Genomic DNA, 57,671 nt, shown 5'->3' on the forward strand with positions numbered 1-57,671 from the left:
GTTATGTTCGCCGGTGGAGAGAGTCAATGGGGACCGACGGGGCGAGCGGGACCGGTCGAGCGATCGTTGGTCGAACGATCGTTGGTCGGATTTCAACGATCGTTGGATTTCCGTGGTGTTCAGGCCATCGGGCACGTAGGGTCTGGCCGTGCCCGACCTCCCCGAACCCCTCCCCGAACCTCTCTCCCACACCCTCGCCCGCCTCGACGCCCTCGCAGCCCGGACCGGGGCCGATCGGGGGCAACTCCTCGACGTGGCCGCCCTGTCGGAGCACACCGCGCTCGGTGAGGACGTGGTGCGGGCGCTGCTCGACGGGGGCGAACCGCCGGGCGACCGGATCGACGACCGGGTGCGCGGGCGGGTGCGGGCGCTGCACACGGCGTATCTCGCGCGCAGCGGCAAACGCACCGTCGACGTCTGCAAGGAGGTCGCTCGGCGGCTGTCGATCAGCCCGGAGTGGGCCCGGCAGCTGCTGCTCGGCAAGAAGATGCCGAACGTGCCCGACCTCACCGAACTCGCCGCGTTCTTCGGCGTCGAGGAGGGTGTCCGGTTCTTCACCGACCCGGCCGCCGCCGTCCTGGACCGGGAACTGCGCCGGGTGCTGGAGGAACTGGAGGGGGACGGGGGCGAGGGTCCGCTCGTGGAGTTCGCGACCCGGCACGGAGTGGTGACCCTCGCGCTGCGCGGAGGGCGGATGAACCTGACCCGGCGCAAGCAGGAGGCCCTCGCGGTGATGCTCGACGGGCTGCTCGGCGTCGACGAGGAGGAGCCCGGGAAATGAGCCGTCGTGAACCGGGCGGCGTACGGCCGCGCGGGTCGACCGGGGCCGCCGCGGCCACCGGTGTCCTCGGCCGGGTGCGGGCCGCGCTGCTGCCCGCCCGGTCCGCCGCCGAGCGGCGCAGGCTGACCGCCGGGCTCGCCAAGGCGGTCCGGGCGCGGCTGGACGGCCCCATGGGGGTGCGGGAGTTGGGGGCGGCGCTGTGCGCGGAGATGAGCGCGCGGCGCGGCGGGCGGCCGGTGGAGCTGCGGTTCGAGCGGTTCCCGGACGAGATTGAGGTGACGGGGCTGTGGATGGAGTTCCCCGACTTCGACCTGGTGATCGTCGAGGAGCGGGCCGCTCCCGTGCAGCAACTGGTGATCCTGGGACATGAGTTGTGGCATCTGCACGCCGGGCACAGCCACCACCGGGTGCCGGGCTCGGACGCCGCCGCGTTCGCGCTGTCCGGTGGGCCGGGCTGGCCCGGGTCCGCCCTCGGGGTCGCCGCGCGCAACGGCTCGCACGCCTCGGCCGAACAGGAGGCCGAGGACTTCGGCCACCGGCTCGCCGCCGTCCTGCGCCCCTGGGTGGACACCGGGCACGGAGGCCCCCCGAGTCCGGCCGACCGGGCGGACTCGGTGCGGCAGGCCCTCCAGGCGTCCCTCGGCTACCGCGGGCCGCGCGGATGAGGGGGGCCGCTGTGTCGGCGACCACGACCGGTGCCATGAGCCCCGCCGACTTCTTCGGCGGGCTGTACATCTCGTTCTGGATCCCCACGGCCGTCCTGACGGCCGCGCTGGTCATCAAGCTGCCCAGCATCGTGAAGCTGTGGAAGGACCCGCTGCTGCGGGCCGTCGGCGGTCTGCTGCTGCTCGCGTGCAGCGTGTTCCTGTTCGCGGTGCCGTCGGTGATCGCCTGGACCAACCGGGTCGTCGGCGTGCCGAACGTCGCCGCGCCCTGGGTGTACTCGCTGATCACCGCGTACTGCGCGGCCTGTCTGCTGCTCATCGTCGCCTGGCGCAACGGCCCGGCGGACCGTTCCCCGACGACCCGCCGCGCCATGCGCTGGGTCGTCAGCGTGTACGCGGCGGTGATCGTCGTCCTGTGGGTGCTGTTCGCGCTGGCGGACGTCCCCCGGGAACGGCTGCGCGACCTGGACACGTACTACGCCACCACGCCCTTCATGCGCGAGGAGATCCTCCTCTACCTCGCCGCCCACACCGCGGCCTGCCTGATCACCTGTCACCTGATCCGCAGCTGGGTCCGCACCCAGGGCCTGGACCTGTGGCTGCGCGGCGGTCTGAAGGCGCTCGGGATCGGCTACGCGCTCAACCTGGTGTACGACGCCTCGAAGCTGACGGCGCTGGTCGCCCGCTGGACGGGCCACGACCTGGACTGGCTGAGCACCGATGTGGCGCCGCCGGTGGTGGCCGTGGCGGCGATCTTCATCGCGGTCGGGTTCATCCTGCCGCACGGCGGCCAGTACCTGCACGAGCGCTGGCGGGTGCGGGTGAGCCACTGGCGGCTGCGGCCCCTGTACCTGCTCACCCGGAGCGTCAGCGGCTCCGGGGTGCCGTTCGCCCTGCGCGCCACGGCGGAGCTGCGCCTCACCCGCCGTGAGACCTTCATCCGCGACGCCCTGCTCCAGCTGGCCCGCCACTTCGACGACGAGCTGCACCGCCGCGCCTACGCCGGGGCACTCGCCGTCGGCCACGCTCCCGGCCGGGCACGGGCGCTGGCCGCCGCGGTGACGATCCAGGACGCGCTGGCCGCGCGGAGCGCGTCGCCCGCCCCCGGACCGCCGGCCCTCTCCCTGACATCGGGCCCGCTGATCTTCCCCGACCTCACGGCCGGTCCGGGCCGCGCGGCCTGCCCCGAGTTCACCGTGTCCTCCGACCTCACCGACCTCCTCCAGGACATCGACGCCGTCTCCCAGGCGATGCGCCGCCCCGCGGAGATCGAGGAGGTTCGCACCCTCGCGACCGGATCGGCAGGCTCGGCGGGCCCCGTCGCCCCCGCGAATCCGGCGGCCTCCGCCGCCGAGAGCGGCGTGTCCGCGCACGAGTGACGGCCCGCCCGCCCACCGAGGTAGCTGTGGGCCGACGGGCCGTCGACGGACGTGCGGTGCGGATGGGCTCAGCCGGCGAAGGCGGGCTGCGCGAGGCCCTTGCCCGCGCCCGGCACCACCAGCAGCGAACCCGACAGCGGATGCGGGGTGTCGGTGCCGACCCGGGCCGTGGTGATGTACAGGTCGGTCAGGTCGGCGCCGCCGAACGCGCAGGCCGTGGGGCGGGGCGTGGGCAGTGGGACGACCCGGTCCAGCTCGCCGGAGGGGGTGTAGCGGCGGACGGCGCCGCCCTCCCACAGGGCGACCCAGACACAGCCCTCGGCGTCGACGGTGAGGCCGTCGGGGAAGCCGGCGCCCTCCTCGACGGTGACGAACGGCCGCCGGTCGACGGGGAGCCGCACGCCGTCGGTCTCCGCGTAGTCGAAGACGTCGATGCGCCGGGTCGGCGAATCGATGTAGTACATCAGCTGCCCGTCCGGGCTCCAGCCGATGCCGTTGCTGACGGCGACGTCGTCGAGGAGGGCCTGCGCGAGGCCGTCGGCGGTGAACCGGGCGAGGGTGCCGCCGCCCGGGGCCTCGTCGTAGCGCATGGTGCCGGCGAAGAGGGAGCCGTCGGGGGCCACGGCGGCGTCGTTGGCCCGGCGGCCGGGGACCGGCTCGTGGTGCAGCCAGCGGAAGCCGCCGTCGGCGTCGCGCAGCCCGACACCGTCCCGCAGGTTCAGGACGAGGCCGCCGCCGACGCGGGGCTTGGCCGCGCCGACGTGCTGCTCGGTGACGAGGATGGTGCGGCGGCCGGAGGCCGGGTCGTAGGTGTAGACCCGGGAGCGGAGGATGTCGATCCAGATCAGCCGCTGGGCGTCGGCGTCCCAGGTGGGCCCCTCTCCGAGGGCCGCGTACTCGCGTACGGCGATGTCGTACGTGCTCATGCCACGCTCCGGTGTCCGAGGCGCTCGGAGAGTTCCGCGGCACCCTTGGCGGCGAGCTGCTCCAGCTCGCCGCGGCGGTCCTCGCTCCAGCGGATCATGGGGACCGAGATGGAGAGCGCGGCGACGACCTTGCCCGTGCGGTCGCGGACCGGGGCGGCCACGCAGGAGACGTCGGGGTTGGACTCACGGTTCTCCACGGCGAGACCCCGCTCACGGATCCCGGCCAGGGTCTCGCGCAGCACGCCCGGGTCGGTGATGCTGTTGGGCGTCATGGCGACCAGGTCGGCGTCGTCCGGGATCCGGGCGTTCAGCTCGGCCTCGGGAAGGGAGGCGAGGAGCATCTTGCCGACGGAGGTGCAGTGCGCCGGAAGGCGACGGCCGGCGGCGGACACCATGCGGACGGCGTGCGTGGAGTCGACCTTGGCGATGTAGATGACGTCCGTGTACTCCAGGATCGCCACGTGCACCGTCTCGTCGCAGGTCTCGGCGACGGTGCGGGCGACCTGCTGGCCCTCGGCGGCCAGGTCCAGCTGCTCGGCGTAACGGCTGCCGAGCTGGTACGGACGGACACCGAGGCGGTAGCGTCCCGGCTGACCCGCCACGGGCACGATGTAGCCCCGGGCGGCGAGCGTGGTGACCAGCTCGTGGACGGTGGTGCGCGGCAGCTGGAGCTTGCGCACGATGTCGGGGGCGGAGAGCGTGCCGTCCCCGTCCAGGAAGAGCTCCAATATGTCGAGCGCCCGGGTCACGGCAGGTACTAGGCGTCCCACGGTCGGCCCCCTCCCTTGTTTCTTGGTTCTCGGCTGTGTTCGAAATTTCAACAGTCGATCGGCATGACGAACACAGGCTAATCAACGGGGTGCGGGCGGGCAATGGCCGAGAACGCACCGTGTTTCCCCGGCACATGGGTGAGGGCAGCCCAATTCCACATGAAGGGGACGGAGGCGGACGCGGCGGGGCCTGGCCGGGAGCCCGACAGTGTGTCCGCGGCCGGCGCGCGCCCGTCAGCGTCGGCCGCGCGGGTCGCCCAGCTCTCCCCGGAGCCGCTGCGCCCTGAGGACCAGTTCCAGCTCGAAGCGGCGGTCCGGGTCGTCGATCTCGTCGCCCCACAGTTCCCGGATCTGGCGCAGGCGGTAGCGGACGGTCTGGGGGTGGACGCCGAGGCGGGTGGCGACCTCGGGGGCGCCGCCCCTGGTCTCCAGCCAGGCGAGGAGGGTCTCGGCGAGGCGGCGCCCGTGGGTGGGGCCGCAGTGCGCGAGGGGCGCCAGGCAGCGTAAGGCCAGGTCGTCGATGAGTTCCTCCGGCTGGAGGAGGACCAGGGCCTCGGTGTGCTCGGTGCAGTGCAGCACCTCTCCGGCGGGCAGCAGCCGGCGTTCCATCAGGCTGACCGCGGCCTCCGCCCAGCGCAGCGACTTCGCCGCCTCCGCGAGCGGCACCGGCGGCCCGATCGCGCCGGACCACCCGGCGAGGGCCCGGTGCAGGAGTTCGGGGCGCCCGGCGGCGTCCGGTTCGGGCACGACCATGCGGGGCTGCTCGTACTCCATGTCGAGCAGGACGCCCTGGCCGACGGCCGGGGCCATGGCCTCGCGGGCGGGCCGCAGCAGGACGCCGACGGCGACCTTCTCGGGCAGGGGCCAGCCGATCCGGGCGGCGCGTTCGGTGAGCGCGTCCGCGGGGTCGCCCCGGTGGTGCTCGACGAGGAGCAGCTCCATGAGGCGCCGCTGGAGCCGGAGCCGTTCGCCGGCCTGCCGGGCCGCCGCCTCCGCGTAGCCACGCACCGACTGGTCCACCAGCCCGTCCAGGTACTCGTACCCGGCGTCCACCAGCTCGTACATCGCGGGCGGCGGGATCTCCACGCGCTGGCCGATCTCGGCGAAGCGGCGCCAGGCGAGGCGCACACCGAGGCGGTAGATCGCCTGGAGGGAGTCCAGGCTGCGGCCGTGCAGGCCCTCGCCCCGGCCGAACTCCTGGAACACGCCGGGAGGAACCCGCGGGCGGCCCTCCGCGGTCTGGAGGTGCTGGACGAAGACCTCGATGGCGCGGCGGATGCCGATGAGAGCCATCGGCTCGCCGGAGTCGTCGAGGACGACCGGCAGATGGGGGTACTCGCGGCGGATCTCACCGAGGATCTCCTCGGCGAGGGCGGGCGCCTCGGCCAGGGCGATCGCGGCGAACTCCCGCACCTGGTCACGTGGTACGTCGTGCCAGGCGGAGCGGACTGAGACGGTTCCCGGGCGCCCGGTCACCCCTCAGCGCTCCTGACCGGCGTTCTCGTAGGTGATGAGCGGGGTGTTCGGCTGGTCCGGGGTCGCCTCCAGCAGCGCGACGACACCGAACGCGGCCGCCACGGCGAGCGCGGCGGCGGCCACCATGGTGAGCGCGGCGGCGAGGGCACGCCGCGGAAGTCCCGTCGCCCGCGCGGGGGGCGGGCCTGGCGGCGTCTGGTGCGTGGTCTCGGCGTGCGACATCGCAGGGTCAGCCTCTCGGTCGAAAGGTCGGCCCCACCCAGGGCACCCCGCACGTCGGGACCTCCTGACGGTCCCGGTACTCGTCCACCTCGCCGGGGACATTTGACGCCCCCTCAGCCGGTCGTCCGTCCCGGACACCGGCTCCGGCCCAGTGTCAGCAATGCATTGACACTGCGTCAAGACTCCGCCTACGGTTCCCGGCCCATACGTCACGCGCACCTTCCCCCTTGGCGTCGCCCGTTCCGAGACGCCTACCCGAGCCGCACCTTCCAACGCCCCTGGAGTGCCCGGATGCGCCGTACAGCCTCACCTCTGTCCCTGGTCCTGCTGGGCCTCGGCACCTTCCTGCTGGTCCTCGCACCCCTGCTGGCCTGGTACGTGGAGCCACGGGCCGCGGTGAACCCGATCGACATCGACACGACCGCCGTCTACACCGGCACGGGCAGCGTCTTCGACGTGGAGCAGGTGCGGACCGTACCGGACCAGAAGATCACCGTGACGCAGCGGGTGCGCGGCGACGTGGCCGAAAGCGAACGCAGCGGAGCGGCCGTGTGGGACGTGATCACCAGCGTCGACACGGACAAGTCGCTGCCGGCCGCCGACCCGCACGACGCGCTGGACTTCGTCCCGCACCGCTGGGTCAGCGACCGGAGGACCAACCGGCCGGTGCACTGCTGCGAGGAGAAGCCGTACTTCGAGGGCGAGGCGTACCTGAAGTTCCCCTTCGACGTGCGGGAACGCTCCTACCGCTGGTGGGACAACTCGCTCGGCGCGACGGTCACGCTCCACTACGAGGGCCGCAAGAAGATCCGCGGCTACGAGGGGATGCGTTTCACGGCGACCGTTCCGGCGACGAGGACCGGCACGCGGATGGTGCCCGGCGCCCTCGTCGACGAGCCGGGCCGGCCGCAGGTGCCGGCCGAGGAGTGGTACGCCAACCACGGCCTGGAACTCGTCGTCGACCAGGCCACGGGACGCGTGCTGTACGCCCAGACCGGGCCGCGCCGGACCCTGCGGGCACCGGGCGGCGCCGAGGACGCGGCCGTGCTGCTCGACAGCCGGAAGCTGGCGTTCACCGCCGAGACACAGAAGTTCGCGGTCGAGCAGGCGGAGCGGGACAGCGGACTGCTGCGACTGGTGGGGCGGACGTTGCCGATCGGTAGCGCTGTGGTGGGATTCGTCCTCGCCGTGCCGGGTGCCGTTTTGGTGGTGCGCGGCAGGCGGCGTCCCGAAAAGTCCGAGTCGCCCCAGGATCCGATCACGATATGACAGGGCGTCAGTTCAACAAACCCCGGAAATTGTCACGTCGGTGAGTAGCAGCTTCGAAACTCTCGGCGAAAACTATCCACCCCACCTGAGCACAGCCCACCCATACCTCGCTCCCGACCTCGCTCCCGCGCCCCACGACCTGCCCGCCGCGACCGGACCGTCCCCCCACACGCCCCAACGGAACAACCCTCACAGCGAACCTCCTTCTCCCACGCTGAGTTCCGCACCCCGAGACGAGTTGGAGCACCCATGCCCCAGCACGTGCCGTTCTCGCTGGTCGACGCGTTTCCGCGCGGCGTCCGGCACGCCCCGGCGGGCGCCCCACCGCCACGCCGGATCGTTTTCCTCGCCCGCCGTGACCTCGGTAATCCGGCGGCGGGGGGCTCCGAGCTCCTCGTCCACCGGCTCGCCGAGGGTCTGACGAGACTCGGTCACCAGGTCACCCTGCTCTGCGGGGGCCCGGCGGCCCTGCGCGAGTACCGGGTCGTGTCGGCGGGCGGCGACCTGAGCCACCACTTCCGGGCCAGAAGCACCCTCGCCCGTCAGGTCGGCGACTGCGACCTGCTCGTCGAGGTGTGCAACGGCATGCCGTACCTGACACCGCTGTGGCACCGCGGGCCGACGCTGTGCCTCGTCAACCATGTGCACACCGATCTGTGGCAGATGCGGTTCGGCGGGGCGCTGGCGCCCGCGGCCCGGCTCGGCAGAAGCCTCGAACACTGGGCGCTGACGGGCGCGCAGCGCGGCAACCTCGTGGTCGCCGTCTCCTCGTCCACGGCGACGGCGCTCCGCGCGATCGGCGTGGACGGCGAACGGATCCGGGTCGTCCACAACGGGGTCGAGGAACCGGGGCCGCGTGCCGAACGGTCGCCCGAGCCGCTGTTCGTCGCGGTGGGGCGGCTGGTCGAGTACAAGCGGATCGATCTGCTGCTGCGGCTGTGGGAGCGGGTCAGGCCGGTCACCGGCGGTCGGCTCGTCATCGTCGGCGACGGGCCCGAGCGGCAGCGGCTGGAGGCGATGGCCGGGCCCGGCGTCGAGTTCGCCGGGCATGTCTCCGAGGCCGAGAAGCACCGGCTGCTGTGCGCGGCCTGGCTGCTGCTGCACCCGTCCGCCGTGGAGGGATGGGGGCTCGTCGTCACCGAGGCCGCGGTGCGGCAGACCCCGTCGGTCGCCTTCGACGTACCGGGCCTGCGGGACTCCGTCGTGGACGGGGAGACCGGGGTGCTGGCCCGGGGGGAGTCGTCGTTCGCCGCGGCCTGGTGCGCGCTCGCGCTGTCGGCCGACCGGCGGGAGCTGATGGGGAGGGCGGCGCGGGAGCGGGCGGCGCGCTTCCGGTGGGGTCACACGGTGCGGCAGTTCCGGGCGGTCGCCGCGGAGGCGGTGCGGGGTGGGGGCTCTTGAACGCGCGACCGGGTGCCCTGAAGGATCCGTCCCTGAAGCGGTCTCTCGCCCTCTTCCGGGCCTTCATGAGGGAGCAGGACGATCCCGCGTCCTGCTACGCGCTGCTCGCCCGGGACGCCGTCGACCAGGTCACGGCGTACGGCGGGGCCCTGGAGGGCCGCACGGTCGTCGATGTCGGCGGGGGCAGCGGCTACTTCACCGAGGAGTTCCGGCGCCGCGGGGCGCACGCGTACCTCTTCGAGCCGGACCTCGCCGAGCTGGGGGCGAAGCCGCCCGACGGCGCGGTGGTCGCCGACGGGTATCTGCTGCCGCTGGCCGACGGGGTCGCGGACGTCACGTTCTCGTCCAACGTGCTGGAGCACGTGGCGGATCCGCCGACGTTCCTCAGCGAGCTGGTGCGGGTGACCCGGCCCGACGGGCTGATCTATGTGTCGTTCACCAACTGGCTGTCCCCGTGGGGCGGCCACGAGTGGGCGCCCTGGCACTACCTGGGGGCGGAGCGGGCGCGGGCCCGCTATCGGCGCCGTACCGGGAAGGACGCCAAGCACACGCTCGGCGAGAACCTGTTCGCCGTGCACATCGGACGCACTCTGCGGCAGGTGCGCGCACGGGACGACGTGACGGTCGTGTCGGCGCGCTCCCGCTACTGGCCGTTTCTCGCGGAGACCGTCGTGAAGGCGCCGGGCCTGCGCGAGTTCGCCACCTGGAACCTCCTTCTCATCCTCCGGCGGTGTGCACCATGACGAGCACGGTCCAGGCTCCACCTCCCGCGCCGGTGCGGCCGGCGGGCACGACCGGGCGGCCCCCCGAGGGGCGTCGGTCGCGCCGCTGGCTCCTGGGGTTCTGGGCCGTGGTGTTCGTGCTGCTGGTCGCCGCGCGGCCCGGGCGGCAGACCTTCGACACCAAGCTCGGGGTGACCACCGACCCCTGGCAGTTCGTGTCCGACCTCGGGCAGTTGTGGCACGACCGGGGCGGGTTCGGCGGGATCCAGGACCAGTACGTCGGCTACTTGTGGCCGATGCTGCCCTACTACGGGATCAGCGACCTCGTCGGGCTGCCCGTCTGGCTCGCGGAGCGGCTGTGGATGTCGCTGATCGTGTCGGTGGCCTTCTGGGGCGCGCTGCGGCTGGCCGAGCGGCTGAGGATCGGGAGCCCGGCATCGAGGCTGGTGGCGGCCGCCGCGTACGCGCTGTGGCCGGTGTTCACCACCGTCGTCGGGTCGACGTCGGCGGCCGCCCTGCCGGGGGCGTTCCTGCCGTGGGTGCTGCTGCCGCTGACGAACGAGCGGTACGGCGCGCGGGTGGCCGCGCTGCGGTCGGCGCTGTTCGTCCCGTTCATGGGCGGGGTCAACGCCGCCTCGACCCTCGCCTCGCTGCTGCCCGTGGGCCTGTACCTGCTCAGCCGGCCGCCGGGACCACGCCGGCGGAGACTGATCACCTGGTGGGTGCCGGGGGTGATCCTGGCGACCCTGTGGTGGGTGGTCCCGCTGCTGCTCCTCGGCTTCTACGGGGAGAACTTCCTGCCCTACGTGGAGACCTCGCAGACCACGACGGCCACCATGTCCGCCACCGAGGCGCTCAGGGGCGCCGGGAACTGGGTGGGCTATCTGCACTTCGGTGAGGCGTGGTTGCCGGCCGGCTGGTCCGTGGCCGCGTCGGCGCTGGTGATCCTGTCGTCGGCGCTCGCGGCGGGCCTCGGTCTCGCCGGGCTGGCCCGGCGGGACATGCCCGAGCGGCGCTGGCTGGTGCTGACGGTGCTGACGGTCGCGCTGGTCACGCTCGCCGGGTACGCGGGGTCGTTCGGGGCGCCCTTCCACGGGGTGGTCCAGGACCTGCTGAACGGGGCCCTCGTGCCCTTCCGGAACATCTACAAGTTCCAGACGGGGCTGGCGCTCGCCCTGGTCCTCGGGCTGGCGCACCTCGTGGGCGTGGCCGCGCGGGAGCCGGGGGCCCGGCGCGTGCGGGGGCGCGGGTTCGCGCCGCTGGTCGCGGCCGTGGTCGTCCTGCCGGGGCTGCTGTGGCCGTACCTCAACGGTTCGGTGCTGCAACCCGGTTCGTTCCAGGAGCTGCCGACGTACTGGCGGGCCACGGCCGACTGGCTGGAGAAGTACTCGCCCGACTCCCGCGCCCTGGTCGTGCCCGCCACCGCGCACGGCATCCACACCTGGGGCTCCACCATCGACCAGCCGCTGGACGTGCTCGCCGAGTCCCGCTGGGCGCAGCGCGACTACGTCCCCTTCGGCACGCCCGGCAACCGGCGTGCGATGGACGCCGTCGAGCAGGCCCTGCTGACCGGCGCCGAGGTACCGGGGCTCGCCGACCATCTGAGCCGGGCCGGCCTGTACTACGTCGTCGTCCGCAACGACCTGGACCCCGACCAGATCGGATCCGTGCCCACCACCACCGTGAAGCGGACCCTGGAGCAGTCCGGGTACGAGCGGGTGAAGGGGCTGGGGCCGGTGATGACCGGCGGGGTGATCGCCGAGAACACCCCGTTGCAGGTGGAGGGGTTGTACGCGCGGCAGCGGGCGGTGGAGATCTACCGGCCGGCCGAGGACGTGCCGCGTCCCGGGCAGGCCGGGCTGAAGGCGATCGCGGACACCGCCGTCGTGTCCGGCGGCCCGGAGTCGCTGCTGCCGCTGGCCGCCGACCCGTCGATGCGGGGCCGCGCGACCGTGCTGACCGGTGACAACCATCCCGGTCTCGGCACCCCGGCCGTGCAGGTGGTCGGTGACGGGCTGCGGCGCGCGGACACCCGCTTCGGCCTGGTCAACGCCAACACGTCGTACACGTATACGGCGGACGAGCGGAACCCGAGCGGGAGCGTGCAGGACGCGGGCGGGAAACCGCGGCAGATCCTCCCCCTGAAGGGGCTCGGCCACCAGACGGTGGCGGAGCTGCGCGGCGCGAAGTCCGTCACCGCGTCGACGTCCGGCAACTGGCTGTTCCATCTCCCCCAGTTCGACCCGGTGAACGCCTTCGACGGCGACCCGGCGACGGCCTGGGCGGAGGGTGCGCCGGGGTCGGCGAACGGACAGTGGCTGCGAATCGACTTCGAGGAGGCGCAGGACATCCCGTCGACGTTCGAGGTGACCCCGCTGCCGCAGGACGGCGTGCGGTCGGCGCCCACCCGGATCAAGGTGGAGACCGAGCGGGGCTCCCGGTCCACGAACCTCCAGGGCGACGGCTCCACCCAGACGGTGGGCGCCCGGCCGGGCGGGACCAACTGGCTGAAGGTCACGATCCTGGACTCGGCGGAACGGCACACCGGGCTGGTCGGCGCGGGCTTCTCCGAGATCGAGATCCCCGGCGTCCGGGTGACCCGGACCCTGCGGCTGCCGACGGACGCCCAGGGCCCCGACAACACCGGCGCCCCCACCGAGGTGGTCTCGCTGCGCCGGGCCGCCGACCCCACCGGGCTCTCCCCGACGGGCACCGAACCGGGGCTGCACCGCGTCTTCGGCACGACCACGGCGGGCACGTACGAGGTGAAGGCGAGCGCCGTGCCCGTGCCGGGCGAGGAGCTGGACAGGCTGCTGTACGAGGTCGCCCCGGAGCAGGAGAACCGGATCACGGCGACCGCCGACTCCACCGCCTCCCTCGGCGCCGGGCTGTCGCCGCGCAATCTGACCGACGGGGACCTGACCTCCGCGTGGATCGCGGGCGACGACCCGACCATCCATCTGCGCTGGACGGGCAAGCAGCCCATCGGCTCGCTGGTGCTGGCCCCGGCGGGCGGTCTGTCCACCCGGGCGACCAAGGTCGCGATCAGTTCCCCGGACGGCGCGGCCATCGCCGCCGTCGACGAGAACGGCTGGGTCCGCTTCGACCCGATCACCACCGACCGCCTCGACATCACCGTCACCGGGACGGCCCGGCTCACCGTCCACAACCCCGTCGCCGGTGACGATCTGCGTCTCCCGGTCGGCCTGGTCGAGGCGTACGTCCCGGCGCTCGACCCGTACCGCACCCCGCAGCCCGCCCCGACCCGCGACGTCGACCTCCCGTGCGGCGAGGGCCCGGTCGTCGAGGTCGACGGCAAGCGGTACGAGACGAGCGCGAAGGGGACCGTACGGGACCTCACCGAGCGCCGCCCGCTGGAGTTGACGCTCTGCCAGAACGACCGCCCCGACGCCGCGTTGGAGCTGGGCGCCGACGAACGCCACACCGTCGACTCCGACGACTCGGGCGCCCTCGCCGTCACCGAGGTCACGCTGACCCGCGGCACGGTCACCGCGCCCGCCGCCACCGGACGCGATCTGCGGATACGGGACTGGCTGGGCGACCACCGCGAGGTGACCGTCGGCGACGGCGCCGCCTCGTACCTCACCACGTACGAGAACTACAACGACGGCTGGAAGGCCACCCTGGGCGGCCGCGAGCTGACCCCGGTACGGCTCGACGGCTGGCAGCAGGGCTGGCGGATCCCCGGCGGGGCGGGCGGCACGGTCAAGCTGTCCTACGAGCCGTCCGTGACGTACGAGGCCGGGCTGATCGGGGCCGGGGCGGGCCTCGCGGCCCTCGTCGGGCTGGCGCTGTGGCGGCGCCGGGAGCCCAACCCGGACGCGCCGCAGCCGGCGCCGCCGGCCCCCGGTTTGTGGCTCGGCACGGTCGCCCTCACCCTCGTCGGCATCGTGATCGCGGGCTTCCTCGCCCTCCTCGTCCCGCTCCTGGCGCTCCTGGCCCGGACGCGGCACGCCCTGCTGGTGCCGATCGCGTTCCTCGCGCTCGCCGGGGCGGGCGTCGCGGCGGCGGCCGGAGCGGGCGAGCCGGTGGCGGCGGACCAGGGCGCGTTCGGGCCGGTGGCTCAACTCCTCGCCCTCCTCGGGCTGTTCGCGGCGCTGGTGAGCGTGGGGTCCGGCGCCGAGCCGTCCCCGGACCGGCCCGGCTCCACACGGGAGTTCCGGGTACCGCCGGGTGCGGAGGAGCCGACGGAGCCCTTGCCGCGGCGGACCCCCACCACCGGCCCCGCCGCGAGCCAGACGATCTCCGCACGCGGCCCCGGCGCCCCGTACCGGGAACCGGACACACCGACCCGCCGGATCCCCCTCACCAAGCCGAAGCGCGGGGCCACCGCACCGGCGGACGGCGGGGGCGGCGAGCGCGACGCGGCCCCTACGGGCGGGGGCTCCGGCGGCGCGGGGGGTGCGGGTGCCGCGGATCCTGCGGGTGCCGCGGGTGGTGCGAGCGCCGCAGGTCGTGCGGGTGCCGTGGACGACAGCGACGGCGTCTTCGGGAGGGGCGAGCGGACATGACCACACTGGACCATCCGGCCCGCGACGACGCCGCCCGAGGCCCCGTCCGCATCCCGTTCCCGGTCGTCGACGAGGTGTCCCGCCACTGCCTCCAGGAGGAGGAACCGGAGACCGTCCACATCGAGGTCCACCTGCCGGGCCGCCTCGACCCCGACCGCCTCCGGGCGGCGTTCACCGAGGCCCTCCACCGGCACCCCCGCGTCCTGATGCGGGAGGCACCGGCGCACTGGTACAGCCGCCGCTACGAGTGGGAGCTGACGAAGGAGCCGGAGGTGGAGGTGGTGAGCTTCCCGCCTCCTGGCCCGCACGCCCTGCGGGACGCCCGCACCAGATCGCTGACCCAGGCCCCACCGCTGTCCCTCTCCCCGCCGATCCGCCTGGAGGTGGTCGCGGGCGCGGGCCCGGCGGTGGGCAGCGAGGCGTCCGACGGGGTCGGGGTCATGGACGAACCCCGTGGAACCGTCGGCCGCCCCACCCCGGCGCGCCCGGAACGCCCGGCGCGCCCGGAACGTGAGGGCACCGTCCTCTTCCTCACCATCAACCACACCGCCCTGGACGGCCCCGCCTGCCTCCGCATCCTCGCCACCGCGGCGGAGCTGTACGGCGGCGAGGACAACTCCCCCACCGCGCCCCCGGTCCGCGCCACCACCCCCGACCTGCCCCTGGCCGGTCCCGAGACGCCGTCCACCTGGGCCCCGCCCGCGCGCGTCGCCCCCGGCACCCCCGAACCCTCCCCGGGCAACGGCCTGCTCGTCACCGAACTGCCGGTGCCCCGCCGCCCCAGGTCGGCCCCGTACACCGTGAACGACCAGCTCATGGTCACCACGGCCCTGATGCTGGCCCACTGGAACCGGGAGCACGGCGCCCGCCCGCGCCCCTTCCGCATCACCATGCCCGTGGACGACCGGCCCCGCGACACCCGCATGCCCATCGGCAACGGCACCCGCCTGGTCGACGTCGCCTTCCTCCCCGAGGAGGTGGACCAGCGCCGCACGCCCACCGCCGTCCTGCTGCGCCGCACGGCCGACCGCACCCGAGCCCTGAAGTCACTCGCCCGACCCCAACTGGGGCACGCCGCCTCGCTCCTGACCGCGCCCGTCGTCCCCGTCTCCTGGCGGGCGGCCCTCACCCGGGGCCTGCGCCGGGCGGCCGCCCCCTGGACGTCGACGACCCTGCTCAGCAACATCGGCCGCATCCCGTACCCCCTGGACTTCGGCCGGGAGGCCGGCCGCGCCCACGCCGTGTGGTTCTCGGCGCCCGCCCGCATGCCGCGCGGCCTCACCGTCACGACCGCCTCCACGGCGGGCCGTCTCCACCTGGCCCTGCGCTGGTCCCGTGCCCTGCTCGGCCACGGCGACGGCGCCCACCTCCGCGACCTCTTCGAGCACTACCTCCATGCGACGGAAGAGGACACCCCCTGATGTCCACGAAGACACCGAGGACGACGACTCCGACGGCTCCTGCGGCTCCGACCGGCACCGCGCACCGCCCCGGCCTGCGGGACTTCTACGAGGACCCGGCCGTTCCCGTCGCCTCCGGCGGCCCCCGCAGTCTCCGCCAGGCCCGGATGCTCGCCGAGGCGCTCGGCCCGGCCGCCCACGGCGCCCGCACGATCCTCGACATCGGCTGCGGCGACGGCACCGCCGCCGCCACCGCAGCGCCCCTCCTGCCCGGCCACCGTCTCATCGGCGTCGACTGGTCCCAGGACGCCCTCCGCCGCGCCCGCACCCGTCTGCCGTACGCCGTGCGCGGCGAACTCACCGACGGGGGGCTGCCGTTCCGGGCCGAGTCCGCCGACGCCGTGCTGTTCAGCGAGGTGATCGAGCACCTCGTCGACCCGGACGCGGCGCTCGACGAGATCCGCCGCGTACTGCGCCCCGGCGGCCATCTGATGCTCTCCACCCCGAACCTCGCTGCCTGGTACAACCGGGCCCTGCTGCTCGCGGGCGTCCAGCCGGTGTTCTCGGAGGTCAGCCTGCGCGGCATCCACGGCCGGCCGGGCACCGAGGTCGTGGGCCATCTGCGGCTCTACACGGCCCGCGCGCTGCGGGAGTTCGTGGCCGCGTCGGGCTTCGAGGTCGTCCGGCTGCGGGGCGCGCCCTTCCACGGCGTACCGCGTCCGATGCGCCCGCTGGACCGGCTGGTGTGCGCGACCCCGTCGGCCGCGTCGATCCTGCTGCTGCACGCGCGCAGGCCGTCGACGCGGGGCGCGTGACCATGTGGTGGGGGGTGGCCGCGGCCCTGCTGGCGAACGCGCTGTACAGCACCGGGTTCGTGCTGGAGAAGCGGGCGCTCGGCGCACTGCCCCAGGTGTCGGTGCGGCAGCCGCTGAGACTGCTGCGGCTGGTCCTCGGCAGCCCCTTGTGGATCGGGGGTTCGCTGTCGCTGGCCGCCGGGTTCGCGGCGCAGCTCGCCGTGTACAGGACACTGCCGATCGCCGCCGCCCAGGGCATCTTCGTCTCCGGGCTCGTGCTGCTGGTGCTGCTGTCGGCGCGGCTGCTCGGGGAGGAGACGACGGGCCGCGAGCGGTACGCGCTGGGTGCCATCCTCGCCGCGCTGCTGATGGTGGTGCTGTCGCTGGACGAGGGTTCCGACACGGTCAGCCGCGACGCGCCGTACGCGCTGGTCCTCACCATCTGCCTGCCGTCGCTGGCGCTGGGCGTGTGGCTGTACCGGTCCGCGGAGCGGCGCGCCCGGCACCGGCACCGGCTGCCGACCACGGGCGTCGAGTACGGCGTGGCCGTGGGCCTGCTGTACGGCGTCAGCTCCCTCGCGATCAAGGGGGTGTCGAGCCGTCTCACCGTCGGTGGGATCGGGGATGCGGTGGTCGCCGTATTGCGCTCCCCGTACCCGTATCTGCTGCTGTTCACCGGCGCGTTCGGCCTGGTCATGTCGCAGGCGGCGCTGCAGCGCTGCCGGGCCTCGCTGATCGTGCCGGTGTGCACGACGGTGACCAGTCTGTTCACGGCCGTGCTCGGCACGCTGTCGTTCGGCGAGTCGCTGCCGGACGATCCGTCGCGGCTGGCGCTGCGGCTGTCCGGCACGGTGCTCGCGGTCGGTGTCCTGCTGAGCATGCCCAAGCACGACGCGCCGCCGTCGGCGCCACAACCCCCCGCCCCCGCCAAGGAGTTGACGCCGCCATGAACCCCGACGACCCGTTGCTGCAGATCCTGGCGTGCCCGCTCGACAAGGGGCCGCTGCATCTGGTCGTGCCGGAGGAGGGCACGGACGAGGCGTCCCGGGCACCGGAGTCGCTCTACAACCCGCGGCTGCACCGCCGGTACCCGATCGTCGACGGCATCCCGCAACTGTTGCCGTCGTCGGGCGAGCAGGTCACGGAGGACGAACACGAGGAACTGCTGAGGAGGATGTGTTCATGACCACGCTCGCCGCCCGGCTGGCCCCGCTGCTGCCCGACCGGGCGGTCGCCGCGACCGCCCGGTTCGTCTATCCCCGGTTCGAGCCCGAGCTGACCCGGCTCGACGATCTGTGCCCGCCCGGCTGCGGCACGGCCGTCGACATCGGCGGCTGGTACGGCCCGTGGACGCACCGGCTCGCCCGGCGGGCCGCGCGAGTGGTGACCGTCGAGCCGGTGCCCAGGCTGGCCCGGCTGCTCGTCGCGGGCGCCCCCGGCAACGTCCGGGTCGTCCAGGCCGCCGCCTCCGACCGGCCGGGCACCGCCCGGCTGTGGCTGCCGCCGGGCGACGACGGCGGGCGGGGTGTGTCGTCGCTGGTCCGCCGGGACATCCACGCCCGAGCCCTCGACGTCCCGTGCGTCACCCTCGACGGGCTCGGCCTGAGCGAGGTCGGCTTCGTCAAGATCGACGTGGACGGCAACGAACTCGCCGTGCTGCGCGGTGCCTTGGCGACCCTCGCCCGTGACCGCCCGGCCCTCTTCATCGAGCTGGAGTCGCGGATCCAGCCGATCGCCCCGGTCGTCGACCTCCTCACCGGCCTCGGCTACACCGGCTGGGTACTGCCCGCCGGGACCTGGCACCGGCTGAACCCGGCCGTTCTGGAGGCCCACCAGGCGCGCACGTCGTACGTGGCGTCGCACGGGCTGCTGCGCCGGGTCCTGCCGTTCGGAGGGCCGCGGTACGTGAACTCGGTGCTGTTCCTGCCGGACGGGCGCCGACCGGGCGGGGGCACGGTGGGGGAGCATGGCTCCCATGCCCTCCGCGAAACGCCCCGGTAGCCCCTCGGGCCCGTTCACCCCGCTCGACTTCCAGCTCGTGCTGCTGCGGCGCATGGCCGACCACAATCCCGGGCTCGTGGAGGAGGCCCGGCGGGAGCTGGGGGCGTCGATCGCGGAGATGCGCGAGGCGAACAAGCGGTGGCAGGCGATGGTCCGCTCGCCCCGCGCGCGGGGCGCCGCCGCCCGGTACCGGTCCGTGCTGGGCGCGCCGGAGTCCGTGGCGCCGCGCCGCATCGGCGACCTGGACTGCGAGGCCCGGCTGTGGCCGGTGCCGCTGTGGCCGGACCTCCGGTTCGAGGTGCTGGTCGGCCCGGACGGGGCGGTCTGGAACGAGTGGCTCGTCCGGGCGCCGGGGTCAGCCGGCTCCGCCCCGGCCACGCTGGAGGACCTCACCCCGTGGTCGTGCACGGTCGACGAGGTGGCCCGCGCCTTCGCCCCGGCCCGGCCGCTGGAGGGGACGGCACCGACCCGGTGGGGGCTGGCGTTCACCGCCCCGGACGCGCGGGGCACGCGACGGGAGGTCGTCGCCGAGTTCACGTGGGGGCTGCTGCAGCGGGTGAGTGCCCGCTAGGCGCCTGCCGCCGGTTCAGGTCCGGGTCGCGGGTCCGGGTCGCGGGTCCGGGTCGCGGCTCCGGGTCGCGGTCACGAGTGGCGGCGGACGTGAGCGTTCATCCTTGCCCCTCATTCGCTCGCTGCCGGACCCAAGTCGGCCAGTCGTGATCATCCCCTCAACGGCGGCCCGCGAGGGCTTAACCTCCGCGCAGAGTCCCGTACCGCCAGGGAGGCGCCCCCATGTCGTCCGAACGTTCCGCGGAGCCTCGCATCGTGTCCGTCGACGCGCTGCGGCTGGGGGACCACGCGTGCATGGGGACGGCGGACGTGGCCGGGGAGTCTCCGTGGAAGGTGTTCACGGCGTACACCCGGACCAGTCTGGCGCGCCGGGAGAAGGTGCTGCTGGTGATGGACCCGGACGACCTGACGGACGACGAGGTGGTCACGCTGCTGGACGGGGGCGGCGGGCAGGCGGTGGCGGCGCGGGACAGCGGTCAGCTGGTGCTGCGGCGGAACACCGAGATGTACGTCCCCGACGGCCGCTTCGAGAAGGAGCGCACGACCGACGCGTACCGCGCCGAGGTCGACCGTTCCTACGCGGAGGGCTGGTCGGGGCTGCGGGTCACCGCCGACATGAGCTGGGCGCCCCGCGTCCGTCTCGACCCGGAGCGGCTGCTGGACTACGAGGCGTCGGTGGCGCCGCTGTTCGCGGACCCGTTGTTCACCGCGATCTGCTGGTACGACCGCCGGCGGTTCGGTGACGAGCTGACGGCCCGGGTCGCGGAGGTGCACCCGGTGCGGGCCGTGGAGCTGCTCGACCCTCCGGCGGCCACCGGGATCCCGGAGGGCGGCCGGATCGCCGGTGGCGCCGAACCGGGCACTGGCCCGGAGTTCGTGGAGGCCCTGCGCGAGGCGCTGGACCACCGGAACGACTCGGGGCCCGGCCACTTCGTCCTCGATCTGCGGGACCTGTGCTTCATGGAGGCGCACTGCGCGTGGCAGCTGATCAGTCTCGCCGCGTCCCTGCCGCCCGGCAGCGCGGTGACCGTGCGCTGCGGGGAGCTGCTCGCGCTGGTGCTGGAGCAACTGGGCGCGGCGGAGGTGCCGCAGCTGGTGGTCAGGGTGGAGGACGAGGCGGCGGCCGCCGGGTGAGCCGCCGGGGCGGCCCTAGGACCACGAGCGCGCGCTGAACCAGGCCGCCACCTGGCTGCGGTTGCGGAACCCCAGCTTGACCAGGATCCGCTCGACATGGCCCTCGGCGGTGCGGCGGGCGATGACGAGGTGATCGGCGATCTGCTTGTTGGTGCGGCCCTGGGCGACGAGGGCGGCGACCTGGAGTTCCCGCCGGGTGAGCGGCACGGGCTCGGCGGGGGGCCCGGTGGTCACGGCGGTGTCGGGGGCAAGGCTCCCGTCCGGCGTCCGGACGTCGCGTAAGCCGGGCGCGGGCCCTGCGGCCGCTGCGGGGGCGGGCCCCGTGCGCCCGGCCGGGGCGGGGGGGCCTCCGTGTACGGCAGGGGTGCCGCCGCGGACGCCGGAGCCGGCGGGGCCCCTCCGTGGGTCCGGGACGGGGTCCTCGCCCACGGTCGCCGCCGCCGTCGTCTCCGTCCCTTCGCCGAGGGCGTACGCCACCGCCTCCTCGGGTGACAGGGCGGCGCCGCGCCGACGGGACCGTTCGTAGGCGTGGTCGCCGAGGAGCTCACGGGCCCGGTGTTCGGCGACGCCCAGCCGGCCGGGTCGCTGGGCGGCCGTGGGGTCGCCGCCGATGGCGTGCCAGATGCGGTCGACGGCGCCGTGCAGGACGGCGGCCCGCTCGGCCCGTCCCGCCAGGGCCTCGGCGGCGGCAAGCAGGTCGAGGGTGCGGGCGAGGCTCTGGTGCTGGCGCTCGGTGTACGACAGCCGCAGGCAGGCGCGGGCGTGCCCGGCGGCCCGCGCGTACTCCCCGGCCGACCAGTGGGCGAGGGCGAGGGTGCGCAACGCCCAGGATCGGGCCCACTGTTCCCCGTGGGTCTCGCACAGGGCGACGGCCTCGGCGCACAGCGGGATCGCCTCGGCGGCGCGGCCCCGGCTGACGAGCGTGCAGGCCAGCTCGATCCGGGTGAGGACGACGAAGGAGGCGTGCGACGTCCGGGCCAGGCCGGGGCCGAGAGTGACGGGCGGCGGCGCGGGCACCGGGAGTTCCGAGTCGTCGGCGGGCGCGGGCCGGGCGGGGTCGAGACCGGCGAGCACGGCGGCCGAGCGGCTGTGCACCAGTGAGGTGAGGGCGCCCGCCCACAGGGCGCGGGTGAGGGACCCGTCGGGTCGGGCCCCGGCCAGCAGCGCGCCGTCCATCCAGTGCCGGCCCTCGCCCCAGATGCCGTACGCGACCCAGTGGAACCACAGGGTGGAGGCGAGCCTCAGCCCGTGCTGCGCCTCGCCGGGGGTGGTGAGGCAGAAGTCCAGCGCGGCCCGGAAGTCGTCCTGGTCGACGCGCAGCCGTTCGGTGATGCCGACCTGGTCGGGGCCGAACCAGGCCCGCTCGTACGCGGCGCCCAGCCGGGCGAAGTGGTCGCGGTGCCGCCGCCGGGTGGCGACCGTCTCCCCGAGGTCGTTCAGCTTCTCCAGGCCGTACTCGCGCAGGGAGACCAGCAGCCGGTAGCGGACCCGGCCGTCGTGCTCCTCCCGGACGAGCACGGACTTGTCGACGAGCCCGGCGACGGCGTCGAGCACGTCAGTCCCGGCGGTGAGGCCGGTTCCGGCGGCTTCGGCGGCTCCGGCGACTCCGGCGGTACCACCCTCCCCGGCCCCTGCGTCACCGGTCCCGCCCTCATCGGTTCCGGCCCCACCGCCCGCGCCGCCTCCCCCGTCCCCGTCCGGCGCGTCGCCGCCGCAGACGGCCTCGGCTGCGGCCAGGTCGAAGCCGCCGACGAACACCGACAGCCTGGCCCAGACCGCCTGTTCCTCGGGGGTGCACAGCTCGTGGCTCCAGTCGACGGCGGAGCGCAGCGTGCGGTGGCGGGGCGCGGAGGTGGGGCTGCCGCAGGTGAGCAGCTGGTAGCGGTCGTCGAGGCGTTCGACGAGCTGGTCCACGCCGAGGGCGCGGACCCGGACGGCCGCGAGTTCGATGGCGAGCGGCAGCCCGTCGAGGCGCCGGCACAGCCGGGCCACGGCCCGCTGGTTTGCCGCGCCGACCGTGAAGCCGGGGACCACGGCCGCCGCCCGGTCCGCGAACAGCCGCAGCGCCGGGAACGTCTCCACCGCCTCCGGGCCGATGTCCTCCGCAGGGGGCGCGGGCAGCGGCGGCACCTCGAACAGCCGCTCCCCGGCGACCCCGAGCCGGTGCCTGCTGGTGGCGAGGATCCGTACGCCCTCGGTGGCCGCCAGCACGGTCCCGGCGAGCGTGGCGCAACTGCGCGGCAGGTGCTCGCAGTTGTCGAGCACGATCAGTGACCGCCGGTCGCGCAGATACTCGACGAGGACGTCCAGCGGCGGCCGTACGGTCTCGTTGCGCACCCCGAGCGCGTCGTTCACGGCGTGCGGGACGAACGCCTCGTCCCGCAGCGCGGCCAGCGGCACGAGCCACACACCGTCCGGGAAGGCCCGCGTGACCTGTTCCGCGACATGTCCGGCGAGCCGGGTCTTGCCCACCCCGCCGGGTCCCGTCAGCGTCAGCAGTCTCCCCACCGACAGCAATCGTCTGACTTCCGCCGCCTCGTCCCGCCGCCCCACGAAGCTCGTCAGCTCCGCCGGGAAGCCGGAGGTGCGCCGCGACTCCGATCCGCTCACGACCCCGGTCACGCCCTCACTTGTGGTTCCCGTACAGGCTGTTGTAACCGTGAAGACCAGCCACCGGGCACGGGCGGGCCGCCGGGGAACCGGATTTGCCGCCGGTTCGGGTGAGCGACCGGAACCGTCCGAGGTGGGCGCCGGGCAGGGGGCTCCGGGCCTCGGCGTCAGCGTGTGGCGGCCGCGAGCACCGCCTCGACGACCCGTCCCACCGACTCCGGGTGCAGCCACAGGAACAGGTTCGGCTCGACGAGTTCCAGCTCCATGACGCAGGGCCGCCCGTCCTGCCCGGTGACGAGGTCCACCCGCGCGTACAGCAGCTCCGGTTGACCCGGCACCGCCGCCAACGCCCGCCGCGCCACATCGAGTTCGTCCTCGGTGGGCGTCCAGCGCTCCAGGTCGGGGTGGGCCACCTTGTCCGCGTCGTAGGCCGTGCCCGGCGACAGCACCGCGCCCTTGCGGCCGGCGTGCAGCAGCCGGCCGCCGAAGAACTGCAGTGCCCGCTCCCCCTCGGTGTCGATGCTGGCCACGAACGGCTGCACCATCGCGGTGAGCCCCTCGGCGTGCATCCGCTCGACATGCCGTACGGCGATCTCCCGCTGCTCCGCCCCGGCCCCGTACCGTGCGGCGAACCGGGCCCCGGCCCCGGAGGTCGGCTTCACGACGTACTCGTGCGCGTCGGGCAGCTCCACGGGGTCGCCCGGCGCGAGATAGGAGGTCGGGACGACGGGCACCCCGGCCCGCGCGAGGTCGCCGAGGTACCGCTTGTCGGTGTTCCAGCGGACGACGTCGGCGGGGTTGGCGAGCCGGGTGGCCCGGCCGCACTTCTCCACCCATGCCGTGAACTCGGCCGCCCGCCAGCTGTAGTCCCAGGTGGACCGGATGACGACGAGGTCGTGGGCCGACCAGTCCACGTCCGGGTCGTCCCAGTGCACGGCCTCCGCATCGGCACCGGCCGCCCGCAGCGCGCCCACCAGCACCGGCAGATCCCGGTCGGCACTGGCCTCCGCGCCGGGGTCGTAGGTGGCGAGGGCGATCCGGGGGGCGGCGGTGCGGGCCACGGGGACTCCGTTCTCGTACGGGGGCTCGTACATCCGTCCGGGCGTGGACGGATGCTCGGGCATCTGGCTCTCCGGCGCAGGCTAACAACCAAGGGTGCCGGACCGGGGTGCCGGACCGGGGTGCCGGTCGGCCCCCCGCCGGGCCACCGGGCCCCACCCGTCACGGCACGGCGGGCCCGGTGATGAGCCTCCCCTTGGTGTCGTAGGGCCAGACGTTGGGGACGCAGCCCTTCATGCCCTTGATCTGCTGCATCATCGCGGGGGCGGGCTTGCCGCGGCCGGGGCAGCCGACGTGGCCCTCGCCGAGGAAGTGGCCGACCTCGTGGTTGATGATGAGGGCGCGGTAGGCCGTGACGTCGTCGGCGTAGACGGGGGTGGCCAGCTCCCACCGCTTGAGGTTGACCATGACGTTGTCGTCGACGTTGCAGTTGACCTCGCCGCGGGTGTCGAGGCCGTACGCGCCGCAGATGTCGTCGACGGTGCCCGGCGTGGCGACCTTCACGACGAAGTCGGTGGCGCCGCCGGAGACCCGCTGGAACGCGGAGTCGCCGTCCGCAGTCCATCCGCGCGGGTCGCCCAGGATGCGCTCCACCTCCTCGGCGACGTCGGCGGCGGAGAGGGACAGCCCCTTCTCGACCTCGACGCGGTAGCGCAGGACCTTGCCGTCGCCCACCTTGGGGCCACTGCCGGGAGCCCTGGTGAAGGTGCCGGGCCCGGACTCGGGGATGGCGCGCCCGGACGGCGACGGCGAGGCGGAGCGCCCGGCGGAGCCGCCGGAGGAACCGCCGGTCGAGGCCCCGGAGCCACCGGAGCCACCGCCGGCCGACTCGTCGGTCGAGTCGTCGGCCGAACCGCCAGTCGAACCCCCGGTCGAGCGGCTCGGTGACGTGCTGGGCGAGACGACGGACCCGCGTTCGCCATCGGCCCCGGTACCAGCACCCTCACCCGCACCCGCACCCGCCGTGCGTCGGGACCGCTCCGGTTCGGGCTCGGCGGAGACGGCGGACCGGGCCCCGGCGGACTCGTCCCGGTCGGCGGGCGCCCAGCCCACGGCCGCGAACCCGGCGGCGCCGAGGACGGTGATCGCCCCCAGCCCGCCCCACAGCCGCCCGCGCCCCGGACGCCCCGCACCGGACCGCCCCTTCCCGCGGCGACCATGGCGGGCCCGACGGCCCCGACCCGCACGCCCGTCGCCCTTATCGCCGCTGCTCGCGCGGGCGTCGTTCTCCCGCCCCGTCTCCACGCCGGCCCCGGCGTCACCGGGCTCGCGGCCCTGGCCAGAACGTGCGGGGGCCTTGCGGCGGCGCCCGCCGCCCTTGGCCCGACGCCCGGCGGGCTCCGCGGAGCCGCTCCGGCGGCGACGGTCAGGGGAAGGCGTTGCTCTGCGCTCGGTCATGTTCCTTCAGAGTGTGATCAGGTTGTGATCGGATGAGACCCATTCGATCACGAAACGATAACGGATGATCGGCATAGTTCCGAACACGCGCTTGACCTTCACCTTTGGTGAAGCCCCAGCATCGAGAGCGGAACGAGGAACAGTCGGGGCAAGGTGAACCGGCCTGCACAAAGGGGGAGTTGTGGCCGAACCAGGAGCCATGCTGACGATCGGCGCGTTCGCGAAGGCGTGCCGGCTGTCGCCCAAGGCACTGCGGCTCTACGACGAGTTGGACCTCCTGCGCCCCGCCCGGGTCGACCCGGACACCGGCTACCGCTACTACACCACCGGGCAGTTGGAACAGGCCCGGCTGGTGGCGTGGCTGCGCCGCCTGGGCATGCCGCTCGCCCGCATCCGTACGGTGTGCGCGCTGCCGCCCGCCCCCGCGGCCCGGGAGATCCGGGCGTACTGGGCCGGCGTCGAGGCCGACACGGCAGCCCGGCGCGAGCTGGCGGCGTTCCTCATGGACCACCTCACCGACACACCGGGAAGGAACTCCACCATGCTGGAACTCCGTTACGCCGCTCTCTCCGACACCGGACGCGTGCGCGCCGCCAACCAGGACACCGCGTACGCCGGCGCCCGCCTCCTCGCCGTGGCCGACGGCTTCGGCCCCGGCGGGGCCCCCGTGAGCACGGCGGCCGTGGAGGCACTGAAGACCCTGGAGCGCGAGCCTCTTCCGGCGGGCGACGTGCTGAACGTGCTGGAGGACGCCGTACGGAACGCCACGGACGCCGTACGGGAGAGCGCGGCGACCGAGGACGACGGCACCACCCTGACCGCGCTGCTGTGGACCGGCTCCCGGCTCGCCCTCGTCCACATCGGCGACTCCCGCGCGTATCTCCTGCGCGGCGGCGAACTGTTCCGGATCACCCATGACCACACCGTCGTCCAGTCCCTGGTCGACGAGGGCCGGCTGACCCCCGAGGAGGCGGCGACCCATCCCCAACCGGCCCTGCTGTTGCGGGCGTTGACGGGCCGCGAGGACACCTCCGCCCCGGATGTGCGGCTGCGGGACGCACACCCCGGCGACCGCTACCTCCTCTGCTCCGACGGCCTCTCCACGGTCGTCCCCGACTCGGACATCCGACGGATCCTGACCTCGTCCGGGACCCCCGCGGCAGCCGTGGACACCCTCGTCGCCGAGGCGAACGGCGCGGGCGGACCGGACAACGTCAGCTGCGTGGTGGCCGACGTGGTGGAGGGGTAGCGCCCCCTGGGCCGTGTCTCCGGGTCCCGGTCGAGGAGGCGGGCCTTCGCGGCCGTACGCACATGGCGGCGCATCGCGGAGGCCGACTGCCGGGAGATGGGCACCACCACCTGGGCCGGCGAGGGAGTGAGCGGCATCGGCGTGCCCCTGCTCACCGCCGTCCCGCTCTGCTCCATCGGCGCGATCGTCGTGGCGGTGGTGGCGGTGGTGGCGGTGGTGGCGGTGGTGGCGGTGGTGGCGGTGGTGGTGCGGCTGGTACTGGTCGTGCCGGGATTCGGGTAGGCCCCCACGGACCGCCCATACCCTCAGACCTCAGCCCCCGGCTTTCACCCCTCGCCTCCCACAGCGACCAAGGAGTACGACGCGTGTCCCCCCTCTTCCCGGACCTGGCCCTGCCCGTCCCGCCCGACCGTCCCGCCCTCCGCTTCGGCGACCGCTCCCTCACCTACGCCGACCTGGCCGCCGCGGCGGGCGCCCTCGCACGCCGCCTGCGCGACGCGGGCCGCGTGGCCGTGTGGGCGACGCCGACGCTGGAGACGGCGGTCGGTGTCGTCGCCGCGCTGCTCGCCGGGGTCCCCGCCGTACCGCTCAACCCGAAGTCGGGCGACAGCGAGCTCGGCCACATCGTGAAGGACAGCGCCCCCACCCTGATCCTGACGGCACCGGGCACCGAACTCCCGGCCGCACTGAATGACCTGCCCCGCGTGGACATCGAGGACGTCGAGGACGTCGACGCCACCCCGGGCCGCGAAGCCCCGTACGCCGTCGAGGACGTCCCGGACACCGCCCCCGCCCTCGTCGTGTACACCTCCGGCACCACCGGTCCGCCCAAGGGCGCCGTGATCCCCCGCCGCGCCGTCGCGACCACCCTGGACGCCCTGGCGGACGCCTGGCAGTGGACCGGCGACGACGTCCTCGTCCACGCCCTGCCCCTGTTCCATGTGCACGGCCTGATCCTCGGCATCCTGGGCCCGCTGCGCCGCGGCGGCTCGGTGCGTCACCTGGGCCGGTTCGGCACCGAGGGCGTGGCCCGGGAGCTGAACGCGGGCGCGACCATGCTGTTCGGCGTGCCGACGATGTACCACCGCATCGCCGAGGCCCTGCCCACCGACCCGGACCTGGCGAAGGCCCTGGCGCGTGCGCGCCTGCTCGTCTCCGGTTCGGCCGCGCTGCCCGTGCACGACCACGAACGGATCGCGGCGGCCACCGGACGCCGGGTGATCGAGCGGTACGGCATGACGGAGACCCTCATGAACACCAGCGTCCGCGCCGACGGCGAACCCCGCGCCGGCACGGTCGGAGTCCCGCTGCCGGGCGTGGAGTTGCGGCTGGTGGAGGACGACGGCACGCCGCTCACCGCGTACGACGGGGAGTCGGTCGGCGAGATCCAGGTGCGGGGCCCGAACCTGTTCACCGAGTACCTCAACCGCCCCGACGCGACCGCCGCCGCGTTCACCGCGGACGGTTGGTTCCGCACCGGCGACATGGCGGTCCGCGACCCCGACGGCTACATCCGCATCGTCGGCCGCAAGGCCACCGACCTCATCAAGAGCGGCGGCTACAAGATCGGCGCGGGCGAGATCGAGAACGCGCTCCTCGAACACCCGGCGGTGAAGGAGGCCGCGGTCACCGGCGCGCCCGACCCCGACCTCGGCGAACGCGTGGTCGCCTGGATCGTCCCCGCGGACCCCGGCGCCCGCCCCGACCCCGACGAACTGGCCGCCCATGTGGCCGCGAGGCTGGCTCCCCACAAGCGGCCGCGGACCGTCCACTACCTCGGTTCCCTCCCCCGCAACGACATGGGCAAGATCATGAAGCGGGCGCTGAAGACGGATGACTGACCACCGCTTCTCAGCCCGCGAGGCCATCGCGTTCCTCACCGACGACTTCACCCGCCTCCCCGTCCCGCCGAAGGAGTACGTCCCCGACGGCCCCCTTGCCTGGCAGGGCTACGACATGGCCCGCGCCCGTGCCGCCGAACACACGGGCGAGGAGGAGTCGGTGGTGTGCGGAGTGGCGACGATCGGCGTGACAACGAACGGCACGCCGACGCCCCCGCCACCCCCGCCACCTCCCTCACCTCCGTCACCCCCCTCACCGGCCTCCGCCCCCTTCCCCGCCCCCGTCCCCGCCGACGGCCCGGCGGGAGCGGTCCGTGCCGTCCTCATCGCCTTCGAGTTCGGCTTCCTCGGCGGCTCCCTCGGCGAACGTACCGGCGACCGGCTGGAGTCGGCGTACCGGTACGCGCGGGAGCACCGTCTGCCGGTCGTGTCGCTGGTGGCGACCGGCGGCAGCCGGATGCAGGAGGGCATGCGCGCACTCACCCAACTCCAGCGAGTGGCCCGCCAGTCGGCCCTCACCCGTGCGGCGGGCCTCCCCCAGATCGCCGTACTCCGCGACCCCACGACGGGCGGCGGCTGGGCCACCCTGGGCGCCGGCGCCGATGTCGTCCTCGCGCTCCCCGCCGCCCAGGTCGGCTTCGCCGGCTCCCGGGTCCGCCCGCCCGACGCCGACCCCGCCGCGTACACGGCCGAGGCACAGCGGGATGCGGGCGCCGTGGACGCGATCGTGGCCGCCGAGCACCTCCGCGAGACCCTGGCCCGCTGGCTCCGCCTCCTGACGGCCCCCTCGACGGCCCCGGCCCCGCCCCCGCCCCACCTGCCGACGCCGCCCCCGCCCCACCTGCCGACTTCGGCCACGGGCGCCCCGCCCCCGAGTGGCCCGCGTCCCCTCCCCGCCAACGGCTGGGAGGCCGTGGAGCGGGCCCGCTCCGCCCGCCGCCCGCGCGCCTACGCCTACCTGGACGCCTACTTCACGCACCGCACGGCCATCAGCGGCGACCGGGCGGGCGGCACCGACCCCGGCATGCTGTGCGGCTTCGGCGAGCACGAGGGCCGGACGATCGCCTACGCGGCCCAGTGCGGCACGGCCACCCGCCCGGCCGGCTACCGCACCGCCGCCCGTCTGATCCGCCTCGCGGACCGGCTCGGCATCCCCGTGCTCACGCTGGTGGACACCCCCGGCGCGGCGAACGACGCCGAGGCGGAACGCCAGGGCGCGGGCGCCGCCATCGCCGACCTGTTCACGGCCGTCGCCACCGCCCGCACCCCCGTCACCACCCTCGTCATCGGCGAGGGCGGCTCGGGCGGCGCCCTCGCCCTCGCCGCCCCCGGCAACACCTGGGCCACCCCCGACAGCTACTTCTCGGTGATCGCCCCGGAACTGGCCGCCGCGATCCTCAAACGCCCGGAGAGCCAGGTCAGGGCCACGGCCGACGAACTCCGCATCCGCCCACAGGACTTGGTGGACCTGGGGGTGGTCCGGGGTATCACGAGCCCGGTGACCGGAGGGTGACGGGCGGCCGGCCGGCCGGGAGACCGGAGGGTGACGCGCGGCCGGCGGGCGACCGGAGGGCTGCCGGTGTGACGCGCGGCGGGCGACCGAGGTGACCGGCTGGCGACCCAGGTGACCGGGTGTCACAGAAACCACCCGTCCAGCCGCACCCCACCCGGCCCACCCCAGCGGGCACCCGGCCCCCCGCCCGCGCACGATGCAAGGGAACCAGGGAACCGCCGCCCGGCGGTCCGCACGGCCCGTGCTCTCGGGAGGATCCGCCGCCATGACGACCATGACCGCCAGTCTGGAGCAGCTGCGCCGCTGCCATTTCGCCGTCGACCTGGGTGCGGCGCGGACCCGTGTCTATGTGAAGGGCGCTGGTCTGGTGGTGGACCAGCCGAGCGTGGCCGCCGTGAACACGAGGACGGGGGCCCTGATCGCCGTCGGAGAGTTCGCGGAGAGGATGACGGGCCGTACGCCCCACTACATCCGCGTCGCGCGGCCCGTCTCCGGGGGCACGGTGGTGGACATCGACATGGCCCAGCGGATGCTGCGCCAGCTGCTCGGCGACAAGGTCCGCCGCACCCTGCGCCGCAAGCCGGTCCTCCGGGCGGCGGCCTGCACCCCGCACGACGCGGACCCCCTCGCCCAGCGCGCCACGATCGAGACGCTGGTGGGGCTGGGGGCGCGCCGGGTGGAGCTGGTGGACACGCTGATCGCGGCCGCGGTCGGCTGCGGTCTGCCCGTGGAGCAGCCCGAGGCGACCATGATCATGGTGTGCGGCGCGGCGGCCACGCAGCTCGCCGTGCTCTCCCTGGGCTCGGTGGTCAACGCCGTGCGCATCCCGGTGGGCGGCGAGGCCATCGACCACGCGATCGTGCAGCACCTGCGCCTGCGGCACGAACTGACCCTGCCCAGCCAGTCGGTACGGCCGCTCCAACTGGCCCTGTCCGGCAACGGCCTCACCCCGCACGGCCCCGCGTCCACGGAGATCCACGGCCTGGACGTGGCGACAGGGCTCGCCCGTTCCGTCCAGGTCGACACGGCGGCCGTGCGCGACGCCATCCAGACCCCGCTGACGGCGGTCGTCGACGGCATCGGCAAGGTCCTGCGCGACTGCCCGCCCGACCTGGTGGCCGATCTCGCCGACCGCGGCATCATGATGGTCGGCGGCAGCGCCCTGCTCCCCGGCTTCGACCAGATGCTCCGACACGCGACGGGCATGCCGGTGGCGATCGCCGAGAGACCGGACGTCTGCGCGGCCCTCGGAGTCGGCGCGATGCTGGAGGGCCGCCTCGCACCCATCTCCCTGGACCCGGTAGCCGACTGACCCACCACGGCGGCGCAGGCCCCGCCACGGCGCTTCCGCCGAGCGGCGGACGGACGACGACGGACGGCGTGCGGTGGCGGACGGCGAGCGGTGGGCGACGGACATCCGCCGGGCGCACGCCCGGCGGACAACAAGCAGCGCACGGCGAGCAGCCAGCGGCGGCAGCGGCATTGGAGGCACGCGGAAGCCAGCGGCATTCGAGGCACGCGGAGGCCGCCAGCGACGGCATTCGAGGCATGCGGAGGCCGCCAGCGGCGGCATTCGAGGCGTGCGGAGGCGGTCGGCAGCGGGCCGGTCACCCGCTCGTCGCCCCCGTGAGTCCACGACGCCCACCCGAACACCCGTACGCGTCATTCTCGCTGAAGTCCCGTGCCGCTAGGGTGGGTTGGACGACCGCGGCCACGGAGGTGAGCGCACGGATGCCAGGGCCCGTGACCCGGATCGGCATCACCGGACACCGGCAGATCCCGGAGGCCGCCCTGTCCGCCGTAAGGTCCGGCATCCGGTCGGAACTGCGCAACCGTCCGACGGCCCGGGCCCTCAGCAGCCTCGCCGCCGGAGCCGACCAGTTGTTCGCGGAGATCGCCCTGGACTGCGGTGTCCCGGTGACGGCCGTGATCCCCGGCATGGACTACGAGACCCACCTGGGCGGCGACGAGGTGCGGGCGGAGTACCGCCGGCTCCTCAAATGCTGCGCGGAACGCGTGGAGCTGCCGTACGAACGCACGCACGACGAGGCGTACTACGCGGCGGGACGCTACATCGTCGACCACGCGGACCGCATGGTCGCCGTCTGGGACGGCGCCCCGGCCCGCGGCCTGGGCGGCACGGCCGACATCGTCGCGTACGCGCGGCGGACGGGCGTCCCGGTGACGGTGCTGTGGAGCCCCGGAGCACGCCGGGCCTGACGCGTCGACGGCGACGCCCTCTCAGGACCCGAACCGCACGAGCCAGTCCGTGTGCTGGGGGGAGACCAGGCGCTCGGCCTCGGCGACCGCGTCGGCCCAGCCGTCCTCGGTGACCGTGGTGCCCATGGCGACGCGATGGGTGTCGAGGTCCTGTTCGACGAGCTTGTGGGCGTAGGTGAGGGGGCGGTGCCGGCGGACCTCCTGCCAGGCCACACCGGCCGCGGCGGCGGCGCTGAGCACGCCGGTCGGGTCCCAGCGGCTGCCGATCGCCCCGAGGGCGCGCAGCACGGCGGTGATCAGGGCCAGACCGGTCAGTGTGGTCGTGACGCCGGACCAGCGCACGGAGGCCTGGTGGGCCTGCCCGGCCTTGCCTCCATACCAGGCCAGCTGCTCCAGCACCCGGTCCCGGAGGTAGATGTCCCGCCGCGCGGGGAACCGCTTGGCGCGCACGGCCCGCATCCGGGGGGTGATCTGCCCGAGCCCGAGCTCGGCGGAGCTCTCCCGCGGGTCGTCCCAGCCCACCTTCCGCAGCTCGCTCAGCCGCTCCTCCAGCCGTTCGGCGAAGAGGGCCTCCGGGTTGACGTGCCGTGAGTGGAAGGGACCGCCGTGCACCATGTACTGCCAGGCCAGCGACTTGATGACCTCGGCGGCGGCACGATGCGCCTGCCAGTGCACCCGGGCCCGGCGCCGGGAGGCATGGATCCCGATGGCGATGGTCGCGGCGTACAGCACGGCCGCGACGGCGGACGGTATCCGACTGCCCACCCGCTCCGCGAGCGAGGCGGTCCCCGTGGCGAGCAGCAACGCGAACAACTGCGTCCGCACGATCTTGAACGACTCCCCCTGATGGACCAGCGCGAGCTGATCACACACATGGAACAACGGGGGTAAATCACGATCACTCACCGTGGTGCTCGGGCCGGGCGTGGCAGCCATAGGAGGACCTCGCACAGATGTCTGGAGACAACGGGCAGATCATGCTCTCGTCAATTCGAGAACTCCACCAGAGCGCCCCGTCTTACCTCCCGAACTCCTGCACTACGCAGGCGCGCATGGAATGGGGCGTACATGCTAAAAACGTCCCAGGCGATATCATCCCACCCGCAATGACGATGCCCCTCCCGCGGGATCTCGTCGGCCAAAGGCCGATGACACACACACTGGTTCGTTGATCGAGACGGGAAAGACATGATCCCTTCGTGCACGAAGCCAAACCGTCGACCTGACGCAGTCGAGCCGGCCACCAACCGCGTGACCTCCCTCGGGACGATCAACCCTCGGGAGCCCCGAGCCCGGCGCTCCACCGATCGACTGATCGACACACGCAAGGCTACAGCCAGGTTCAACTCGGTCATCTGACCCGGCACGCCAACAGACCCCAATCCCGATCTGAGCAGCAGGGGTTGGGGTCTCGTCATGCGACTTCGAGGAGAGCGACGCACATTGCAAGAAGTGAGGGACGACCACGACCGTATACCGGTCCAGCAGTTGGTCCTCAAGGTGCACAGCCGATGCGATCTGGCTTGCGACCACTGCTATGTGTACGAGCACGCCGACCAGAGCTGGCGTGCGCGGCCGATCGTGATCGCCGAGGACGTCGTCGGCCAGGTCGCCCGCCGCTTGACCGAATACGTGACCACCACCTCCCCGAAGTCGTTCACGGTCATCCTGCACGGAGGCGAACCCCTGCTCGCCGGCCCGGACCGACTGCGCGACATCTGCGCGGAACTCACCGGTGCGCTGGCGCCCGTCACCGCACTGGACCTGCGGATCCACACGAACGGCATACAACTGGGCCGACGGCACATGGAGGTCTTCCGGGAGTTCAGCGTGAAGGTCGGGGTCTCCCTGGACGGCGACCGGGCCTCCAACGACCGCCACAGACTCGACCGCCGGGGCCGCAGCAGCTATGACCGGGTCCTGCGGGCCCTCGACCTGCTGGGTCTCCCGGAGTATCGGCATCTGTACCAGGGCCTGCTGTGCACAGTGGACGTGGCGAACGACCCGATCGCGGTGCACGACGCGCTGACCGCGCTGGAGCCGCCCCGGATCGACTACCTGCTCCCTCACTCCACCTGGGCCTCACCTCCGCCCGGCCACGGCCATGGGACGCCCTACGCCGACTGGCTGCTCAAGGTCTTCGACCGCTGGGAGGAGCAAGGCCGGCCCATGCCGGTCAGGACCTTCGACTCAGTGCTCAGCACACTCCGAGGCGGCTCCAGCCTCACCGAGGCCCTGGGGCTGGCTCCGTCCGACCTCGCGGTCATCGAGACCGACGGCTCGTTCGAGCAGGCCGACTCCCTGAAGACGGCGTACGACGGCGCCCCGGCCACCGGCTATGACGTCTTCCGGCACAGCTTCGCGGAGTTCGCGGACCATCCCGGCGTCCGTGCCCGCCAACAGGGCGTGGACGGGCTGAGTGCGGCGTGCCGCTCCTGTCCGGTCGTGGAGTCCTGCGGTGGCGGGCTCTACGCCCACCGATACAGCGACGTAGGTGGATTCGACAACCCGTCCGTCTTCTGCACCGACCTCCGGGCGCTCATCGAGGGTGTCGCCGAGCGGATCACCGAACGCGCCCTGGTCCCGTCCGTCACCGGAATCGAGGAACTCCGTCTGGCCCAGACCGAGCTGAGCCGACTGCTCGTCGCCGGTGCGCACGAGCACCTCGCCGGCCACCCCGACTGGGACACCGCCTGGGAGCTGCTGATAGGGCTGGACACCGATGAGACGAGCGGAGTGGCGCTCAACGCCGTGCTCTCCCACCCCTATCTACGCCCCTCCCTGCACAGGGCCGACGCGCGGAACCGGTTGCCCCGGCTCATGGCCACGGCCGTCGCGGCCGCGATGCGGGCCGGCGTGGAGACGACCCTCAGTTGGGATGAGCCGTCCAGCGAGGTGTACCTCCCGACGCTCGGGACGGTGTCGCTGCAGCAGCACGGTCGAGTCGAGTTCGTGGTCGCAGACCACGACTTCCGGTGCCGTGTGCTGAGCGGCGGCTCTGAACCGCCGCTGGGGTGGCGGCCCCTAATGAGAGTCTCCCCGTCCGACGGGCCGTCGCTGCTCATCGACGACGCCGATCCGCACCGGGCCTGCTTCGGCGCATCGCTCACCGACCCGCTGAGCCCCAGTGATCTCGCGCTCTTCGGCAAGAGGCTCCAGGCCGCCCACGATCTGTTGGACGAGCGCCGCCCCGGCCTGCGCGAGAGTGCCAACGTCCTCTTCGCTACCACAGTGACCCCCCTCGCGGAGGGCTCCGGGCTGAGGATCGACGCAAAGGTGCCCGACGCCCTGGGCCTGGCCCTCGACTTCGAACCGGAGATGTTCGTCAGTGAACTCCCCCATTTGGCACGGACGTCGAGGCTCGCTGCTCTGTGCCAGGTGTCAGACCTGTCTGTGCCCGGTACGGGTACTGGGCGTCTTTTCGAAGAGGTGAACGCCTGTCTCGGCAGAGCGGCCTCAGGGCAGGATCGATTCTCCGTCGACGAGGAACTGAAGCGGGCCCGACACGCCCTCGAAAGCCTGACTGCGCTTTCGGCAAGCGAACTCACTGAGAATGGACGGTACTTGGTCCAAGAATTCAACGAGGAATGGCGAGCACTCCATGACTGATGCCACTCAATCGCGGAATCTTCTGCACCAGCTGCAGAACACTCTGACCGAGCTGGGCGTCCGCCCAGGTGCCATCCTCATGGTGCACTCCGCCCTGGGCGGCACCGGACTCGGCGCAACCGCCGTGCGAGACGCGCTGCTGCGCGTCCTGGGCCCGGACGGCACACTCGTCGTCCCCGCGTTCACACCGGAGAACTCCGACACGTCTCGCGAGTACCGCCGGAGGGTCGAGGGCATGACGGAGCACGAAAGGGACGAACACCGGGCCGCAATGCTGCCGTTCGAGCAGAACACCACCCCCTGCCCAGCCATGGGTGCCCTCGCCGAATGTGTACGGAGCACACCCGGCGCGGTCCGCAGCGCCCACCCGCAGACCTCCTTCGCCGCGCTCGGGCCACGCGCCCTGGACTTGCTCTCCGACCACGATCCGTACTGCCACCTCGGCGAGGGCTCCCCCATGGCACGGCTGTACGAGGCCAACGCGCAGACGCTACTGCTGCGTGTGGGGTTCGAGGTGTGCAGCGCCTTCCATCTCGCCGAGTACCGGATGACGCCTCCCCCAGCGCGTCGGACGTACCGCTGCGTGGTGGAGGAAAAGGGCAACTGGATCGAGTACGAGGATCTCGACCTGCACGACGGGGACTTCGGCGAGATCGGGGCACGGGTCCCACGCGACCTGTACGAGGAACGGGAGTGGGCGGGAAGGCGGGTCGTGCACATCGGTGTGCGTGACGCGGTCGACTCGGCGAGCAGGCTCATGTCCGGATATCGCAGATGATTGGCGTGAAACACGCCATCCGACAACCGGACGGGTCAGGCACATTGTTGGCTCCGGCCAGATGACTCTTCGGCGGGGGAACGAGGGCGTCCAGAGGCGGGGGGCATGTGAACACGTACGCACGGGGACGGGTCGTTCCGGACATGAGACCCTATTTCTTTCTGAGTTACGCCCATACGCCGTCCTCGGGGCCCGGTAGCGGCGACCCGAACCACTGGGTGCACACGCTCTTCAAGGATCTGTGCAAGGACATCCTTGAACTCACCGCCATCGACGGCACGCCCGTGGGTTTCATCGACCGGGAGATGCGGTCGGGAGAGGGCTGGCCGGAGCAGCTCAGCCTGAATCTCGCGCACTGCCGGGTCTTCGTGCCGCTGTACTCCCCTCGCTACTTCAGCAGTCCGTACTGCGGTCGGGAATGGTTCGCCTTCACCGACCGCATGCGCCAGGCACGGGACACGGGCGTCGGCGACATTCCGGCCATCGTGCCGGTGCTGTGGACCCGCGTCGACCTCAATCGGCTCCCGGAGTCGGTGCGTAACATCCAGGTGGAGCAGACGGCTTTCGGCGAGCGTTACCTGTCCCACGGAATCTTCGGACTGATCAAGCTCAAGCGATTGCGGAACGAGTACGACGAGACCGTGCTGATGCTGGCCCAGCGCATCGTGCAGATCGCCGAGGAGACACCACTGCCTTCCGGCGACCCCCGCCCGTTCGAGTCGCTGCCGAGCGCTTTCCGGCCCGCGGGTGACGGGCCCCGCCGGATCCATGTCAGCGTGGCCGCGCCCACCCGGCACACCGTTCCGGAACACCTGGACTACCAGATCACCGTGTCCGACTTCGACGACTCGGATCCCGTCACCGCCGACCTCACCACGGGCGGCGCCGACGCCGAACCCGGCAGCGAGTCCAGCCCGTCCGGTCATCCCGCGCTGCTGCTCGTCGACTGCTGGTCGGTCCTCGACGAGGAACGTCGGCGCAGACTCAAGGCCTTCGACTCCGCCGCCCAGCCCTGGGTGGCGGCGGTGGTGCCCTGGAACCGCGCGGACACCCCCTGCCAGGGTGACGAGGGGCGCCAGGTCAAGGCCGAGCTCGAGCGCACCCTCCCGTCGATCCTGGATCGCGGCCGCCGCACCGACTTCCGGATCGCCGGGCCCCTACCCGCCGTACACCACCGCGGGTCCCGACCCCCGAGGAGAAGCATGACGGCCCGGCCCGGCGGACGCATCATCACCTTCTACTCGTACAAAGGCGGAACGGGCCGCACGATGGCCCTGGCCAACACGGCCTGGATCCTCGCGGCCAACGGCAAGCGCGTGCTGGCCGTCGACTGGGACCTGGAGGCGCCGGGCCTGCACCGGTTCTTCGAACCGTTCCTCGACCCCAACGCGCTGGCCGCGACCTCAGGTGTCATCGACATCATCACCGAGTACTCCTGGGCGGCCACCACGGGCGAACCCCGTCCCGGGCCGTGGCACCTGGACTACGCCCGTGTCGAGGACCACGCCGTCTCCCTCGAACCCGAGCGGTTCGGCCTGTCCTTCCCGGACGGCGGCACGCTCGACTTCCTGTCCGCCGGACGGCAGAACCGGGACTACTCGGCGACCGTCTCCTCGTTCGAGTGGGACAACTTCTACGAACGGCTCGGCGGCGGTCTGTTCCTGGACGCGCTGCGCGACGACATGAAGGCGTCGTACGACTACGTCTTCATCGACAGCCGCACGGGCCTGTCCGACAACGCGGACATCTGCACGATCCAGATGCCCGACGTGCTCGTGGACTGCTTCACGCTCAGCGGCCAGGCGCTGGACGGCGCCGCCGCCGTCGCGCAGACCGTGGCCATGGGCTACCGCAAGCGGCGCATCCGGGTGCTGCCCGTGCCGATGCGGATCGACGAGGGCGAGAAGGAGAAGGTCGACGCGGGGCGAGCGCTGGCCCGGCTGAAGTTCGACGGGCTGCCCAAGGGAGCCGACGGGCAGGAGCTGAGCCCGGAGGAGCAGACCGCGTACTGGGGCACGGTGGAGATCCCCTATCGCCCGTACTACGCCTACGAGGAGACTCTCGCCACCGTCGGCGACAAGAGCGGCATCGCGAACTCCCTGCTTTCGGCCTTCGAACGGCTGACAGCGGTGCTCTCCGACGGCGAGGTCACCCAGTTGCCGCCGGTGCCCGAACCGGTACGGCTGCGCTGTCTGGAGGCGTTCACACGGCAGTCGCCGGCGACGCAGACAGTGCATGTCCTCGTGGCGTACGCGGCGGAGAACCGTATGTGGGCCGAGTGGACCGAAGGTGTGCTCAAACGGGCCGGCTGTCGGGTGGCCCTGCACGACGTGGCCACCGAACCCGAGGAGAGGCCCGGCGCGGAGACCCGTGTGCTGTTCCTGCTGTCGCACGCCTTCCAGAAGTCCCGCAACGCGGAGTCGGTACGGCGTGTCCTCACCCGCACCCTGCAGAACGCACCCGCCGCCGTCTCCGCCCACGCGCGCGTGGACGACGTCCGGCCGACCGGCCACACCTCGGACCTGGTCGACCTGCACCGAATGGACGAGACGGACGGTGCCAGGGCCCTCCTGGAGGCCCTGGGCCTGCGGGCGGAGCCCGTGGCCACCGGAGCGTCCGACCCTCGCTTCCCGGGCCGGGCACCGGCCATCTGGAACGCCCCCCAGCGCAACACCACCTTCACCGGGCGCGGCGTCATCCTCGACGAACTGCGGGAGCAGCTCCGCGGCGGCATGTCCGTCGTACTGCCGCGTCCGCAGGCGCTGTTCGGGCTCGGAGGCGTGGGCAAGACCCAGTTGGCGCTGGAGTACGTGCACCGGTTCATGGCCGACTACGACCTGGTGTGGTGGATCTCCGCCGAGCATGTCGACAACGTCGTGGACTCGCTCGCCCTGCTCGGCTCCAGGATCGGTGCGCCCGGCGGCGACGACATGGCGCTGGCCAGCCAGGAAGCGGTACAGATGCTGGCCCGGGGAGTGCCGACCACGCGCTGGCTGCTGGTCTTCGACAACGCGGACGACCCCGGAGTGCTCTCGCCGTTCTTCCCGATGGGCGGCGGCGGGCACATCCTCGTCACCTCCCGCAACCAGTCCTGGGCCGACCGGGGTGCCTCACTGACGGTCGATGTGTTCCTGCGTCAGGAGAGCATCGAGCATCTTTCACTGCGGGCGCCCGGACTGAGCAGCGAGGAGGCCGACCGGGTCGCGGAGGCGGTCGGTGACCTGCCGCTGGCCGTGGAGCAGGCGGCGGCCTGGCTCGCCGAGACGGCCACCCCCGTGGAGGAGTACCTGCGCGAACTCACCGAGCAGACCACCCACGTCCTGGACCTCAACCAGCCCACCGACTACCCGATGACGGTGGCCGCGACCTGGAACATCTCGATCGCCCGCCTGGCGGAGCGTTCCCCTGCCTCGGTGCGGCTCCTCCAGCTGTGCGCGTTCATGGCTCCCGAGCCGATCTCCTCCCGGCTGCTGTACAGCAAGGAGATGCGCGACGAGCTACGGAAGGTCGATCCCGCTCTCCAGGAGAACCTGATGCTGGGCCGGGTGATCCGCGAGATAGCCCGCCTGGCCCTCGCCAAGGTCGACCAGGTCAGCAACAGCGTGCAGATCCACCGTCTGGTCCAGGCCGTGATCCGCTCCCAGCTCACCGTGGACGAGCAGCGGCGCGCCCGGCACGTCGTCCACACCGTCCTGGCGGGCGCCCGCCCCGACGTCGACGAGCCCACCGACGACCCCGGTACGTGGCCGCTCTTCGAGGGCATCTGGCCCCATCTGCGTCCGTCGGACATCCGTGACTGCACCGAGGTCGAACCCCGCCGACTGCTCATCGACCGCATCCGCTACCTGTGGAAGCGCGGCGCCTTCCCGGACGCCCAGCGCCTGGCCGAGGAACTGCTGGTGCACTGGCGGCAGACGCTCGGCGAGAACGACCGGCAGCATCTGTACCTGCGGGGCCAGCTCGCCAACGTCCTGCGTTCCCAGGGGCGTTTCGTGGAGGCCAAGGCGATCGACGAAGACCTCGTGGAACACCAGCGCCGTGTCCTCGGCCCGTCCGACGCCCACACGTACATCACCACCTCGTCCCTCGCCAGTGACTACGCGGCCCTCGGCGAGTACCGCAACGCGGTGGAGCTCGCCCGCGACGCCCACCAGGGGTTCAGCCAGATCTTTCACGAAGCGCATCCGCGGACGCTGAGCGCCGCGAACAACCTCGCGCTGGCGCTGCGGATGGTCGGCCGCTACGACGACGCCCGGGACATCGACCAGGACACCTACGGCCGCCGCAAGGACGTCCTCGGCCCCGACCACCCGTACACGCTGTCGTCCGCCACGAGCCTCGGCCGTGACCTGCGCGAAGTGGGCCGTTACACGGACTCGGTGGCCCTGCTGTCGGAGGCGTACGAGGCGCACAAACGGGTGCTGGGCAAGAACTTCCCCGGCACCCTCAGCTGCGCGAAGTCGCTTGCCGTGTCGCTGAGACGAGCGGGGGACTTCGAGAACGCGAAGCGGCTGACGCGGGCGACCAGGGAGCAGTACCACAAGCAGTACGACGCCCATACCCCGGACTCCCTGGCCTGTGACCTGAACTGGGCGGCGGACCTGTACGCCGACGACAAGCGGGAGGAGGCACGCCGGATCGCGCTGGCCGCGCTGGCCGAGTACGTGCGGGTGCCCGGGGAAGAGCATCCGTACACCCAGGCCGCGCTCAACAACCTCGGCATCTACCACTGGGCCTGCGGGGACGTCGAGGAGGCGGACGCGGTGTTCCAGCGCGTGATGCACCGGATGGGGGACGTGCTGGGCGACCAGCATCCGCACACGCTCTTCTGCCAGGCCAACTACGCCAACATCTGTGCCGAACAGGGCCGGTACGAGGAGGCGTGGGCGCTGGAGGAGCGGGCCCGGGCCGCGCTCCAGCAGGTACTCGGCCCGCACCATCCGGAGGCGCTGGGTGTCGTCGCCAACTCCACCCTGACGCTGCGACGGCTCGGCCGGACAGAGGAGGCGGAGCGCCTGCGCGCGGAGACGATCGCGGAACTCACCCGGCAGAGCCGCCAGTTGGGTGAGGACAACGGCATCTTCCACCTCGTCTCCCGGGAACGCCGGGTCTATCGCGATCTGGAGCCACTGGCGGTCTGACGGACGCCGTCTCAAGGACGGGCGTGGGAGCGGGGGTGCTCGTGCACCGCATCCGCCCCTACGCACTTCCCGGACCGCCGGGCTCCACCACCGGACAGAGCAAGACCGACGACTGCGGACGCAACGCCGGGGCCCATCGCCCCGACCGCGTCGGCGGAGTCGGGGCGAGCCGGAGGTCGATAGGACCGACGCGTGCCTTGACTTCGCCATCCCCGCCCGTCAGATTCGAGGCTCCGCACCCCACCCGGGACGCACGGCAGACGTGTGTCCGCCGGGCGAACAGCACGGCCACCCACCCCTTCACCAGGCTGGAGCGACCTGCATGTCCAAGAGCGCGGACCCCCACAGACGTACGACCGTACCGGCCGCCGCCCCGTCGCGGCGGCGTGTGCTCGGGGCCGCCGCCGGGGCCGGGGCCGCCGTCGCGGCCGGGGGGCTCGGTGGTACGGCCGTCGCGGCGGAATCCGCCGCCGCCCCTCCCCTGCTCGGCACCTACGACGTCGTCGTCATCGGCTCCGGTGCCGCCGGGATGACCGCCGCGCTGACGGCGGCCAGGAAGGGGCTGAGCTGTGTCGTCGTGGAGAAGGCGCCGACCTTCGGGGGGTCGGCGGCCCGTTCCGGCGCGGGGATCTGGCTGCCCAACAACAGCGTCATCAAGGCCGCCGGTGTGCCCGACACCCCGGCCAAGGCCGCCCAGTACCTCGCGGCGGTGGTCGGCGACGACGTGCCGGCCGACCGGCAGAAGGCGTTCCTGGACCACGGCCCCGCCATGCTCTCCTTCGTCATGGCGAACAGCCCCCTCAGGTTCCGCTGGATGGAGGGGTACAGCGACTACTACCCGGAGCTGCCCGGAGGTCTGCCCAACGGCCGCTCCATCGAGCCCGACCAGCTCGACGGGAACGTGCTCGGCGCCGAACTCGCCCGGCTGAACGCGGCGTACCTTGCCACCCCGCCCGGCATGGTCGTCTTCAGCGCCGACTACAAGTGGCTCGCCCTGACCGCCGTGAGCGCCAAGGGGCTCGCCGTCGCCACCGAGTGCCTCGCGCGGGGCACCAAGGCCGCGCTGCTCGGGCAGAAGCCGCTCACCATGGGCCAGGCCCTGGCGGGCGGACTGCGCGCCGGGCTCCTCTCCGCCGGCGTACCGGTGTGGCTCGACACCCCGCTGACCGACCTGCACATCGAGAACGGGGCGGTCACCGGGGCCGTCGTCACCCGCGCCGGCGCCCCCGGGCTGCTGCGCGCCCGACGCGGCGTCATCGTCGGCTCCGGCGGCTTCGAGCACAACGCCGCCATGCGCGAGCAGTACCAGGAGCCGCCCATCGCCCACTGGTCCGTGGGCGCCAAGGAGAACACCGGCGACGGTATCCGCGCCGGGCAGCGCGCGGGCGCCGACGTGGCGCTGATGGACGACGCCTGGTGGGGGCCGGCCGTCGCCACACCGGGGCAGCCGTGGTTCTGTCTCGCCGAACGCACGCTCCCCGGTGGTCTGTTGGTCAACGCGGCGGGTGCCCGGTTCGTCAACGAGGCCGGGCCGTACAGCGATGTCGTCCACACGATGTACGAGCGCGACACCCCGTCCGCCCGGCACATCCCGGCCTGGCTGATCGTCGACCAGAACTACCGCAACCGGTACCTGTTCAAGGACATCGTGCCGACGTTCCCGTTCCCCGCCGACTGGTACGACGCGGGGGCCGTCCACAAGGCGTGGTCGCTGGACGCGCTCGCCTCGGCGATCGGCGTCCCCGCGGGCGCGCTGCGCGCCACCGTCGACCGCTTCAACTCCCTGGCCCGGCAGGGTGACGACGCCGACTTCGGGCGCGGCGACAGCGCCTACGACCACTACTACACGGACCCGTCCGTGCAGCCCAACTCCTGCCTGGCGCCACTGTGGCTGCCGCCGTACTACGCCCTGCGCATCGTCCCCGGCGACCTCGGCACCAAGGGCGGGCTCCTCACCGACGCCCGCGCCCGCGTGCTGCGCCCGGACGGCTCGGTGATCCGCGGCCTGTACGCGGCGGGCAACGCCAGCGCCGCGGTGATGGGCCGCAGTTACGCGGGGGCCGGCTCGACGATCGGGCCCGCGATGACCTTCGGTTACGTGGCGGCGCTGGACATCGCGGGCGCCCTGTGAGCCCGGCGGCCGGGCCGCTTACCCGGCCAGCCGCAGGTCGATCCACCAGGTCGTGTCGCCGTCCAGTCGGTAGCGGTCGATCTGTACGAAGCCGTGTTTCTCGGCGAAGCGGAGGCCGGTCTCGTTGGACTCCAGGACGCAGGTCTCGATGACCCGGGCGCCCAGTTCGCGTGCCTTCCGGAGCGCGCGTTCGTACAGGTGCCCGCCGTGTCCGCGGCCTCGGTGCTCGGCGAGGACGCGGGCGATGACCGTGGCCGTGGCGTCGTCCCCGCCGGGCGGGCGGACCGTGGAGTTGCCGATCAACTCGCCGTCCGCGTAGGCCAGTTCGAGGTGGTTGCGGGTGGCGCGCTCGCGGACGTCGTCCAGGGAGAGGACGTGCGCGGGGATGATCGTGTTGTGGACGTACCGCCAGGCTTCGAGTTGCTCGTCGCCTGCGGCACCGTCCACGTGCTGGATGTCGAGGGCGGTCACCGGCTCAGCCTAGGCATCCCGCACCGTCCCGCACACCCGGTATTTCAGCGGCCGTCCCGGTCGTTCTCGTCGATGTCGTCGTCGAGGAGCGCGTACGCCCGTACGGGGAACGTGCCCATTCCCTCGACGGCCGGTGGCGCGGCGTGGAAGCGGAAGCCCTGTGGCGGGAGTTGCTCCAGGCCGCGCAGGTGCTCCACGACGGGGATGCCGGCGGCGAGGAGCCCGGTGTGGGCGGGACGGGTGCCGTCGTCGGTGTCGTCGATGTTGAGGGAGTCGATGCCGACCAGGGCCGCCCCCTGGTCCACCAGCCAGGCCACGGCGTCCGCCGTCAGGTAGGGGTGGCCGTGGCCGTACCGGTCGGTGCCCCAGTGCCGGTCCCACCCGGTGTGGATGAGTACGGCCCGCCCCGTGACGTCGTACGGCAGCAGCGCCGCCCGGTCCACGGCCCGGCGTCCGGCGTCGTGCACGCGGACGACGAGGCCGTCGAGGTCGGTGAACGTGCCGATCGGCAGCCCGGCCAGGTCGTGCCCGCCGCTGAAGCGGTGGAAGGGGCTGTCCAGGTACGTGCCCGTGTTGGAGACCATCGCGATGCGGCCGATGGCGAACTCGGTGCCGGGCGCGTAGTGGTCGCGGGACGCGTCCCGCGTGAGGTGCTCGCCGATCTCGGGGCCGGGCAGTCCGGGGTACGTGGTCATCCCGTGCCGGATGGTGTGGCTGAGGTCGACGATCCGGCGGCGTTCCCGCCTCCGCTCACCGTCCGCGCCGGGCGCGGCGCCCGCCTCCCGCGCGCCGCTCTCCCTGCCGTCCGCGGTCCGGCGGCCCTCGCCGCTCGTGCCGCGTGACCCCTTGTGCGGTTCCCGCACCGCCTCCCGGCCGCTGACCCGCACCTTGTCGACCATGAGCAGCCCGAGATGCCGGACGAACAGCTCGGCCAGCTCTCCGTCACCGATCTCCGGCCCGGGCACGTCCAGCATGAAGCCCTGCGTCTGCAGTCCGCCGCCGTTGCCGAACGTCACCTCGGCGTCGAACCGGATCCGCCACTGCTCGTCGTTCTCGCTCATGGGCCGATCCTCCATGCAGTGGCACTTCACCACAAGCAAGGATTACTGAAGCGGAGCTACAGTGCCGCTTATGGAACTCGACCCCCGCCGCCTGCGCGTCCTGCGCGCCGTGGCGCTGCGCGGCGGTGTGGTGGACGCCGCGAAGGTGCTGCATCTGACGCCGTCGGCCGTCTCGCAGCATCTCGCGCAGCTGGAGCGGGAGGTCGGCCGTCCGCTGGTGGACCGCTCGCGCCGCCGGGCCGGGCTGACACCGGCGGGGCGGCTGCTGGCGGCTCGCGCCGAACGCATCGAGCAGGAGCTGGCCGAGGCACGCCGCGAGCTGGCCGAACTCACCGGCCGGGCGACCGGCCCGGTGGCGGTCGCCGCGTTCTCCTCGGCGGTGTGCCACCTCCTGGTCCCGGCCCTCGCCGCCCTCGCCCGCACCCATCCGGGCCTGGAACCGCGCGTCATCGAGGCCGAGGGCGCCGACGCCCTGCGGGAGCTGCGCACAGGAGGCCTGGACGTGCTGGTCGTCGAGTACGACGGCGCGGATCCCGACCCCGACCAGCAGTGGCGCGATCTGGCGTCCACGCCCGTCGCGGACGACGAGTACCGGGTGATCACCCCGGCGGACTGGTCACCGCCGCCCCGCTCGGTGCGTGATCTCGCCGAGCGCCCCTGGGTGGCGGCGCCGTCCGACACCGCGTGCGGGCGCGCCCTGGAGCGCATCTCCGCGGAGTACGGCTTCACCGCCCGACGCGCCCATGTCGGCCGGGAGTTCCCGACCGTCCTCGCCCTGGTCCGGGCGGGGCTCGGCGCCGCCGTCGTCCCGACGCTGGCCCTCTCCGGGGCCCCCGCCGAGACCGTCGCCCTTCCGTCGGCCCCCGTGGCGGGCCACCGCCGCATCGCCGCGGTGCACCGAGCCTCCCGCTCGGGCCCCGAGCCCCTGGTCGCAGCGGTGACGGACGCCCTACGCAAGGCGGCGGTGGACCTGGGGCTGACCCCCACGACGGCGGGTTGACCGACACGGCCACGGGTTGACCGACGCGGCCACGGGTTGACCGACACGGCCACGGGTTGACCGACGCGGCCACGGGTTGACCGACGCGGCCCAGCCACGCCCGCGGTGCCCGCGTACGGGCGGGCCGGGCGGGGGCGTGGGGTGAGCGGCCGGTCGTGGGGTCAGCCGCCGTTCGTGGGCGTCGACCCGCAGCCGTGACGATCAACCGGTGACGGCGTCGCTGAGGCGGTCGTGGGCGGCGGCCGGGGGGCGCGGGTCCAGGGCGGACGCGGCGCGGGTGAGGCGGACCTCGCCGGCCCGCCCAACCGCCGGCCTGCTCCCACGGCCGCCGACTGACCCACGGTTGGCCAGTCGATCCACCCCCGCCGACGGCCCGTTCGACCAGCACCGGCTGACCCCACGGCCCCCGGCCGGCCCGCCCCCGCGCGCGGCGGTGGCACGGAGGCCGTGGGGGTCGTGCGGTGAGGCCGGTGGTCAGGGGGTTTTGATGATCGTGTCTATCGCCCGGACGAACGCGTCGGGGCTCTCCTCGTCGCCCATGGCCAGGCGCAGGGTGTAGCCGGTGAGGAGGGCCAGGAGGACGTGGGCCGTTCCGGTGGCGTCGGGGTCGGCGGGGACGCCGCGGACGGTGCGTTCCACGCGGATGAGATCGGTGGCCTTGGCGTGGGCCGTCGCCAGGTGGTGGCGGACCCGTTCGGCCAGCCGGGGCGAGACGGCCGCCTCGCCCCAGATCTGTGCCATCAGCCGCGCGTGTTCCCGCCCGTCACCGGTGCCGTGGACGCGTTCCGGCGACTCGGGCAGGCTCGACGAGGTGACGTCGTCCAGGGCCGTGTGGATCGCGTCCTCGCACACGGCCTGGATCAGGTGGTCCTTGCTCGGGAAGTAGTGGTAGAGCGCACCGGCGGACAGTCCGGAGCGCGCCACGATGTCACCGGTGGAGGACTGGGCGAACCCCTTCTCCGCGAACACGGTGCGGGCGGCGTCCAGGATCTGCCGCCGGCGGGCGTCCCGGTGGGCCTGGGTGACCTTCGGCATGGGCGGACGGCCTTTCGTCGTGTCGGGCGGTGGGGGCGGTGGGCGGTGGTGGCGGTGGGCGGTGGGGCGGTGGTGGTGACCTTTCCGACCGGCCCCGGCCGGCCCCCGTCCGACCTGGGGACGGGCCGGGGGCGGCCGAGGGGGGCCGAGGGGGCGCCGCCGAAGGGCGGCCGGGCTGTCAGCCGACGGGCGCGGCCGTCTTGTCGGGGGCCGGGGTGGACGCGGCGGTGTCCTCCGCGGCGTGTTCCATCCGGTCGAGGCGCAGGGCTCGGTGCAGTGCGCGCAGGGGGGACGGGGCCCACCAGTTGGCCGCGCCGAGGAGGGCCATCAGGGAGGGGACGAGGAAGGCGCGTACCACCGTCGCGTCGATGAGGACGGCGAACGCCGCGCCGAGACCCAGTTCCTGGATGAACACCAGCCGGGCCATCGCGAGCGCGCCCACCGGGATGCAGAACAGGACCGCGGCCGAGGTGACGATCCCGCCGGTGCGGGACAGGCCCTGGGCGACCGCCTCGCGGTTGTCCAGACCCTGGGCCCTGGCCTCCTTGATACGGCTCAGCAGGAAGACGTTGTAGTCCGTGGACAGGCCGAACGCGAGCGCGAAGACCAGGACGGGTGTGGTGGCCTCCAGCCCGGTCTGCGGGGCGAAGCCGAGGTTGCCGTCCTGGAACACCCACACCAGGAAACCGAAGGCGGCGCCGGTGGACAGCAGGTTCATCACGAGGGCCTTCAGCGGCAGCACCACCGAGCCGGAGAAGGCGAAGAGGAGCAGCAGGGTGACGACGACCAGGATGCCGCCGGCCAGGGGCAGGCTGTCGGCGATGCTCTGGCGCTGCGCCAGGAAGTCGGCGGTCCGGCCTGTGTACCGGGCGGGGTACGGGGCGGCCAGGTCCTGCACGGCCTCGACGGCGTCCTTGGAGGAGTCGGTCAGGGGGTCCTCGGCGAGGACGGCGTCGATCTCCCAGTACCGGTCGTCGAGTTCGACGGGGGTGCCCACCGACTTGACGCCGGGAACGGCGCCGATCCGCTCGGTGTAGTCGGCGAGCCGGGACGTGTCCGGGGCGCCGTCGGTCTCCAGCACGATCTGCAGGGGCGAGGTGGCCCTCGCGTCGTAGTCCTCGTCGAGCACGGCGGCCACCCGGCCCGCGCTGGTCTCCTCGGGCAGGAGGGTGGGGTCCACTCCGGTGAAGCGCACGCCCAGCAGCGGCGAGGCGATGAGCAGCAGCACGGCCGTGGCGGCGAGCGCGAACACCGCGGGGCGGCGCATCACGGCCTGCGCGACGCGGTACCAGCGTCCCTCGGTGGCGCGGGCGGCACCGGCCGTACGCTGCCAGCGGCGCGGGGCGAGGGAGTTGACCCGCTTGCCCAGCAGGGCGAGCAGCGGGGGCAGTCCGAGGAGGGCGAACAGGGCCGCGGACACCACGGTGATGACGCCGGCCAGGCCCATGGACCGCAGATAGGGCTGCGGGAAGGCCATCAGCGCGGCGAGGGCCGCGGCCACGGTGAGGGCGCTGAACAGCACGGTGCGGCCGGCGGTGGTGACGGTCCGCAGGACGGCCTCGGCGCCCGGTCCGTGCTCGGCGAGTTCCTCGCGGTAGCGGGAGACGAGCAGCAGTCCGAAGTCGATGGACAGGCCGAGGCCGAGGGCGAAGGCGAGGCTCGTCGCGCCGGTGGAGACGTTCATGAACTCGGTGGCGACGCGCAGACCCGCCATGGTGAGCAGCAGGGAGACGATGCCGCCCAGCAGGGGGATCAGCGCGGCGACCAGTCCGCGGAAGACCAGGAAGAGCACCACGAGGATCACCGGGGTGGCGAGGAGTTCGGCCTGCGCCAGGTCGGTGCTCGACACTTCGGCCACCTGGACGTGACCGGGCGTGGCGCCGCCCAGCCAGGTGTGGCCGCGCAGGGTGGGATCGTCGTCGATGGCCTTCTGGAGGCCCTCCACGGCCCGGGCGCTCTCCTGGTCCGTCATGGAGCCGGTGGCGCCGACGACCACGGTGCTGCGTCCGTCGCGGGAGATGAGCGCGGCGCCGTCCGGGGAGGTGTAGTCGACCACCTGCTCGACCTCGGGGCGGGACCGCAGGAGCTCCGCGGCGGCCGTGACGGCCTTCGGCGGGGCGGTGTCCTTGTCGAGCCGCTCATCGGTGCGGACCAGCAGCAGGTGGCCCTGCTGGGGATCGATGCCGGTGGCCCGTTCGATGATCTCGCGGGCCGCGACGTTGCCGCCGCCCGGGTCGTCGTAGTCGGACAGGCCGTTGGAGAGCCTCTCCTCCACGGTGCCGCCGTACACGGTGGCCAGGGCGGTGACCAGGAGGGTCAGCAGGAGCACGACGATCCGCCGGCGGTGCAGGGCCGAGCCCAGAGCCGAGAACATGGGTTTTCCTTCCTTCGCGCCCGTGGGGGGCGGGACGCGTACGCCAAGCGTCGGGCAGGGCGCTGGATTCTCACTGAAGCGTCCGGAGGGGACCCTGCTGACCGGCGCTAAGGTCGTGCTAGAGCCGGAGGCCCGCGAACCGCGCCGGTCCGGGTGCGGCCGGTAGCGTCGGCCTCCCGAGGCCCTTCACGGCTCGCCCTGCCCTCGCCGCCCTGCCCGCCGCCACGCCACCGTGCCCCGCCACCGTGCCCCCACCCCGCACCGTCACCGCCCCGCAGGCCCGGCCCCGCGCCGCCGGAACACCGGCCGCCCCCGTGCCCCGCCCCGTCCCGCCGCCTCCCGCCCTTCTCTCCTCCTCTCTCTCCCCCTCTCCCGCCCTCTTCGTCCGTACGACCGTCACGGGGCCGCTTCCTCGCGCCCGTGTTCACCGCAGTCCGTCCCGGAAGGAATGTCATGCGCCGTATCTCGTCAGCCGTGCACATCCACAGCACCGTCGACCGGGTGTGGTCGGTGCTCACCGACTTCGAACGGTTCCACGAATGGAACCCCTTCCTCGTCGAGGCCGCAGGCCGGGCCGAGCCGGGTGCCCGGCTCACCCTGCGCTTCCGACTGCCCGGCAGCGGGCGGGAGATGGTGTTCCGGCCGACCGTGCTGGAGAGCGAGCCGGGGCGGCTGCTGCGCTGGCGCGGCCGGCTGGGCGTGCCCGGTGTCTTCGACGGGGTGCACAGCTTCGAGCTGATCCCGCGCGACGGCGGCACCCACGTGGTGCAGACGGAGCGGTTCAGCGGGCTGCTGGTGCCGTTCACGGATTCGATCATCACGCCGTCCGAGCAGGGGTTCCGCCACCTCACCGACGCGCTGAAGACCAGGGTGGAGTCCTCCGGCGTCAGGGGCATGTCCGGGTAGCCGGGCGCGGAGCGGTCGCTGCAAGGGGAGCTTTAGCCCGCGGTCCCACCATCGACCGACCATGACTCCGCTGGAGAGGCAGCAAAAACGATGACAGCAGAGCTGACCGCACAGGTGTGCGTGGTCGGAGGGGGGCCGGCCGGGCTCACTCTGGCCGTGGAGCTCGCCAAGCGTTCCGTGTCGGTGGTGGTTCTGGAGCAGAGCGGACACTTCAACCGGTCCTTCCGCGGCGAGTCGGTGTCCCCGGACTCGGTGTGGCTGCTCGACCGGCTCGGTCTGCTCGACCGGCTCGACGGAACCTACGCGCAGATGCACCACATGGAGATCATCGACTCCGGCAGCACCGTGCTGGGCGTCGACTTCTCCGACTTCCGCTACCCCCACCCCTACCCGGTGGAACTGCCGCAGCCCGCTCTGCTGTCCGCCCTGGCCGACGCCGGGCGTGCGCACCCGGGCTTCACGCTGCGTCAGTCCGCCACCGCCGTCGGCCTGCTCCGGGAGCAGGGCGACAGCGGCCCGGTGACCGGTGTGCGCGCCCGCACCCCCGACGGCGAGCTGGTCGTGCGGGCCGCGCTGACCGTCGCGGCCGACGGACGGTTCAGCAAGGTCCGGGAGATGTCCGGGCTGGCGTACGAGAAGCAGCCGCTGGACCGGGACGTCATCTGGCTGCGGCTGCCCTTCCCCGAGGAGTGGGACAGCCACACGTACCGCATCCGCATCCGGGGCGGTGAGCACGGGCTGTTCATCCCCACCCATCCGGACAGCGTGCGCGTGGGCCTCAACATCCCGAAGGGGGGCCTGAAGGACCTGCGCGCCCAGGGGCTGGGCGCGCTGCACGAGCGGCTGGACCGGCTCGCCCCGGAGCTGTCGGACACCGTGCGCAAGGAGGTGCGGGCCTGGTCGGACACCTCGATGCTGGACATCTTCACCACGGTGGTGCCGCGTTGGTCCATGCCCGGTCTGGTTCTCATGGGCGACGCGGCGCACACCCTGACGCCGATCCTCGGTCAGGGCGTGAACCACGCGATCATCGACGCGGTGACGCTGGCGCCGCTCGTCGGCGAGGCGCTCGCCGACGACAGCGCGGCCGCGCTGGTTCGGGCCTGCGAGACGTTCCAGTCCTCGCGGGAGGAGGCCGTACGCCGCTCCCGTGCCCTCCAGCTGCGCCAGGAGCGGTTGTTCGCGCTCGACGGGCGGCTCGGCGGTCTCGCCCGCCGGTCCCTCTACCGGGTGGTGGACCGCAACCGTGCGCTCCAGCAGAAGGTGCTGGCGAGGGCGTACTTCCAGGTGCAGGAGCCGGGTCCGGTCGTGGCCCCGCGCGTGGTGCGGCAGCCGGCTCGGCGCCCCTGAGCGCGGCGCGCCCACCACAGACCGCTGCCCGGGTCCCTCGCAGGGGACCCGGGCAGCGGTCTGTGGGCCGGCGATGCCGGCGGAGGTCACCAGGTGACGGGCATCCGGCTCAGGGCGTGCACCATCATGCCGCTGGTGAGGCTGAGGTTGTCGACGTCGTCGGCCAGGGCCAGCCGGGGGAAGCGGCGGATCAGCGAGGAGACGGCGATCTGCAGCTCCGCGCGGGCGAGGGCCGCGCCCAGGCAGAAGTGCGCGCCGTGGCCGAGCGCCAGGTGGGCACTGGCCGAGGGCCGCGCCGGGTCGAAGGCGCCGGAGTCCGCCCCGAAGCGCTCCGGGTCCTGGTTGGCGGAGGCGACCGCCGCGATGACACCGCTGCCCTTGGGGATGGTGGTGCCGGCGATCTCGACGTCCTCCAGGGTGATGCGGAACGGGCCGCCGTCACCGATGGGGTTGATGCGCAGCAGCTCCTCCACCACCTGGTCGATGCTCTCCGGGCGCTCCCGCAGGGCGGCCAGGTGCTCGGGGTGGCGCAGCAGGGTCAGGACGCACTTGCCGATCATGCTGACCGTGGTCTCGTGCCCGGCGACCAGCAGGGTGATGCCCATGGTGATCAGCTCGTGCTCGCTCAGCCGGTCACCGTCGTCGTCGTGCACGGCGACCAGGGCGCTCATGAGGTCGTCGGCGGGCTCCTCGCGCTTGCGCTGGACCAGCTGGGCGAGGTACTGGACCATCGACATCCGCTGCTCCATCACCTCGTCGGCGGTGTGCGCCGTGAGGGAGACGAACGCGTCGGACCAGCCGCGGAATCGGTCCCGGTCCTCGAAGGGCACGCCGAGCAGTTCGCAGATGACCATCACCGGCAGGGGGAACGCGAAGACCGGGTTGAGGTCGACCGGCGGGGAGAGCTTCTCCATGTCGTCCAGCAGCTCGTCGGTCAGCTGCTGGATGCGCGGGCGGAGGTTCTGCACACGTCGGGCGGTGAACTCGCGGGAGACGAGCCTGCGCACCCGGGTGTGCTCGGGCGGGTCCATGGTGAACAGGCTGCCCGGCATGGGCGGGGCCGCGGTGAGGCGGGGGGCGCCCTCGGCCAGCATCGCCGCCCGGCTGAACCTGGGGTCGGCCAGCACGACGCGGGCGTCGTCGTACCTGCTGACGACGTAGCCCTCGTCGCCGCTGGGCAGCCTCACCTTGGCCACCGGGCACTTGGCGCGCAGCTCCTCGTAGACGGGGGGCACCTCCACCGCCGAGGGGCGGTGGAAGGGGTACTCGTACTCGGTCTCGCTATCGGTCCCGGTCCCGGCGGGGGGCACTGAGGCGGTGTCCATCGTGTGGCCTCCAGGGCTACTTCGGTTCACAGACATGTCGGGCTGTCAGCCGACAGTCGCAGGACCGCCTTGTGCAGCGATAAAGGCTCCCTGTACCGGACCGGGCGCGGGCCCCGGGCACGGAACAGGCCCGCGGCCCCGTGGGAAGGGCTGCGGGCCTGGGAGAGGGCGCCGGTTCAGCGCTGCCAGCCGTCCGGTGTCCGCAGGCCGAAGCCGAGGGCGCGGGCGAACGCGATGGAGGTGAGCCAGCTCATGCCGAAGGTGAAGGGGGCCGCGATGTCCTCGGGGCCGTCCCCCAGGAACGAGAAGACGACCATGATCGCGAACGGGATCAGGGCCCGGTTGAGGATGTTGTGGAGGGGGACGGCCCGGGGAGCCAGCTGACCCGGCTCGTGGGCCTGGCCCAGCCCGGCGAGCCGGGGGAGGAAGGGCAGGACGGCGCCGAGGAAGGCCCCCGGGATCACCCAGCCCATGTGCTTGAGCACCTCGAAGAGGTCCCAGAGCAGCAGGAAGGCCGCCAGCGCGCCCCAGGCGACGCGCAGCGGGACGGGGGTGGAACTCCTCGTGGCGTTGGTGGACTCGGTCATCACCATGTATTTCTCCTCGGTGTCGAGGCGCACGGCCGGATCGGTCGTGGGGACCGGCCGTACGTCACGAGCGATCGAACAACGCAGTATGCGGCGGGCCGCTGGAGCGCCGCTGAAGCCGCAGGTGGCGGGCGGGTCCTGCCCGCCCGCGCACCCGGTCACGCGTGTGACGGTCCGTCACCGCCCGCCGCCGCGGAAGGGTTCCCACCGCGGTGCGTCGAGGATCTCCACGACGGCGCAGGTGCAGCTGAACCCGGAGCCGCCGCCGACGAACAGCACCCGGTCATCCGCGGCCAACTCCCCGCGTTCCAGCAGGTCGTTGAAGCCGGCGATCTGGTCGCCGGCGCCCAGGTGTCCCACTGTGCGGGAGAACTCCCAGGTGGCGCGCTCCACGGGGATGCCCAGCAGCTGCGGCACCTGCCACTCCAGCCGGCTGCGTCCGCTGGAGAGGGTCACCACCCGGTCGACGTCCGTCCTGGCCATGCCGGCGTCGGCCAGCACGGTGTCCACCACGCCGTTCACCACCGCCGCGACCCGCTCGGTGGCCTCCCGGACACCGCCGTGGGTGCGCATGTAGTGCCCCACCCTGCCCAGCAGGTCCAGCGGTTCACCGGACGGCAGGGGGCGCAGTCCGGGGCCCCGCACCACGGCCTCCAGGGAGTTGTCGGCGCCGGTGGCCGTGGACAGCAGACGGGCGAAGCCACCCCGCGCGGACAGCAGCAGCGCGGTGGCGCCGTCGCCGTAGACGAATCCGGGTTCGCTGCTCCAGCGGCGCACCAGGGGCGCCCCGAAACGGTCCGCGGTGGTGACCATCGCGGCTCCGCTGCCCGGGCGCGCGGCGACCTGGCGGGCGGCCATCTCCAGCGCGCCGAGGCCGCCGTTGCACTCCTGCTCCAGCCCGTACGCGGGCACGCCGCGGCCGAGCGCGTGGCCGGCCACGTAGGAGGCGGCGGGCCACATCTCGACGCCCTGGAACCAGATGCCGCTGTGGATCAGCAGATCCACGTCGGAGGCGTCCACCCCGGACCGTTTGAGCGCGGTCGTCGCGGCGTGGACGGCCATGTCCGGTGGGGCCATGGACTCGTCGGCGACGGAGACGGAGACGATCTCGTCCGCCGCGTACTGCTCCGCGTCGTACGCGCCGGACTCCACGGCCGACCGGGCGTCCTCGGGTGCGCCCAGCCACACCCCCGTCCCCGCGACGTACACACCTTCCCACTGCATGAGCTCTCCTCTCCGTTCGCCGGCGGTCAGGCCGAGCCGACGGACTGCTCCCGCAGGGCGGCCACCACACGCCACAGGGAGGCGGGGGTGGCGAAGGTGTCGGCCATCAGCTCGGAGTCGGGGACGGCGATGCCGTACGTCTCCTCCACGCGGACCAGGACCTCCACCATGGCGAGCGAGTCGAGGCCCGCCGCCTTGAGGCTGCTGTCGGCCCGCAGTTCGCCCTTGGCGGCGAGCCGGGGCAGGGCCTCCAGCAGCAGCGCCTCGAACGTCGCGTCCCAGGGGGCGGCCGGTTCGTCCGCCGCGGCGGGAGCCGCCTGAGTGGTCGTCTCGGTCATGGTGGTGAGGTCCTCCGTACGGGATCCGGTGTGGGGGGCGACGCTGTGGCGCCGCAGGTCCAGGCGGGTGGCGGAGACGGTCTCGCCGCCGTCCACGACGATCTCGGCGGGCGCCGGGTGGCCGAGGAAGCCGAGCAGACTGGCGGAGAGCCCGTAGGCGCCCACGTTGGGGAAGGCCAGCAGGTCGCCCGCGCGCAGCCCGGGCAGTTCGGCCGCGCGGGCGAGGATGTCGGCGGGGGTGCACAGCGGGCCGGCGAGGGTCACGATGGCCGATTCCCGGTCGTCGGCGGTGTCCTCGGGCCGGTCGGTGTCCGACAGCGGCTGGGCGGACAGGGGCAGCAGCCGGCCGAGGCCGGACAGGCCGCCGAGGTGGTTGATGCCGGAGTCGAGGACCGCGTAGGTGCTGCCACGGCTGTTCTTCACGTCGGTGACGGTGACCACCAGCCGGCCGCTGTCGCCGATGAGATAGCGCCCGGACTCGAAGGCGATCACCGGTTCGCCGTCCCGCCAGCCCGGCAGGTGCTCGTCGAGCACGGCGGTCAGGGCCGTGCGCAGCCTGCCGTACACGGGTCGCTCGCCGGGGTTCGCGTACGGGGCGGCGAAGCCTCCGCCGAGGTCCAGCAGGTGCAGGGGGATGCCGAGTTCCTCCCGGAGCTGGGCGGCCGTGCGCACGCTCTGGGCGAGTTCGGCGATGAGGCCGTCCTCGTCCCGGGAGTTGGTGAGCGGGAAGAAGTGCATCCCGATGATTCGGACGCCCTTCACCAGGAGCCGCGCCCCGTGTTCGGCCAGGTCGTCGAGGTCGAAGCCGAACTGGGAGGGGCCGCCGGTCATCCGCAGCCCGGCCTGGCCGGGTGCCCCGGCGGCGTTGATCCGCAGCACGCAGTCCGCGGTGACCCCCTGGGCGTCGGCGGCGGCGCCGATCCGCTCCAGGTCGCCGAAGGACTCGGCGGAGAAGGTGCGCATCCCCGCCGCGATCGCCTCGTCGAGCTCCGCGGGCACCTTGCCGGGGCCGGAGTACATCAGTTCCGCCGCCGGGTGGCCCGCTTCGAGGGCCGCGGCGAGTTCCCCGCGCGAGGTGACCTCGGCGCGGGCCCCGCCCCGGCGCAGCTCGGCGACGAGATCGGGATGGGAGTTGGCCTTCAGGGAGTAGTAGACGCGGCACGGCTGGGGCAGGGCGGCCCGCAGGTCCTCCAGGGAGGCGCGCACGCGGGCCAGGTCGTAGATGTAGAGGGGGCTGCCGTACTGCTCGACGAGCCGGCGGGCCGTCAGGTCGTGGGCGGGGTGCCCGGTGCGGTCGTGGTCAGTGGCCATCGGTGCCCTCCATGAGCCGCCGGCGCAGCTCCTTGCGGTCGGTCTTGCCGTTGGGGGTGAGCGGGAGCGCGGGCAGGACATGGCAGACGTCCGGCACCTTCGCGGCCTCCAGACGGTCCCCGAGCCGGGCCAGCACCTGCTCGCCGGTGACGTCCGGGGTCTCGCCGACGACGAACAGGACCATGTCGCGGTCCTCCTCGGGGACGAGGAGCGCCGCCTCCCGGACGCCGTCGATGTCGAGGACGGCGGCCTCGATCTCGACGGAACTCATGCGCGAGCCGCGCCGCTTGAACAGGTCGTCCCTGCGGCCCTGGAAGTAGACGTGGCCGTCCGCGTCGAGCCGGCCGTAGTCACCGGTGTGCAGGGTGACCGGGCCGCCGTCGGCACCCGGCCGGAACCGCAGCGCGGTCTGCTCCGGGGCCCGCCAGTAGCCGGCCATGACATGCGGGCCGCGCACCACGATCTCGCCGGTCTCCCCGGTCGGCAGCGGCCGGCCGTCGTCGTCGACGACGAGCACCTCGGTGCCGGGCAGCGCGGGCCCCACCGAGCCGGGGCGGGCCAGGTCGCCGTCGGGCTCCAGGATGGTGATCCGCTTGCACTCGGTGGTGCCGTACATGGGGGCGACCGACGCGCCGGGGAAGGTCTCCCGCAGGGTGGCGATGAGCGGGGCGTTGAGGGCGGCGCCGGTGTTGGTGAACAGGCGGATCCGGGTGGGCCGCGGGTCGCGGGAGGCGAGCTTGACGAGGAGTTCGCCGAGCGACGGCACGAGGGGCACGACGGTCGCGCCGTGGTCCCGGGCGAAGCCGAGGAGCCGGGCGTGGTCGGCGGGGCCCGACAGCAGCAGTTCGGCGCCGGACAGCGCGCTGAGGAAGACCTGGTAGAGGCCGTAGTCGAAGGAGAGCGGGACGGCGGTGAGGACGATGTCGTCGGCGCGGTAGTTCAGCCGGGCCTGGATGGCGCGGGCGGCGAACGCCACGGGCCCGTGCGGGCAGGCCACCCCCTTGGGCGCCGCGGTGCTGCCCGAGGTGTAGATGAGCAGGGCGAGCCGGTCGGCGGGCACCTCGGTCTGGGTACGGGCGGCCGGGTCGGCCGGACCGG

Annotated in this window: 44 protein-coding genes and 1 pseudogene (1 of these 45 running past the window's edge); 28 read left to right on the forward strand and 17 right to left on the reverse strand. The window is 73.2% G+C overall.

Features of this window, described 5'->3' with window-relative positions:
- The first annotated feature begins 148 nt into the window (after positions 1-148).
- From ACZ4Z3_RS07690 to ACZ4Z3_RS07700, 3 genes are read left to right on the forward strand one after another with little or no spacing between them, the layout of a single operon-like run.
- Positions 149-781, forward strand: a complete 633-nt coding sequence (locus ACZ4Z3_RS07690; RefSeq protein ID WP_468500142.1) for a transcriptional regulator — start codon at positions 149-151, stop codon at positions 779-781.
- Positions 778-1,446 (forward strand): toxin-antitoxin system, toxin component, encoded by a 669-nt coding sequence (locus ACZ4Z3_RS07695; protein ID WP_468500143.1) that lies wholly within the window; start codon positions 778-780, stop codon positions 1,444-1,446. The genes ACZ4Z3_RS07690 and ACZ4Z3_RS07695 overlap by 4 nt, the downstream gene beginning before the upstream one ends.
- Entirely contained in the window at positions 1,443-2,825 is a 1,383-nt protein-coding gene (locus ACZ4Z3_RS07700) for an MAB_1171c family putative transporter (RefSeq protein WP_468500144.1), read from the forward strand. The genes ACZ4Z3_RS07695 and ACZ4Z3_RS07700 overlap by 4 nt, the downstream gene beginning before the upstream one ends.
- A 68-nt stretch (positions 2,826-2,893) precedes the next feature.
- Here the strand turns inward: ACZ4Z3_RS07700 and ACZ4Z3_RS07705 are convergent, their stop codons facing one another.
- The 4 genes from ACZ4Z3_RS07705 to ACZ4Z3_RS07720 form a co-directional block, all read right to left on the reverse strand.
- The gene (locus tag ACZ4Z3_RS07705) at positions 2,894-3,751 is read right to left on the reverse strand and encodes an SMP-30/gluconolactonase/LRE family protein (protein WP_468500145.1); all 858 of its coding nucleotides are present in this window, start codon (positions 3,749-3,751) and stop codon (positions 2,894-2,896) included.
- Positions 3,748-4,521, reverse strand: coding sequence for an IclR family transcriptional regulator (locus ACZ4Z3_RS07710; protein WP_468500146.1), 774 nt, complete (start codon positions 4,519-4,521; stop codon positions 3,748-3,750). Before ACZ4Z3_RS07710 ends, ACZ4Z3_RS07705 begins: the two co-directional genes overlap by 4 nt.
- Positions 4,522-4,755: 234 nt before the next feature.
- Positions 4,756-5,997 carry a PucR-like N-terminal domain-containing protein gene (locus ACZ4Z3_RS07715; protein WP_055540076.1) on the reverse strand — a complete coding sequence of 414 codons (1,242 nt, stop codon included), beginning with the start codon at positions 5,995-5,997 and terminating at the stop codon, positions 4,756-4,758.
- Positions 5,998-6,000: 3 nt separating this feature from the next.
- On the reverse strand, positions 6,001-6,219 hold the full coding sequence (locus ACZ4Z3_RS07720) for a hypothetical protein (RefSeq protein ID WP_468500233.1): 219 nt from the start codon (positions 6,217-6,219) through the stop codon (positions 6,001-6,003).
- Positions 6,220-6,510: 291 nt separating this feature from the next.
- On the opposite strand from ACZ4Z3_RS07720, the gene pgfA reads away from it, so the two are divergent.
- The 11 genes from pgfA (at position 6,511) to ACZ4Z3_RS07775 (ending at position 20,042) form a co-directional block, all read left to right on the forward strand.
- The gene (gene pgfA, locus ACZ4Z3_RS07725) at positions 6,511-7,488 is read left to right on the forward strand and encodes a cell envelope lipid trafficking protein PgfA (RefSeq protein WP_468500147.1); all 978 of its coding nucleotides are present in this window, start codon (positions 6,511-6,513) and stop codon (positions 7,486-7,488) included.
- 249 nt (positions 7,489-7,737) lie between these two features.
- Positions 7,738-8,889, forward strand: a complete 1,152-nt coding sequence (locus ACZ4Z3_RS07730) for a glycosyltransferase family 4 protein (protein WP_468500148.1) — start codon at positions 7,738-7,740, stop codon at positions 8,887-8,889.
- Between the two features lie 65 nt (positions 8,890-8,954).
- Complete coding sequence (locus ACZ4Z3_RS07735) at positions 8,955-9,632, forward strand: class I SAM-dependent methyltransferase (protein WP_468500225.1); 678 nt, start codon at positions 8,955-8,957, stop codon at positions 9,630-9,632.
- Positions 9,629-14,143: an alpha-(1->3)-arabinofuranosyltransferase domain-containing protein gene (locus ACZ4Z3_RS07740; RefSeq protein ID WP_468500149.1), complete on the forward strand. Its 4,515-nt coding sequence runs from the start codon at positions 9,629-9,631 to the stop codon at positions 14,141-14,143. Before ACZ4Z3_RS07735 ends, ACZ4Z3_RS07740 begins: the two co-directional genes overlap by 4 nt.
- Positions 14,140-15,564 carry a condensation protein gene (locus ACZ4Z3_RS07745; protein WP_468500150.1) on the forward strand — a complete coding sequence of 475 codons (1,425 nt, stop codon included), beginning with the start codon at positions 14,140-14,142 and terminating at the stop codon, positions 15,562-15,564. The genes ACZ4Z3_RS07740 and ACZ4Z3_RS07745 overlap by 4 nt, the downstream gene beginning before the upstream one ends.
- On the forward strand, positions 15,564-16,358 hold the full coding sequence (locus ACZ4Z3_RS07750) for a class I SAM-dependent methyltransferase (RefSeq protein WP_468500151.1): 795 nt from the start codon (positions 15,564-15,566) through the stop codon (positions 16,356-16,358). The genes ACZ4Z3_RS07745 and ACZ4Z3_RS07750 overlap by 1 nt, the downstream gene beginning before the upstream one ends.
- A gap of 14 nt (positions 16,359-16,372) precedes the next feature.
- Positions 16,373-17,287 (forward strand): hypothetical protein, encoded by a 915-nt coding sequence (locus ACZ4Z3_RS07755; RefSeq protein WP_468500226.1) that lies wholly within the window; start codon positions 16,373-16,375, stop codon positions 17,285-17,287.
- Positions 17,284-17,523 carry a Trm112 family protein gene (locus tag ACZ4Z3_RS07760; RefSeq protein ID WP_468500152.1) on the forward strand — a complete coding sequence of 80 codons (240 nt, stop codon included), beginning with the start codon at positions 17,284-17,286 and terminating at the stop codon, positions 17,521-17,523. The genes ACZ4Z3_RS07755 and ACZ4Z3_RS07760 overlap by 4 nt, the downstream gene beginning before the upstream one ends.
- Positions 17,520-18,338: an FkbM family methyltransferase gene (locus ACZ4Z3_RS07765; protein WP_468500153.1), complete on the forward strand. Its 819-nt coding sequence runs from the start codon at positions 17,520-17,522 to the stop codon at positions 18,336-18,338. The genes ACZ4Z3_RS07760 and ACZ4Z3_RS07765 overlap by 4 nt, the downstream gene beginning before the upstream one ends.
- On the forward strand, positions 18,313-18,909 hold the full coding sequence (locus ACZ4Z3_RS07770; protein WP_468500154.1) for a hypothetical protein: 597 nt from the start codon (positions 18,313-18,315) through the stop codon (positions 18,907-18,909). The genes ACZ4Z3_RS07765 and ACZ4Z3_RS07770 overlap by 26 nt, the downstream gene beginning before the upstream one ends.
- A gap of 221 nt (positions 18,910-19,130) precedes the next feature.
- A complete protein-coding gene (locus ACZ4Z3_RS07775; RefSeq protein ID WP_468500155.1) occupies positions 19,131-20,042 on the forward strand; it encodes an MEDS domain-containing protein in 912 nt (303 codons plus the stop codon).
- Between the two features lie 15 nt (positions 20,043-20,057).
- Here the strand turns inward: ACZ4Z3_RS07775 and ACZ4Z3_RS07780 are convergent, their stop codons facing one another.
- From ACZ4Z3_RS07780 to ACZ4Z3_RS07790, 3 genes are all read right to left on the reverse strand, one after another.
- On the reverse strand, positions 20,058-22,664 hold the full coding sequence (locus ACZ4Z3_RS07780) for a LuxR C-terminal-related transcriptional regulator (RefSeq protein ID WP_468500156.1): 2,607 nt from the start codon (positions 22,662-22,664) through the stop codon (positions 20,058-20,060).
- A gap of 155 nt (positions 22,665-22,819) precedes the next feature.
- The gene (locus tag ACZ4Z3_RS07785) at positions 22,820-23,746 is read right to left on the reverse strand and encodes an ATP-grasp domain-containing protein (RefSeq protein WP_468500227.1); all 927 of its coding nucleotides are present in this window, start codon (positions 23,744-23,746) and stop codon (positions 22,820-22,822) included.
- 127 nt (positions 23,747-23,873) lie between these two features.
- Positions 23,874-24,797, reverse strand: a complete 924-nt coding sequence (locus ACZ4Z3_RS07790) for a DUF3152 domain-containing protein (protein WP_468500228.1) — start codon at positions 24,795-24,797, stop codon at positions 23,874-23,876.
- A 511-nt stretch (positions 24,798-25,308) separates the two neighbouring features.
- Here ACZ4Z3_RS07790 and ACZ4Z3_RS07795 point away from each other — a divergent pair.
- From ACZ4Z3_RS07795 to ACZ4Z3_RS07820, 6 genes are all read left to right on the forward strand, one after another.
- Positions 25,309-26,358, forward strand: coding sequence for a MerR family transcriptional regulator (locus tag ACZ4Z3_RS07795; RefSeq protein ID WP_468500229.1), 1,050 nt, complete (start codon positions 25,309-25,311; stop codon positions 26,356-26,358).
- 96 nt (positions 26,359-26,454) lie between these two features.
- Positions 26,455-26,640 (forward strand): hypothetical protein, encoded by a 186-nt coding sequence (locus ACZ4Z3_RS07800; RefSeq protein ID WP_468500157.1) that lies wholly within the window; start codon positions 26,455-26,457, stop codon positions 26,638-26,640.
- Between the two features lie 83 nt (positions 26,641-26,723).
- On the forward strand, positions 26,724-28,199 hold the full coding sequence (locus ACZ4Z3_RS07805; RefSeq protein WP_468500158.1) for an acyl-CoA synthetase: 1,476 nt from the start codon (positions 26,724-26,726) through the stop codon (positions 28,197-28,199).
- Positions 28,192-29,712 (forward strand): carboxyl transferase domain-containing protein, encoded by a 1,521-nt coding sequence (locus tag ACZ4Z3_RS07810; protein WP_468500159.1) that lies wholly within the window; start codon positions 28,192-28,194, stop codon positions 29,710-29,712. The genes ACZ4Z3_RS07805 and ACZ4Z3_RS07810 overlap by 8 nt, the downstream gene beginning before the upstream one ends.
- 274 nt (positions 29,713-29,986) lie before the next feature.
- Positions 29,987-31,024 carry a rod shape-determining protein gene (locus ACZ4Z3_RS07815; protein WP_468500230.1) on the forward strand — a complete coding sequence of 346 codons (1,038 nt, stop codon included), beginning with the start codon at positions 29,987-29,989 and terminating at the stop codon, positions 31,022-31,024.
- Between the two features lie 419 nt (positions 31,025-31,443).
- Entirely contained in the window at positions 31,444-31,932 is a 489-nt protein-coding gene (locus ACZ4Z3_RS07820; protein WP_468500160.1) for a hypothetical protein, read from the forward strand.
- Between the two features lie 21 nt (positions 31,933-31,953).
- Here ACZ4Z3_RS07820 and ACZ4Z3_RS07825 read toward each other — a convergent pair whose 3' ends face one another.
- Positions 31,954-32,868: a DUF4231 domain-containing protein gene (locus ACZ4Z3_RS07825; RefSeq protein ID WP_468500161.1), complete on the reverse strand. Its 915-nt coding sequence runs from the start codon at positions 32,866-32,868 to the stop codon at positions 31,954-31,956.
- A 480-nt stretch (positions 32,869-33,348) separates the two neighbouring features.
- On the opposite strand from ACZ4Z3_RS07825, the gene fxsBH reads away from it, so the two are divergent.
- From fxsBH to kstD, 5 genes and pseudogenes are all read left to right on the forward strand, one after another.
- Complete coding sequence (fxsBH, locus tag ACZ4Z3_RS07830; protein ID WP_468500162.1) at positions 33,349-35,541, forward strand: radical SAM/SPASM protein FxsBH, inactivated beta-hydroxylase extension form; 2,193 nt, start codon at positions 33,349-33,351, stop codon at positions 35,539-35,541.
- Positions 35,534-36,319 (forward strand): AAC(3) family N-acetyltransferase, encoded by a 786-nt coding sequence (locus tag ACZ4Z3_RS07835; protein ID WP_468500163.1) that lies wholly within the window; start codon positions 35,534-35,536, stop codon positions 36,317-36,319. The genes fxsBH and ACZ4Z3_RS07835 overlap by 8 nt, the downstream gene beginning before the upstream one ends.
- Positions 36,320-36,462: 143 nt before the next feature.
- Positions 36,463-36,942 (forward strand): annotated as a pseudogene (locus ACZ4Z3_RS07840) (TIR-like protein FxsC); the annotation flags it as partial.
- A 579-nt stretch (positions 36,943-37,521) separates the two neighbouring features.
- Positions 37,522-41,460, forward strand: a complete 3,939-nt coding sequence (gene fxsT / locus ACZ4Z3_RS07845) for an FxSxx-COOH system tetratricopeptide repeat protein (protein WP_468500231.1) — start codon at positions 37,522-37,524, stop codon at positions 41,458-41,460.
- Between the two features lie 322 nt (positions 41,461-41,782).
- Positions 41,783-43,591, forward strand: coding sequence for a 3-oxosteroid 1-dehydrogenase (kstD, locus tag ACZ4Z3_RS07850; protein ID WP_468500164.1), 1,809 nt, complete (start codon positions 41,783-41,785; stop codon positions 43,589-43,591).
- Between the two features lie 18 nt (positions 43,592-43,609).
- Here kstD and ACZ4Z3_RS07855 read toward each other — a convergent pair whose 3' ends face one another.
- Together ACZ4Z3_RS07855 and ACZ4Z3_RS07860 are read right to left on the reverse strand one after the other, a co-directional pair.
- Complete coding sequence (locus tag ACZ4Z3_RS07855) at positions 43,610-44,062, reverse strand: GNAT family N-acetyltransferase (RefSeq protein ID WP_468500165.1); 453 nt, start codon at positions 44,060-44,062, stop codon at positions 43,610-43,612.
- A gap of 44 nt (positions 44,063-44,106) precedes the next feature.
- A complete protein-coding gene (locus ACZ4Z3_RS07860) occupies positions 44,107-45,123 on the reverse strand; it encodes a cyclase family protein (protein WP_468500166.1) in 1,017 nt (338 codons plus the stop codon).
- Positions 45,124-45,193: 70 nt separating this feature from the next.
- On the opposite strand from ACZ4Z3_RS07860, the gene ACZ4Z3_RS07865 reads away from it, so the two are divergent.
- On the forward strand, positions 45,194-46,123 hold the full coding sequence (locus ACZ4Z3_RS07865; protein ID WP_468500167.1) for a LysR family transcriptional regulator: 930 nt from the start codon (positions 45,194-45,196) through the stop codon (positions 46,121-46,123).
- A 474-nt stretch (positions 46,124-46,597) separates the two neighbouring features.
- Here the strand turns inward: ACZ4Z3_RS07865 and ACZ4Z3_RS07870 are convergent, their stop codons facing one another.
- On the reverse strand, positions 46,598-47,158 hold the full coding sequence (locus tag ACZ4Z3_RS07870) for a TetR/AcrR family transcriptional regulator (RefSeq protein ID WP_055715662.1): 561 nt from the start codon (positions 47,156-47,158) through the stop codon (positions 46,598-46,600).
- A 178-nt stretch (positions 47,159-47,336) separates the two neighbouring features.
- Positions 47,337-49,532 carry an MMPL family transporter gene (locus tag ACZ4Z3_RS07875; RefSeq protein WP_468500168.1) on the reverse strand — a complete coding sequence of 732 codons (2,196 nt, stop codon included), beginning with the start codon at positions 49,530-49,532 and terminating at the stop codon, positions 47,337-47,339.
- 453 nt (positions 49,533-49,985) lie between these two features.
- On the opposite strand from ACZ4Z3_RS07875, the gene ACZ4Z3_RS07880 reads away from it, so the two are divergent.
- On the forward strand, positions 49,986-50,438 hold the full coding sequence (locus ACZ4Z3_RS07880) for an SRPBCC family protein (RefSeq protein ID WP_468500169.1): 453 nt from the start codon (positions 49,986-49,988) through the stop codon (positions 50,436-50,438).
- 90 nt (positions 50,439-50,528) lie between these two features.
- Positions 50,529-51,788, forward strand: a complete 1,260-nt coding sequence (locus ACZ4Z3_RS07885; RefSeq protein WP_468500170.1) for an FAD-dependent oxidoreductase — start codon at positions 50,529-50,531, stop codon at positions 51,786-51,788.
- Between the two features lie 86 nt (positions 51,789-51,874).
- Here ACZ4Z3_RS07885 and ACZ4Z3_RS07890 read toward each other — a convergent pair whose 3' ends face one another.
- The 5 genes from ACZ4Z3_RS07890 to ACZ4Z3_RS07910 form a co-directional block, all read right to left on the reverse strand.
- Positions 51,875-53,113, reverse strand: coding sequence for a cytochrome P450 (locus ACZ4Z3_RS07890; RefSeq protein WP_468500171.1), 1,239 nt, complete (start codon positions 53,111-53,113; stop codon positions 51,875-51,877).
- Positions 53,114-53,289: 176 nt separating this feature from the next.
- Positions 53,290-53,706 carry a hypothetical protein gene (locus tag ACZ4Z3_RS07895; protein ID WP_468500172.1) on the reverse strand — a complete coding sequence of 139 codons (417 nt, stop codon included), beginning with the start codon at positions 53,704-53,706 and terminating at the stop codon, positions 53,290-53,292.
- Between the two features lie 171 nt (positions 53,707-53,877).
- Entirely contained in the window at positions 53,878-54,924 is a 1,047-nt protein-coding gene (locus ACZ4Z3_RS07900) for a ketoacyl-ACP synthase III family protein (protein WP_468500173.1), read from the reverse strand.
- 26 nt (positions 54,925-54,950) lie between these two features.
- Complete coding sequence (locus ACZ4Z3_RS07905; RefSeq protein WP_468500174.1) at positions 54,951-56,573, reverse strand: phosphopantetheine-binding protein; 1,623 nt, start codon at positions 56,571-56,573, stop codon at positions 54,951-54,953.
- Positions 56,563-57,671 carry the 3' portion of a class I adenylate-forming enzyme family protein gene (locus tag ACZ4Z3_RS07910; RefSeq protein ID WP_468500175.1) on the reverse strand. It continues 478 nt past the right edge of the window, so only the last 1,109 of its 1,587 coding nucleotides appear in the window; the start codon falls outside the window, past its right edge; the stop codon is at positions 56,563-56,565. The genes ACZ4Z3_RS07905 and ACZ4Z3_RS07910 overlap by 11 nt, the downstream gene beginning before the upstream one ends.

The organism is Streptomyces sp. NPDC030296 (assembly GCF_055572815.1).

What these genes read in the sequence shown, in the direction of transcription:
- fxsBH (WP_468500162.1), top strand. Translation starts at nt 33,349, where the DNA reads ATGCGACTTCGAGGAGAGCGACGCACATTGCAAGAAGTGAGGGACGAC.
- ACZ4Z3_RS07740 (WP_468500149.1), top strand. Translation starts at nt 9,629, where the DNA reads ATGACGAGCACGGTCCAGGCTCCACCTCCCGCGCCGGTGCGGCCGGCG.
- ACZ4Z3_RS07705 (WP_468500145.1), bottom strand. Translation starts at nt 3,751, where the DNA reads ATGAGCACGTACGACATCGCCGTACGCGAGTACGCGGCCCTCGGAGAG.
- ACZ4Z3_RS07735 (WP_468500225.1), top strand. Translation starts at nt 8,955, where the DNA reads ATGAGGGAGCAGGACGATCCCGCGTCCTGCTACGCGCTGCTCGCCCGG.
- ACZ4Z3_RS07875 (WP_468500168.1), bottom strand. Translation starts at nt 49,532, where the DNA reads ATGTTCTCGGCTCTGGGCTCGGCCCTGCACCGCCGGCGGATCGTCGTG.
- ACZ4Z3_RS07775 (WP_468500155.1), top strand. Translation starts at nt 19,131, where the DNA reads ATGTCGTCCGAACGTTCCGCGGAGCCTCGCATCGTGTCCGTCGACGCG.
- ACZ4Z3_RS07865 (WP_468500167.1), top strand. Translation starts at nt 45,194, where the DNA reads ATGGAACTCGACCCCCGCCGCCTGCGCGTCCTGCGCGCCGTGGCGCTG.
- ACZ4Z3_RS07895 (WP_468500172.1), bottom strand. Translation starts at nt 53,706, where the DNA reads ATGGTGATGACCGAGTCCACCAACGCCACGAGGAGTTCCACCCCCGTC.
- ACZ4Z3_RS07815 (WP_468500230.1), top strand. Translation starts at nt 29,987, where the DNA reads ATGACCGCCAGTCTGGAGCAGCTGCGCCGCTGCCATTTCGCCGTCGAC.
- ACZ4Z3_RS07890 (WP_468500171.1), bottom strand. Translation starts at nt 53,113, where the DNA reads ATGGACACCGCCTCAGTGCCCCCCGCCGGGACCGGGACCGATAGCGAG.
- ACZ4Z3_RS07795 (WP_468500229.1), top strand. Translation starts at nt 25,309, where the DNA reads ATGCTGACGATCGGCGCGTTCGCGAAGGCGTGCCGGCTGTCGCCCAAG.
- ACZ4Z3_RS07880 (WP_468500169.1), top strand. Translation starts at nt 49,986, where the DNA reads ATGCGCCGTATCTCGTCAGCCGTGCACATCCACAGCACCGTCGACCGG.
- ACZ4Z3_RS07900 (WP_468500173.1), bottom strand. Translation starts at nt 54,924, where the DNA reads ATGCAGTGGGAAGGTGTGTACGTCGCGGGGACGGGGGTGTGGCTGGGC.
- ACZ4Z3_RS07730 (WP_468500148.1), top strand. Translation starts at nt 7,738, where the DNA reads ATGCCCCAGCACGTGCCGTTCTCGCTGGTCGACGCGTTTCCGCGCGGC.
- ACZ4Z3_RS07810 (WP_468500159.1), top strand. Translation starts at nt 28,192, where the DNA reads ATGACTGACCACCGCTTCTCAGCCCGCGAGGCCATCGCGTTCCTCACC.
- ACZ4Z3_RS07820 (WP_468500160.1), top strand. Translation starts at nt 31,444, where the DNA reads ATGCCAGGGCCCGTGACCCGGATCGGCATCACCGGACACCGGCAGATC.
- ACZ4Z3_RS07750 (WP_468500151.1), top strand. Translation starts at nt 15,564, where the DNA reads ATGTCCACGAAGACACCGAGGACGACGACTCCGACGGCTCCTGCGGCT.
- fxsT (WP_468500231.1), top strand. Translation starts at nt 37,522, where the DNA reads ATGACGGCCCGGCCCGGCGGACGCATCATCACCTTCTACTCGTACAAA.
- ACZ4Z3_RS07695 (WP_468500143.1), top strand. Translation starts at nt 778, where the DNA reads ATGAGCCGTCGTGAACCGGGCGGCGTACGGCCGCGCGGGTCGACCGGG.
- ACZ4Z3_RS07765 (WP_468500153.1), top strand. Translation starts at nt 17,520, where the DNA reads ATGACCACGCTCGCCGCCCGGCTGGCCCCGCTGCTGCCCGACCGGGCG.
- ACZ4Z3_RS07700 (WP_468500144.1), top strand. Translation starts at nt 1,443, where the DNA reads ATGAGGGGGGCCGCTGTGTCGGCGACCACGACCGGTGCCATGAGCCCC.
- ACZ4Z3_RS07870 (WP_055715662.1), bottom strand. Translation starts at nt 47,158, where the DNA reads ATGCCGAAGGTCACCCAGGCCCACCGGGACGCCCGCCGGCGGCAGATC.
- ACZ4Z3_RS07835 (WP_468500163.1), top strand. Translation starts at nt 35,534, where the DNA reads ATGACTGATGCCACTCAATCGCGGAATCTTCTGCACCAGCTGCAGAAC.
- ACZ4Z3_RS07785 (WP_468500227.1), bottom strand. Translation starts at nt 23,746, where the DNA reads ATGTACGAGCCCCCGTACGAGAACGGAGTCCCCGTGGCCCGCACCGCC.
- ACZ4Z3_RS07905 (WP_468500174.1), bottom strand. Translation starts at nt 56,573, where the DNA reads ATGGCCACTGACCACGACCGCACCGGGCACCCCGCCCACGACCTGACG.
- ACZ4Z3_RS07745 (WP_468500150.1), top strand. Translation starts at nt 14,140, where the DNA reads ATGACCACACTGGACCATCCGGCCCGCGACGACGCCGCCCGAGGCCCC.
- ACZ4Z3_RS07760 (WP_468500152.1), top strand. Translation starts at nt 17,284, where the DNA reads ATGAACCCCGACGACCCGTTGCTGCAGATCCTGGCGTGCCCGCTCGAC.
- ACZ4Z3_RS07800 (WP_468500157.1), top strand. Translation starts at nt 26,455, where the DNA reads ATGGGCACCACCACCTGGGCCGGCGAGGGAGTGAGCGGCATCGGCGTG.
- pgfA (WP_468500147.1), top strand. Translation starts at nt 6,511, where the DNA reads ATGCGCCGTACAGCCTCACCTCTGTCCCTGGTCCTGCTGGGCCTCGGC.
- ACZ4Z3_RS07825 (WP_468500161.1), bottom strand. Translation starts at nt 32,868, where the DNA reads ATGGCTGCCACGCCCGGCCCGAGCACCACGGTGAGTGATCGTGATTTA.
- kstD (WP_468500164.1), top strand. Translation starts at nt 41,783, where the DNA reads ATGTCCAAGAGCGCGGACCCCCACAGACGTACGACCGTACCGGCCGCC.
- ACZ4Z3_RS07885 (WP_468500170.1), top strand. Translation starts at nt 50,529, where the DNA reads ATGACAGCAGAGCTGACCGCACAGGTGTGCGTGGTCGGAGGGGGGCCG.
- ACZ4Z3_RS07860 (WP_468500166.1), bottom strand. Translation starts at nt 45,123, where the DNA reads ATGAGCGAGAACGACGAGCAGTGGCGGATCCGGTTCGACGCCGAGGTG.
- ACZ4Z3_RS07770 (WP_468500154.1), top strand. Translation starts at nt 18,313, where the DNA reads ATGCCCTCCGCGAAACGCCCCGGTAGCCCCTCGGGCCCGTTCACCCCG.
- ACZ4Z3_RS07720 (WP_468500233.1), bottom strand. Translation starts at nt 6,219, where the DNA reads ATGTCGCACGCCGAGACCACGCACCAGACGCCGCCAGGCCCGCCCCCC.